The sequence below is a fragment of the Stenotrophomonas sp. 89682_Sma genome (genome assembly GCF_056481405.1).
On record NZ_CM151147.1, the window covers coordinates 341709 to 385000 of the forward strand.

A 43292-nucleotide genomic window follows, 5' to 3' on the forward strand; every position below is an offset into this window, starting at 1 on the left:
TACCCTCGCTGCTGTTCCCGGTGCTGTTCTACCTGTTGTTCGGCGTGCTGTTGGGCCGCGGCCATGCACCGCTGTACCTGCTGGCCACCTACTGCGTGTTCGGTGCGATGGCGCCGGCCCTGTTCGGTTTCGGCGTGCAGCTGGCGCTGGACCGTGAAGGCGGCCTGCTGACCCTCAAGCGCGCGCTGCCGATGCCAGCGGCGGCACCGTTGCTGGCGCGACTTGCGATGGCCGTGATGTTCGCGCTGCTGGTTGCTGCTCTGTTGATCGGCGTGGCGCGCGCCCTGGGTGGCGTGCAGCTTCAGGCAGTGCAGATGCTGCAGCTGCTGGCGGTGGCGGGCCTGGCTGCGCTGCCGCTGGGGGCGATCGGCCTGCTGATCGGCAGCCATGTCAGTGCCAGCGCAGCGCCGGCGATGGTCAATCTGGTCTACCTGCCGCTGGCGTTGCTGTCGGGGCTGTGGCTGCCGCTGTCGGCGTTGCCCAAGGTGTTTTCGATGATGGCGCCGCTGTGGCCGACCTGGCACCTGGCGCAGCTGGCGCTGCCGGTGGTCGGACTGCCGTCGGTGGGCAGCGTCGTCGGCCACCTGCTGGTGCTGCTGGCGGTCACCCTCGCGGCGTTGCTGCTGGCCCGCCGCCGCCTGCGCCGGATCGGCTGAACTGGCATGATCGGCAGCGATCGTCCCCGCTTGGATCACCCCGTGTCGTCGAGCTGGCTTGCTCCCCTGCTGCGCCCCGCACCGGACTCGGCAGTGGCCGACAACCTGCGCCGCGGCAAACCGGCCTGGGCCGATGCCATCCACCTGCTGTGGACGGTGTGGGTGTTCATGACGCCGCTGTTCGCCGGCGGCTACACGCTGCGCTGGCTGGGCTTCACCCTGGCCAGCTATCCGCTGTTCCTGCTGCTGTACGCGCGCCTGCTGTTGTCTCCCCGCCACCATGCGCCACGTTACGCATTGGCGATGACCGCACTGGCGATCGTGCTGGTGCCCTGGTACCCGTCGGGCATCAGCTACTTCATCTTCGGCTGCGTGATGCTGCGGGTCTGCGGGCGTGGCAGCTGGTGGCGCTATCTGGTGCAGCTGGCCGTGCTCAATGCGGCCTTCTACCTGGTGGCCCATCTGGCGCACTATCCATGGCAGAGCCTGGTCTGGGTGCCGGCGGTGTCGTTCATCATCGGCATGGTGGTGAACGTGGAGGCCGTGAACAAGGAGAAGGATGCCGCGCTGCAGCTGTCGCAGGAGGAGGTGCGGCGGCTGGCGACCACCGCCGAGCGTGAGCGCATCGGCCGTGACCTGCACGATCTGTTGGGCCACACCCTGTCGCTGATCACCTTGAAGCTGGAACTGGCGCGCAAGCTGCACGACCGCGGCGATGCCCGTGCGCGGCAGGAGATCGGCGAAGCCGAGGACATCGCCCGCGAAGCGCTGGCCCAGGTGCGCAGCGCGGTTACCGGCATCCGCGCCAGTGACCTGGCTGGCGAACTGGCTTCGGCGCGCCTGCTGCTGGAGTGCCAGCAGGTGCACCTGCAGTACGCGCCTCCACCGCCGATGCCGGTGGACGTCGAGCGCGGCCTGGCGCTGGTGCTGCGCGAGGCCGCAACCAATATCGTGCGCCATGCGCAGGCGACGCAGGCGCGGGTGGAATTCATGCTGGAAGGACGAATGCTGGCGATGCAGATCCGCGACGATGGTCGTGGCGGCGTAGAGGCAGAGGGCAATGGCCTGTGTGGCATGCGCGAACGCGTGGCGGCACTGGGCGGGCAGTTGGCGGTGCAATCGGTACGGGGCGACGGCACCGTGCTGACCGTGCGTGTGCCATTGGCCGCGGCGACCACGCCGCTGCCACCGGCTGCACCGCCGTCGCTGGCGCAGGACGGTGCCGCATGATCCGCATCCTGCTGGCCGAAGACCAGGCCATGGTGCGCGGCGCGCTGTCGGCCTTGCTGGGGCTGGAACCGGATATCGAGGTGCTTGGCAGCGCCGCCGACGGCGAGGCGGCCTGGCGCATGCTGCAGCAGCTGCAGCCGGACATTCTGGTCACCGACATCGAGATGCCGGGCCTGTCGGGGCTGGAGCTGGCCCAGCGCATCGCGCGTCATGAACTGCCGATCAAGGTAGTGATCGTGACCACCTTCGCGCGTGCCGGTTTCCTGCGCCGCGCGCTGGAAGCAGGCGTGCTGGGCTACCTGTTGAAGGATGCACCGGCGGAGAACCTGGCCGATGCACTGCGCAAGGTGAAGCAGGGCATCCGCGCGATCGACCCGCAGTTGGCACTGGACGCCTGGTCGCAGGCCGATCCACTGACCGATCGCGAACGCCGCGTCCTGCGGCTGGCAGGCGAGGGCCGTACCGCCAGCGAGATTGCCGAGCAACTGGGGCTGTCGCACGGCACGGTACGCAACTACCTGTCCGAGTGCATCGGCAAGCTGGGCGTGGCCAATCGCATTGAGGCGTACCGGCTGGCGCGGCAGAAGGGGTGGTTGTAGGGGCGTGCGCCGTGCCCTCTGTAGAGCCGAGCGCTGCCCGGCGGATCATTTCCGCGCCTGCGGAGAGGTGTCACTTTCTTTGCGCGTGCACCACGCTGCAGGAGCAGCGTGGAACGGCATAGCCGGCCCGTAGGGTGGCGCACATGGATGTGCGCCATCAAGAAAGTAACCAAAGAAACACGCCGCCGAACGCGAGCCGGTGCTGCGCATCGGTGCCCTGCGCTCCTCGGTCCGTCGAGGGACGGCGCGGGAACTCGCTGCGCTCAGACACCCGCACCTCTTCGCCCTCGCCGGACCTGCGGTGCTCGGCTCGCTCAAGGCGGACTGGAAGGTCAAGATCAACAGCATCCACGCATGGCGTGGATCTACTGGGCGCAGCTGTCGCTCTTGATGTTGGGTCCGCCTTGAGCGAGCCGAGCATCGCAGGGGAATCAGGGGCGAAGAGGCGCCGGTGTTTGAGCGTAGCGAGTTCGGCGCCGTCCCCTGATTCACCGAGAAGCACAGGGTACCGGTGCGCAGCACCGGCTCGCGCTCTGGCGGCGCGTTTCTTTTGGTTACTTTTCTTTTCGCGCGAAAAGAAAAGTGACACCCCCCCGCGGTCGCGGAAATGACCCGCCGGGAACACCCGGCGAACCCCATCAATCCTTACCGCGCGCCATCGCCTGGAACACGCCATCCCGCCGCACCCACAAATGGAACAACGCCGCCCCCACATGCATCAGCACCGTGGCGAACAACACATACGCCAGCAGGCTGTGCGCATTGCGCAACGCGGCATACAACGCCGGGGTGTGCGGCACGATCGGCGGCAGGTGCAGGCCGCCCCACAGCACGATCGGGTAGCCGCCGGCCGACAGCATCGCCCAGCCGATCAACGGCATCGCCAGCATCAGCGCATACAGCATCCAGTGCGAGGCCTTGGCCGCCATCACCTGCCACACCGGCAGGTCAGCCGGCAGCGGCGGCGGGCGGTGGCGCAGGCGGTTGTACAGGCGCAGCAGCACCAGCAGCAGGATCGCGATGCCCAGTGGTCGGTGCAGGTCGATCAGCAGTGGCCGCAGGTGCAGCGAGGCGACCATGGTCACGCCGATGAACAGCATGGCGATGATCATCAGCGCCATGGTCCAGTGCAGCACCCGCGCCAGCAGGTTGAAGTGGCCGTTGTGGGTGTTCATCGCGCAGCCTCCTTCGGTTGCTCGACGTTGCCGCTGGCGCGCTCGCGTTCGCGGCGGTTGAATGACTGCGAATACACGGCCGAACGCGCAGCCAGGATCGGATCGTCACTGCCGCGCACGCCACTGGGCAGGATCAGCGGATCGAAGTTGATCTGGCCGCAGGCGCCTTGCTCCTGCGACTGCATGCGGTCCAGGCTGAGCACGCCGGCCACCACCTCATCGCGCGACGCGGGCCACGGCACCGATGGATCATCGATGGCATCGCCGGGCGCGGCGCTGGTCACGACAAGGTTCCAGCGCACCGGGCCGCTGGCCAGGCGCTGTTGCAGTTCCTGGCTGAGGAAATCGACGCTGGCCTGCTTGCGCGTTTCCGCATCCATCTCCACCACCGGCGCCAGCGGCTGCCAGCGCCAGCGCACCGCGCGCTTCTGGCCCTGTGCATTGGTGAACCAGAAGCTGTTGACGCTGTTGAAGGTGGTGTCGGCCCAGCTGCTGGTCCATGGCGCCGTCTTGGCCCACTGCTGGAAGGCTTGTGCACTGGGGTATTTCGCCAGCACTGCCGCCATCTTCTGCAGATCCGGCTTGCCGGTGGCCGGGTCGGGAATGGAGGCGCGCGTCTGCTCGTAGAACGCCTCGGCCGTGGGCACCGCGAAGAACGGGAAGCTGTTCATCGCCATGCGCCATTCCTGGCCATCATCGCTGACCATCTGCACCGCGAGGCTGCGGACGCGTGCGGTGTTGTCGGCGCCATAGGGATCGCCACCGCCGATCGACAACCGGCCCATCACCGGCACGCGGCGCTGCGAGAACGCCCGTGCACTGGACAGGGTGGGGGCCTGCGCACTGGGTTCGAACCAACCGCTTACGCAGATGCCCTTGCTGTGCGCACGGCGGAACCCGGGGTGCGCCGGGCCGGTGGCTTCGATGGTGTCGGTAAAGCGCTGCGCGGTCAGGCGGTCGCCAATCCAGCCGGCCAGCCAGGCGAAGGCCAGCGCGAACGCACCCAGAATGAGTGCGATCAGTGCGATCCAGAGCAGGGGTGAATGCTTGCGTGGTGCGCCCGGCGTCTGGCCAGCGCGGGTGTAGCGGAAGAGCGACATGGTCGGAGTCCTGCCTTCACGAAGCGTGTGGGTGGTCGACCCACACATCCTCGCAGAACCCTTCCAGGCCCGGTATTCAATTTTTCGTCAAGATTGCCGGGGACGGCGTGCCGACCAAGGTCGGCACCCACCCGATCAGTTGTAACGCGCCTTCAGCATCGCCCATGCCGAGCGCAGCGCCAGTGCTTCGCCACCGGCCGGTCGGCCCGGGCGTTCGCCGTCGTTCCAGGCATACACGTCCAGGTGCGCCCAGCGCTGGCCGTCTTCCAGGAAGCGCTCCAGGTACAGCGCGGCGGTCACCGAGCCGGCCATGCGCGAACCGGCGTTGGCCAGGTCGGCGATGCCGCTGCTGAGGTAACGCAGGTAGGGGCGCCACAGCGGCATGCGCCAGACCGGGTCGCGGGTTGCATCACCGGCCTGCAGCCATTGCTGGGCCACCGTGTCGTCGTTGCTGAAGAGTGCCGGCAGGTCCGGGCCCAGCGCGATGCGCGCGGCACCGGTCAGGGTGGCGAAGTCCAGCACCAGGTCCGGCTTCTGCTCGCCGGCGAAGGTCAGCGCGTCGCACAGGATCACGCGGCCCTCAGCATCGGTGTTGTCGATCTCCACGCTCAGGCCCTTGCGGGTAGCGATCACTTCGCCCGGGCGGAACGCATCTGGACCGATCGCGTTTTCCACCGCCGGCACCAGCAGGGTCAGGCGCACCGGCAGCCCGCGCGCCATCACCAGGCCAGCCAGGGCCAGCGCGTGTGCGGCGCCGCCCATGTCCTTCTTCATGTTGCGCATGCCGTCGGCGGGCTTGATGTCCAGGCCGCCGGTATCGAAGCACACGCCCTTGCCGACCAGCACCAGCGCCGGATCGGTGTCCTTGCCCCAGCGCAGCACGACCAGGCGTGGTGCACGGTGCGAAGCGCGACCCACGGCGTGGATGGCCGGGAAGTTCTGCTTCAGCAGCTCATCGCCGGTGATCGCCTCGACCTGCGCGCCATGTGCATCGGCCAGGGCGCGTGCGGCGTCTTCCAGCTGCTGCGGGCCCATGTCTTCGGTCGGGGTGTTGACCCAGTCGCGCACGCGCAGGCTGGCGGCGATCAGGTCGGCCACTTCGCCGGACGGTGCAGCCACCAGCTGCGCCGGTGCGCGGTTGCGCTTGCGGTAGCGGTCGAAGCGGTAGCTGCCCAGGCCCCAGCCCAGCTGCAGCAGCGCCAGTTCGGCGGCCGGCAGTTCATTGGCCAGCTGCCAGACGCTGCCTTCCGGCAGCGCGTGCGGCGCATGCGCATAGCTGTAGGCATCGCCACGATCACCCACGCCCATCACGGCGCCGGCCAGGCCATCGATGCCCGGCAGCAGCGCCACGCTGTGGGCGCCGGCGTTGAAGCCCTGCGATGCCAGCCATGCCTGGGTGGCAGCCGGCTGGCTGCCCTTCCACGCGGCGAACTGCTCGCGGTCGAGCACGTACAGCGGCAGCGCGGCGGCGGTGTCGGCGGTGAAACCAGTGATCTCGCTCATGCGTCAGATACTCCGGGGTGCGGCGGCGTCGAGGTTGGCGTCCAACCAGTCGGCCAGGCCGGTAAGGGTGTCGAACTGCAGGTCCGGCTGCAGCTGCGGATGGGTCCAGGTGGCTGCGTCGCGGTTGATCCAGCAGCCGCGCAGGCCGGCGGCGATCGCCCCGGCCACGTCCATGTCGGCATGGTCGCCGACGTGCAGTACCTGTGCCGGCGCCACACCCAGGCGGGTGCACGCGGCATGGAAGATGCTGGCTTCGGGCTTGGCCGCGCCGTGTTCGCGCGAACCCAGCTGGAAGGCGAAATGATGGGCCAGGCCGATCCGCTCCAGGTCGGCGTTGCCGTTGCTCAGCGCGGCCACCGGTACCCGTGCGGCTATGCGTGCCAGCGCGTCGATCGCATCGGGATAGCACTCCACCTGGTTACGCGCGGCGTAGAACACTTCATACGCCGGTTCCAGCAGATCGAGGCTGGCACCACTGTTATGCAGTGCTTCGTGCAGGGTCAGCCGGCGCAGCGCGCTCAGGTCGTGGTGGAGGTGCGGATGGGCGTGGTACAGCCGTTCGCGCAGTTCGCGCATTGCCTCCACCGGATACATCGCGGCGGTAGCGGGGCTGTGTTCACGCATCCACGCGTGCAGGACCTGTTCGATGCGGGCGCCGATCGGAGCGAACGGCCACAGCGTGTCGTCAAGGTCGAGGGTGATGGCTTGGACGGGGAAATTCACCCCGTCATTCTACCCCTGCCCGCGCGGGCTTTCATGCGGCGCGGCGGGGGGGGCAGCCGGGGTCGGGTCGGCGCAGGTTGTCTGCCAGTTATGCCCTTGCTCCTGTTCCTGTGGCCTGCGTTACCTGTCTTCAGGCCGGCTCATTCCAGCAGCCTTGCCCAGCCCTGCATGCCGTCCAGCCGCGCCAGCACCAGCTTGATGCATACCAGCAGCGGCACCGCCAGCAGCAGCCCGATCATGCCCCAGGCCCAGCCGAACACCATCAGTGCCAGGATCAGCACCAGTGGCGACAGTTTCATGCGCCGGCCCAGCACGATCGGGGTCACCATCTGCCCTTCCAGGGTGTGCAGGGCCAGGTAGGCGGCGGCCGGCAGCAGGGCCTGCAGCGGGTCGCGGAACTCGACGAAGCCCATCAGCAGCATCAGTGCCACGCCGATCAGCGGGCCGACGTACGGGGCGAAATTCAGCAATGCAGCCACCGTGCCCCACAGCAGGGCCTCCTGCAGGCCGATGCCGAACAGCATCAGCACGCCAGCGAACACCAACCCGACCAGCGTATTGATAACGCTGATGGTCAGCACATAGCGCGAGACCTCGCGCTCGATCGAACGCAGGATGTCACTGGTGAATCGCTGCTGCTGGCGGTTCGGGAACAGGGCGATGGCCGCGCGCTGCAGGCTCTGCCCATAGATCATGAAGAACAGCGTGAGCAGCACCACCGCCAGCACCGAGGCGGCCAGCCGTGGCGCGCGGGTCAGCATGCGGTAGGGGTCGTCCAGCTGGGTGCGGATCACCTGCACCTTGTGGTTGCTGTCGCCCCCGGCCACGCGGGCGAAGTTCTCCGCCGCCTGGTTGGCCTGCTGCACCGGCTTGGTCAGGTCCTGCACCTGGCGGGCGACCTTTCGCAGCTGCTGCGGGGCTTCCTGTGCCCAGTCCATGGCCGGGCCGATCAGCTGCACGGCCAGCGAACCGGTCACGCCCAGGCCGGCGCCGAGGATCAGCAGTGCGCCCAGCGCACGCGGAATCCACAGTTTCTGCAGCAGGCGCAGGATCGGATTGCCGACCAGCGCGAAGAACATCGCCAGCAGCACCGGCAGGATGATGTCCTGCGCCGCCCATAGCGTGTAGCCCACTGCCAGGGTCGCCAGCACCACCAGCGACATCGGCCCGCGCGGACGCGACGGCGGGGGCAGCGGTGCGTCGGGTTGTTCGGGATCGGCCGGTGACGGGGACAGGAGGGGCTCGCTCATCGACGCATCAACCGGAAAGGGGAGCGCATTATCCGCCGGCCGCGATCGGCGCGGCGGATTACATGCATCAACGTTCGGACAGCTCGGTGGCCGCTTCGGCCGGCCGCGGTTCGCGCAGTTCCGGTTCGGGCACGGGCCGGGCTGCCGGCGCAGGTCGCTCGGCGGTCGCCGACGTTGCCGCCTGTGCCTGTTCGCTGGCCTCGTCGGCTTCCTCGGCTGCGTCGTCGGCAGTGGCCGCGGCCTGCGCCGCCATCGCCGTGGCAAATGCCGCCTGCGCGCTGGCGAACAGGTTCGAGACCGAACCGACCATCTGCAGCCAGCGGGCACCGTTGACCTTGCCCGGCACTTCCAGCTTGCCGGCGACGAAGCCACCGGCCAGGCCGACCACCACGATGCGCAGCGGCGACCAACCCTGTCGCCAGACCTGGCTGAGCGTGGACCAGTGGTCCTGGGTCTCGCCCAGGCGCACGGTCACCACCTGTTCGCAGCGTTTCACCCGCCGCTGCAGCGCGTCGAACTTCATGGCTTGCCCTCGGGCAGCTGCACGCCGGCATCGGGGTCGTCTTCGCTGGGCTCGTCGAACAGGCCCAGGCGTGACAGCTGGCGCCGGGTCGCATGCATGCCGGTGTGGTGGAAGAAGTAGGACACCCGCCAGATCGCATAGCCGGTGACCGCCAGGCTCAGCAGGGAGGTGATCAGCAGGGCCTGCAGCCAACTCAGGCCCCAGCTCTGCAGCAGCGCGATGAGGGTGGCGGCCATCAGCAGCCAGGCCGAGGCACCGAACACGATCGCCACGCCGGCCCAGGCCAGCGCACGACCGAACGCACTGCGTGCCAGCGCGAAATCGGCCGAGGCCAGCCGGCGCAGCGAACGCACCGTGTGCTTGGCCGAATCGGCAGCGGCACGACCGGCCGCGCCGACCTGGCGGATGCTCTCATCCAGCGGCGGGGTGGCCGCCGGATCAGGCGCTTGCGTGTTGTCTTCGCTCACGCTGCGGCTTACTTGTCGCTGCTGCCGCGTGCCAGCTTGGCGATGATCCAGCCGGCTGCGAAGGCGACGCCGAACGAGGCCAGCGGACGTTCGCGGATCAGTTCAGCGGCGCTGTCGATCAGGTCCTTGCCCTTGTCCATCAGCGCATCGACCTGTTCCTTGGCGGCGGCACCGCCGAACTCGGCGGCGGCCAGGCCGGACAGTGCGCTGTCGGACAATTCAGCCTTGACGTTGGCCTTGCCGATGCGAAGCTCGTCGGTCGCTGCACCGGTTGCACCCTTGATCGCACCGCCGGCGGCCGTAGCGGCCTGCTTCAGGTGGGAACCGGCTTCACCCAGGTGTTCCTTCAGGTTCTCGGTATTGGTGGGGCTCATCGAATCACTCCTGTTGCGATGGGGGAACGGGAGTCGGCGGTGCCGACCTGGACTGACAGCAATAGCATTGCCGGGGTATAGGGGGTGTTACGGCAGGGCGATCAGCGCATCACGAGCTGGCCCTGCTGTTGGCCATTGTTGCGCAGCACGCGCAGCACCAGCGTCGGCGGGCGCTGCTGGAAGTTGGCACGCCAGCTGGCCAGGTCGGCGAATTCACCCACGGTGGCATCGGTGATGATGTCGCCCTGCTGCAGGCCGTTGCTGGCGGCGCGGCTGCCGCGCTTGACCTCGCTGACCAGCACGCCGCTGGCGCCTGACTGGCGCAGCGACTCGGGCAGGTCGACGAAGGTGGCCCCGCCCAGGCGCGGGTCCAGGCTGTCGCCGGTGACCGCGCGTGCCTGTTCCTTCAGCGTCGCCTTGATCTGCAGCGGCTTGCCTTCGCGGCGTACGTCCAGCGTCAGCGGGCTGCCGACCGCCGCCAGGCCTTCCACGTTGTGCAGGGCTTCGGCGCTGTCCACGCGCTGGCCATTGGCCGACACCACCACGTCGCCCGGCTTCAGGCCGGCTGCGGCGGCGGCCGAACCGGCCAGCACGCGGGTGATCAGCGCACCGCGGGTTTCGCCCAGGCCCAGGCCCTGCGCGATCTGCGCGGTCAGGTTCTGGCTTTCCACGCCCAGCGTGCCGCGTACCACCACGCCGTGCTTGACCAGCTGGTCGACCACGCTGCGCGCCAGGTTCGAAGGAATCGCCAGGCCCAGGCCGATGTTGCCGGCCATGCTGCCCTGCGGGTTGAAGCTGGCCGTGTTGATGCCGACCAGCTGGCCCTGCAGGTCGACCAGCGCGCCACCCGAGTTGCCCGGGTTGATCGATGCGTCGGTCTGGATGAAGTTCTGGTAGCCCAGCCCGCGGATGCCGCTGCGGCCCACCGCCGAGACGATGCCGGAGGTGACCGTCTGGCTGAAGCCGAACGGATTGCCGATGGCCACCACGAAGTCGCCTACCCGCAGCTGGTCGCTGTTGCCGAGCTTGATGTCGGTCAGGTTCTGCGCCGGAATGCGGATCAGCGCGATGTCGGTGTCGCGGTCGGAACCGAGGAACTCCGCCTTGACCGTACGCCCATCGGCCAGCGTCACCTGCACGTCATCGGCGTTGTCGATGACATGGTGGTTGGTCAGCACCAGGCCCTCCCTGGCGTCGATGATCACGCCCGAGCCCAGCGATTCGTTGATGCGTTCCTGCGGGATGTCCGGGAACAGGCGCCGGAAGAACGGGTCGTTGAAGAAGGGGTTGCGCACGCGCACCACCTGCTTGGTATTGACGCTGACCACGGCCGGCATCGCCTTCTCCAGCATGGGCGCCAGTGACGGTACCTGCTGCCCGGCCACTGCGGCCGGCAGTGCCGCCATGGTCGGCACCACCGCTGGAAGCGGCGCGGCATCGGCACGGTTGTCCAGGTGGGCGTTGATGCCGGTGGCAACGAAGCCACCGAAGGCGGCGGCGATTGCGAGCGTGAGCAGGGTAGGTAGCGGTCGCATGGGAGTCGGTTCGCTGGCGGGAATGGGGGCGGTTCGGCTCTACGGTAAAACAAGCTGAATGAGTGTGTCGCGATCTGGATAAATGCGCCATGAAAACCGCGCGCCGGGAACGTGGATCGCGACGACCAGCGTTGGGCCGGTGACGACAGCGTCGGCGGCGCCCGACCGTGTGCGGACGTCAGCCGCAGATCGTGCGGATACAGGACGATACTTGCGCAGTTCTGCGCATCCAGGTGCCGCGACGCGCCATATTGCATGCCTTCCGTGGCATCCGGGCGGGTGCACACGACCAACGCTTGTCACAACGCGGATCATGCGGCGCAGCACTGAAAAAAAGGGGTTTCCTGTAAACAGGGTGCGCCTGCAGGGATGGTCGACTACACCATCGCCGTCGCAGCAGATGCGATTGGTGGCGCATGCCCCGTTCCACGATCGTCAATGTCGGTATAGCATCGCCCCGTTTTGATACTTAAGGCCCCCAGGAGGGCAACATGAGCAACGGTAATGGTGTGTCGGTCGTGACCGACGCCGTCGAGAACGTCAAAGAAACCGCCACCAACGTTGGCGAGACCATCGCCCACGCTGCTGAAGACGCAGTGAAGTCGGTCAAGAAGACCGTCAAGCGCGCCACCAAGGCTGCCGGTACCCGCGTTGCCAAGGCCAAGAAGGCCGTGGCCAAGGTCGAGAAGACCGTTGCCAAGAAGGCCGAAAAGGCTGCCAAGTCGGTCGGCAAGACCGTTGCCAAGGCCAAGAAGAAGCTGGAAGCCGCCAAGAAGAACGCCAAGGCCGAAGCCGCTGCCCTGAAGAAGGAAGTGGCCAAGAAGAAGGCCGCTGCAGGCAAGGCCGTGACCAAGAAGGCCGCCGCTGCCAAGAAGACCACCAAGGCTGCCGGCAAGAAGGTTGCCACCGTGAAGAAGGCCGCTACCAAGAAGGCCGCCGTCGCGAAGAAGACCGTTGCCAAGAAGACCGCGGCCGCCAAGAAGGTCGTCGGCAAGAAGGTTGCCACCGCCAAGAAGGCTGTGGCCAAGAAGACCGTCGCCGCCAAGAAGGTCGCCGGCAAGAAGGCTGTGGCTGCGAAGAAGGTTGTCGGCAAGAAGGTTGCCGCCACCAAGAAGGTCGCCACCAAGAAGACCGCCGCTGCCAAGAAGGTTGTCGGCAAGAAGGCTGCCGTCGCCAAGAAGGCCGTTGCCAGGAAGACCACTGCTGCGAAGAAGGTTGTCGGCAAGAAGGTCGCCGCGACCCGCAAGACCGTGGCCAAGAAGGCTGCACCGCTGAAGAAGGTTGCCGCCAAGAAGGCGCCGGCCAGGAAGGCGGCCGCGAAGAAGGCACCGGCCAAGGCCGTGCGCAAGGTCGCCAAGCGCAAGTAATCGCGCCGTGACCGAAGGCCCTGCCACCCCCCGGGTGGTGGGGCCTTTCGCGTTTCTGGGACACGGTCTGGGGCAAGATGCGGGTTCTTTCCACCGGAGCCTCCAGGCATGCGTGGTATCGACTTCAGTTCCTGGCAGGGCGTGCTGTCCACCTTGGCCGGCCTGGTCCTGATCACCCTGCTGGGCGTGGGCATCCGCCTGCTGGTGATGCAGACCCTGCAGCAGCGCCGCGAGCGCGAGAACCGGCAGATCAACGAACGGCTGCGCACGCTGATGGCGGCCTACAAGACTCTGGGCGGTTCGTTCACCGGCGAACTGGGCGTGGATCCCAGCCATCGTCGCGACCTGCGCCAGCGCGAAGAAATCGAAGGTATCGCCGAACCGCGCTCGGATCGCACGCGCCGCATCCGCGATGCCGTTGAGGCCGCGCTGTCGGACATCCTGCTGCTGGGCACCGACGAACAGGTGCGCCTGGCCGCGCGCGCTGCCAACGAACTGGCGCAGGGGCGTCCGGTACATACCCACGAACTGGTGGTCTCGTTGCGCGACTTCGTGCGCGGAGCGCTGGACCTGGCGCCGATTCCGCAGGACCTGCAGATTCCACCACAGGGCCCGACCCGGCCCGCTGCCGGCGGTGGCGGCAAGGGCCGCACCGACGGCGATGCCAAGGGAGGGCGTGGTGGTGGAGGCGGTGGTGGCGGAGGCGGTGGTGGCGGAGGCGGTGGTGGCGGTGGAATGGGCGGCATGGGCCTCGGTGCCGGCGCCGCACTGGGCGCCGGCCATGCTGCTGCCAGCGATGAAACGGACGCGCGCTGAGCGCGTCCGCCGGGTTCAGCGCGTCAGCTCGTAGATCGGCGCGAAGCCGCCGTAGATCATCCGCGCGCCGTCGAACGGCATCGGATTCTTCGTCGGATCAAACCGCGGGTCTTCCATCATCTTCGCCATGCCAGCGTCGCGGGTCGGTTTGTCCGGCCATTCGATCCAGGAGAACACCACCGTCTCATCCGGCGTGGCTTTCACCGCGCCGAAGAAGTCGGTGGTCTTGCCGTGGGGTACGTCATCGCCCCAGCACTCGACCACGCGCAGCGCGCCGTACTCGATGAAAACGGGATCCCCTGTGCGTGCATGGGCGAGGAACTTCTCCTTGTTGGCGGTGGGCACCGCCAGGACGAAACCATCGATGTAGCTCATTGCCTGCCTCCGGTTGGACCGTGCCGCATGCACGGCCTTCAAGTACCCGACGAACCGGGGCGCCGTGGATCGACAACGGTGGAAAGGTGGGAGAAAGCTGGGAGAAGAATGCACGCGCGCCGCGCGCGTATGCCAGACGAAGCCTGAATCAAGCCCAAAAATTCAGCAATGCGAAGACCTCTGTTTTCAGGGAGCGTTGTGGCGAATAACGGAGAATTTACATTCCCGATGCGATGGCGCCCTGGCGCTGCTGCACACCATAAGAAAGTAAAGGTGTACCCCCATGAAGAATTCGCTGATTGCTCTGGCCCTGGCCGCTGCCCTGCCGTTCACCGCTTCGGCTGCTGAGAACCTGTCGTACAACTACGCTGAAGCCGATTACGCCAAGACCGACGTCGATGGCGTCAAGGCTGACGGCTGGGGCGTCAAGGGTTCCTACGGCTTCCTGCCGAACTTCCACGCGTTCGGTGAATACAGCCGTCAGGAAGTCGACCACACCAACATCAAGGTTGACCAGTGGAAGGTCGGTGCCGGCTACAACGTCGAAATCGCTCCGTCGACCGACTTCGTTGCCCGCGTTGCCTACCAGAAGTTCGATCGCAAGCACGGCCTGGACTTCAACGGCTACAGCGCTGAAGCCGGCATCCGCACCGCCTTCGGTGCCCACGCCGAGGTCTACGGCATGGTCGGCTACGAAGACTACGCCAAGAAGCACGGCGTCGACATCGACGGCCAGTGGTACGGCCGCCTGGGTGGTCAGGTCAAGCTGAACCAGAACTGGGGCCTGAACGGCGAGCTGAAGATGAACCGCCACGGCGACAAGGAATACACCGTCGGCCCGCGCTTCAGCTGGTAATTGCTTCCTCGGCGCGCCTGCGCGCTGAAGTTGCCTCGACAGGCCCGGCCCATGCCGGGCCTGTTGCGTTGTGGGGAGCCGGATCAACCTGCCGCACCGCACCGCATCCGGCATCTGCGCGGATGCGGATGAGCGGGCTTACTCGCCCTGGTACTGCTTCTCTTCCACCAAGGCCGAACCGGCCACGCGGTTGATCTCGTTCTTCACCTGCACGCGCTCGCCATTGGTGCCGTACACGCCCCGCGCCAGCTGGATGAATGCATCGTCGAACACCTGGGCCGCTTCCTTGTCGCGCAGCTGGTCCTGGATGTCCCACATGCGCTCGTTGATCGCCTTCAACTGCTGCTTCAGCGCGGCCAGTGCCGGTTGTGCCTGCAGCTGCTGCTGCAGCAACGGCAGCAGGCCGTCCAGCTCGGTGCGCACGTTGGCCAGCTTGGCGGCATCGTCGATGCGCTCGGCCTTGATCTCGAGAATGGTGATCTTGTCGATCAGCTCGCCGATCGATACCGGAGTCAGAATGGCGTCCACGCAGTTGGTCCCTTTGAACAAGGCGCCATGATACCGCGCCGGTGGTAACCGGCCCCGGGCTGCTGGATTTACGCCGAATTTGCGCCGCGGGCCCGGCAGCACCCTCGATCCGTTACGGCCAGCCCCCCGACACTGCCGTCCCGGCGGCCAGACCGCCTTCGACGAGGAAAACAGTGCAGTGAACAGCAAGGGGACAATGGCGGCGGTGGTGGCCGCGCTGGCAGGGCTGCTTGGCATCGGCAGCGCGCAGGCACAGGTGCAGATGAGCGGCAGCATGGCGTTGACCAGCGATTACGTATGGCGTGGCAGCTCGCAGAGCGATGGTGACCTGGTCGTACAGGCGGGCGCGAAGGTCTCGATCCCATCGGGCTGGTACGCCAGCGTGTGGGGTTCCAATGTCTCGTTCAAGCCGGACAATGGCGCACGCAGCGAGTTCGATCTGGTCGCAGGCTGGTCGGGCGCGCTGGCCACGGACTGGACGCTGGACGCCAACCTGACGCGCTACCTGTATCCGGGCACCGGCCGCGCGCTGGACTGGACCGAGCTCAACACCACGGTGGCCTGGAAGCAGCGTGCCTGGCTGCAGGTCGCGCACTCCAACGATGCGCTGGCCGGTGGCCATCGTGGTACCTATGCCCAGCTCGGTGTGCGTGTGCCGCTGCACGAGCGCTTCCGTCTGGAAGCGGCGGTGGGCCAGTACTGGTTGGCCACCGAACAGGGACCGGACTACCTGCATGGCCAGCTCAGTGCCATTGCCACGCTGACGCCGGCGTGGGAGCTGCGTGCCACCGTGCATGACACGGACAACGCAGCCAAGCGCCTGTTCCCCGGCAACGCCGGTGGCCGATGGGAGCTGGCGCTGCAGGGCAGCTTCTAATCGGCCATCGAAGCCTGGCGTGCACGCAGCGCGCCGGGCAGCCACAGCAGCAGCGCCAGCACGGCCACGGCAGCACCGGCCACGCAGACGCCGGTCCAGCCGAAGCGCTGGTAGACCTGCGCCGACAGCAGCGAACCCAACGAACCGCCGATGAAGTAGCCGGTCATGTAGCCGGCATTGAGGCGATTGCGTGCCGCCGGTTGCAGCGCATAGATCAGGTTCTGGTTGCTGACGTGCAGCAGCTGCGCGGCCAGGTCCAGCACCACCACGCCCACCAGCAGTGCCAACAGCGAGTGTGCGGACAGCCCCAGCGGCAGCCACGACAGCAGCAACAGCAGCAGTGCGATGGCGGTGGCGCGACCGGTCTGCCCGCGGTCGGACATGCGCCCGGCCAGGCCGGCGGCCAGCGTGCCGGCCGCACCCACCAGGCCGAACAGGCCGATGGTGGCGTCACTGTAGGCGTACGGCGGCTGTGCCAGCAGGAAGGCGAGCGGTGTCCAGAAGATCGCGAACATGGCGAAGCTGCAGGCGCCCAGCAGGGTGCGCTGGCGCAGCACCGGTTCCTGCACGAACAGCACGCCGATCGAGCGCAGCAGTGCGAAGTAGCCGAGGCCGGCGCTGTGGTGGAAACGCGGCAGGCCGCGCTGCAGCGCCAATGCGGTCAGTACCAGGGTGCCCGCAGCGATCGCGTACACCAGGCGCCAGTCGCCCAGGCTTGAAAGCAGGCCAGCGACGGTGCGCGCCAGCAGGATGCCCAGCAGCAGGCCACTCATCAGCGTGCCGACCACGCGACCACGATGCTCGGGCGCAGCCAATGTGGCCGCGAAGGGCACCAGCACCTGCGCCACCACCGAGAACAGGCCGGTGATCGCGGTACCCACCAGCAGCCAGGTGAGCGACGGTGCGCAGGCACTGATCACCAACCCGCCGGCCGACAGCAGGCTCATCACCACGATCAGGCGGCGGCGCTCGAACAGGTCACCCAGCGGCACCAGCAGGATCAGGCCGGCGGCATAGCTCAGCTGTGCGGCAGTGACCACCATGCCAACCTGGCCGAACGGCACACCGAAGGCATCGGCGATGGTGTGCAGCAGCGGCTGCGCATAGTAGTTGCTGGCCACGGCCACGCCGGTAGCCACCGACATCAGCAGCACCTGCCAGCGGTGCAGTGGGGGGAGGGAGGGGCTCACGCGGTCTTCCAGAGAAGCGGGGTGCACAGTGTCCGCCTGCTGCAGCGATGATGGAAATGAATCATCATCATCCATGTCATCTGGAAACGAGATAGCAGGGTGAACCTCAAGCAGCTCGAGTTTGCCGTCGCCCTGGCCGAAGAGGGCAATTTCACCCGTGCCGCAGAAGGTTGCCACGTGGTGCAGTCCGCACTCAGCCACCAGATCGCCGCACTGGAGCAGGAACTGGGTACGCCGCTGTTTGAACGCCTGCCGCGCCAGGTGCGGGCGACCGCCGCCGGTGAGGCCATGCTGGTGCATGCGCGGCAGGTCCTGGCCAGCCTGCGCCACCTCCGTGCCGACGTGGCGGCGGTGAGCGGCGAGGTGCGTGGGCTGCTGGCGATCGGGCAGATTTCCTCGCTGACCGGTATCGACGTTGTGGCGATGCTGGCCGCCTTCCAGCAGGCGCACCCGCAGGTGGAGTTCCAGCTGCGGGTGGACAAGAGCGAGGACCTGATCGCGCAGATACAGTCGCGGGCACTGGACGTGGCACTGGTGGGGTTGGCGCCCTCTGCGGCGCTGGACGGTGTCTGCCACAGGATGCTGCAGGAAGAAGACCTTGTGGCGGTGCTGGCCCCCTCGCATCGGCTGGCCCGGCGCAAACGGCTGCCTTTGACCGCGCTGCAGGATGAAGCGCTGGTCGACTTCCCGCGCGGTACCGGTGCACGTCGGCAGACCGACGATGCGTTCGCTGCCGCCGGCCTGCCGCACACGGTGCGCTTCGAGGTCAATCTGATGGAACTGGTCGAGCGCTTCGTCCGCCATGGGCTGGCGGTCGGCATCGTGCCGGCGTTGATCGCCGAAGGCTTTGAAGGTGTGGTGCGGATCCCGCTGCAGCCGACCCCGACCCGCCGCGTGCATCTGGCCTGGCAACGGCTGCCGACGCCCGCGGCACGGGCGTTCGTGGAGGCTGTGCTCAGCCGCGCAGGCGCAGGCTCAGGCCCTTGAGGAAGTTGCGCAGCATCTGGTCCAGGCAGCGCCGGTAGTTGGCATGGCCGGGCTGGCGGAACAGGGCGCCGACCTCCGACTTGGAGACATTGAAGCCAGCGCTGGCGAAGATCTCCATCAGGTCCACGTCGCGCAACTGGAATGCCACCCGCAGCTTCTTCAGCACCAGGTTGTTGTCGATGCGGGTTTCCACCGCGCGCTGCGGCTGGCTCTCGTCACGGCCACGCAGGTGCACGATCAGGCCATCCAGGAAGTGCGCCAGTGCACTGTCGCTCATCGCCTCGAAACCGGCTTCATCTTCGCGGCGCAGCCAGGCCTTCACCTGTTCGGCATCCACGGCGAAGGCCGGGTCGGCCATCTGGCACAGGGTCACCACGTGGTGGTCGCCCAGGTCCAGGGAGTAGCGCACGCTGCGCAGGACATCGTTGTTGATCATGGCCCATTGTACCGGTGGCCCTGCAGCTGGAGTCACATCCCTATGCGGAGCAGAGGGATCTGACCCCGGAACTGGCCGATCCGGCAACACAGCGGCCAACCGACGATGCCAGAATGGGGGTCTGGTTTCCCCTGGAGTTGCCTGATGACCCGCACTGTCCTGATTACCGGCGCCACGTCCGGCTTCGGCGCCGCCGCCGTCCACCGCTTCGCCCAGGCGGGCTGGAAGGTGATCGCCACCGGCCGCCGCGGCGAGCGCCTGCAGCCGCTGGTCGACCGCTACGGCAAGGACGTGGTGCACGCCGCCGTCTTCGACATCCGCGATGCGGTGGCGATGGAAGCGGCGCTGCTGGCACTGCCGCCGGCGTTCGGTGAGATCGACCTGCTGGTCAACAATGCGGGCCTCGCACAGGGTACGGCGCCGGCGCAGAGCGCGAAGCTGTCGGACTGGACCACGATGATCGACACCAACATCACCGCGCTGGTCACTCTGACCCACCGCCTGCTGCCGCAGCTGGTGGAGCGCAAGGGCGCGATCATCAACATTTCGTCGGTGGCGGGCGTCTACCCGTACCCGGGCGGCAACGCCTACGGTGGCACCAAGGCCTTCGTCAGCCAGTTCTCGCTGGGCCTGCGTTCGGACCTGCACGGTACCGGCGTGCGCGTGACCACGATCGAGCCGGGCATGGCCGAAACCGAGTTCACCGTGGTCCGCACCCACGGCGACCAGGCGGCGTCGGACAAGCTCTATACCGGCGCCAACCCGATGACCGCCGAGGACATCGCCGAGCAGATCTTCTGGGTGGCCACGCTGCCGCCGCACCTGAACATCAATCGCCTGGAACTGATGCCGGTCAGCCAGTCGTTTGCCGGCTTCCAGGTCGCTCGCGAAGGCTGACCAGTGCCGTGCGTCCTGTAGAGCCGAGCCCATGCTCGGCTTCGTCTGGATTCAGCCGAGCATGGCTCGGCTCTACAGAAACAAAAAAGCCGGGCATTGCCCGGCTTTTTTCCATTCAGACCCGATGGGTCACTGCGCCTTGATCGCCATCGCCTGCAGGCCGGTGCCATCCAGCTTCTGCTTGGCTTCGGACAGTTCGCCGGCGCTGCCATACGGCCCCATGCGCACGCGGTACACGGTCTTGCCGTTGATCTGCGCCGACTCCACGCGTGCCGCAAGTCCCATCATCGCCAGCTTGGCCTTGGTTGCTTCGGCATCGCCGGAGGCACCGAACGCGCCTGCCTGCAGGATGTAGCGTGCGTTGTCGGCGGCCGCCGGTGCGGCAGCGGCCGGGGTACCCGCCGTTGCCGGTGCGGTTTCCGCGCGCGCTGCCGGCGTGGCGGCGGCGGTGCTGGTCGAGGCCGGGGCGGTGCTGGCCGGCGGCGTTGCCGCGGCCGGGCGTTCACTCAGCGGTGCCGGCAGCGGACGGCTGGTGGCGGTCACCTGCGCGGTGCTGGATACGCTGGCGGTGGCCGCCGGTGCCGGTGCGGTGGTGGTCGCCGGCGGAACCGGCTTGCCTTCCAGCGCAGCCTGCGCGCGTGATGCTTCGGCCTTGGCCCGGCGCTGCTCTTCGGCACGTGCGCTGGCAGCCAGTTCGGCGTCGGACATCTCGACTTCCTTGCCCGGCAGCAGGGTGTAGAAGTCGTACTGGGTGGCGGCCGGCTTTTCCGGTTCGGCCGGCTTCGGCGTCGCCGGCTGCGCGGCCGGCTGGGTGCCGACATCGCTGTCGGCATCGGCGACCGGGGCCGGCTGCGCGTTCGGGTTCGGCTGCGGACCGGCGCGCAGGAAGCCATCGCCCTCGCCCTTGAACAGGTTCGGCGCCGCCAGGAACACCACGGCCGCGATCGCTACACCGGCCACCAGCCACACCCATCCGGGTGTGCCCTGGCTGCCGCTGTTGCGTCGTGCCTGGCTTTTGCCGCGTCGTGCTGCCATGTGTACTGCGTCTCCTGATGCTTACATTTTTTCCGGGGCGCTGACGCCCAGGAGTTCGAGGCCATTGGCCAGTACCTGGCGCGCCGCACAGGCCAGGGTCAGCTTGGCATTGCGGTCGGCGGCGTCATCCACCAGCACCGGCGTCCCGTGATACCACGTGTGGAACGCGTGCGCCAATTCACGCAGGTACTGCGCCACCAGATGCGGTTCCAGCGCCACGCCGGCCGCTTCCACCACTTCCGGATACCGCGAGATCTCGTTCATCAGCAGCAGCGAGGCGTCGTCGGCCAGGCGGCCGAGGTTGGCCAGGCCGTTGCCCTGTTCGTACACCAGGCCCTTCTCCTGTGCCTGGCGCAGCAGGCTGCAGACGCGGGCATGCGCGTACTGCACGTAGAACACCGGGTTGTCGTTGCTCTGCTGGCGGGCCAGGTCGATGTCGAAGGTCAGCTGCGAATCGGGCTTGCGCGCGATCAGGAACCAGCGGGTGGCATCGCGGCCGGCTTCCTCGATCAGGTCGCGCAGGGTGAAGTAGCTGCCGGCACGCTTGGACAGCTTCACTTCCTCGCCGCCGCGCATGACCGTGACCATCTGGTGCAGCACGTATTCCGGCCAGCCCTGCGGGATGCCCACTTCCATCGCCTGCAGGCCGGCGCGCACGCGGGCCAGCGAGCCGTGGTGGTCCGCACCCAGCTCGGTGATCGCGCGCTCGTAGCCACGCTGCCACTTGGACAGGTGGTAGGCCACGTCCGGCACGAAGTAGGTGAAGGTGCCGTCGGACTTGCGCATCACGCGGTCCTTGTCGTCACCGAAGTCGGTGCTGCGCAGCCACAGCGCGCCACCTTCTTCGTAGGTGTGGCCCGAGGCCTGCAGCTTGGCGACCGCTTCGGCAACCTTGCCGTCGGCGTACAGCGAGCTTTCCAGGAAGTAGATGTCGAAGTCGACGCCGAACGCGGCCAGGTCCAGGTTCTGCTCGTTGCGCAGGTAGGCCACGGCGAAGCGGCGGATCGCCTGCATGTCGTCCGGGTCCTTGGCGCCAACCACGGTGCTGCCTTCCAGGTCGACGCTGGCGCCGGCCATGTAGGCACGGGCGACGTCGGCGATGTATTCACCGCGGTAGCCGCCTTCCGGCCAGCCGTCCTGGTCCGGCGCGATGCCCTTGATCCGTGCCTGGGTGGACAGTGCCAGGTTCTCGATCTGAACGCCGGCGTCGTTGTAGTAGAACTCGCGCTTGGCGTTCCAGCCGTTGGCATCGAGCACGCGCGCCACGCAGTCGCCGATCGCCGCCGCGCGGCCATGGCCGACATGCAGCGGACCGGTCGGGTTGGCCGACACGTACTCCACGCCCACCGTGCGGCCATTGCCGGACAGGTTGCGGCCGTAGTCGTGGGCCTCCTTGATGACCGAAGCGGCTTCGCGCTGGTACGCGGCCGGGGCCAGGTGGAAGTTGATGAAGCCGGGGCCGGCGATCTCGACCTTGCTGACGTCCTCGCTGCGCGGCAGCGCCTCGACCAGCGCCTGTGCCAGTGCGCGCGGATTGCTGCGCGCGGCCTTGGCCAGCAGCATCGCGGCGTTGGTGGCGAAGTCGCCGTGGTCGCGGGTCTTCGGGCGCTCGACCACGAAGTCCGGCGGCAGGGAGTCGGCGGGCAGGGTGCCATTGGCGCGCAAGGCTTCGATGCCTTGGCTGATCAGGGCGCGGAGGAGATTTTTCACGAGGCCTGCTGTGAGAATGAGCGGCGGAATCGCCCATTTTAGCGCAGATGCCCGCGCCTACGCTGACCGGAACATGCCGGTAGGGGCGGCCGATGGCCCCTGCGGGGCCGCGCTCAACCGAACAGGCGGGGCTGGAGTTGGGCCAGCAGGCCTCGTTCAGCAAACGAAACGGGACGGCCCTCGCCGACCACGAAGTGGTCCAGCAGGCGCACGTCCACCATCGCCAGCGCCTGCTGCAGTTCGTCGGTGATGCGGGTATCGGCGCTGGAGGGTTCCGGGTCGCCGGACGGGTGGTTGTGGCTGAGAATCACCGCCGCCGCGTTGTGCAGCAGGGCGCGCCGCACCACTTCGCGGGGGTAGACCGGGGCCGCATTGATGGTGCCGTGGAACAGCTCTTCACAGGCGATCAGGCGGTGGCGATTGTCCAGGAACAGGGCCATGAAGACCTCGCGGGCCTGGCCACGCAGCCGGTGCTGCAGGTAGCGGCCGACCGCCGCGGGGTTGTTGCCTACCGCCTCGCCGTGCTCCAGCTCGGCCGCCAGATAGCGATGGGCCAGCTCCAGCCCGGCCGCCAGCGTGCAACTGCGCGCCGGGCCGAGCCCGGGCAGGCGGGCCAGTTCGGAGGCGGGGCGGTCGAGCAGCACCCGCAGCGGGCCGTGCGCCTGCAGCAGGTCGCGCGCGGTCTGCACGGCATCGCGGCCACCGAACCCGGAGCCGAGAAACAGCGCCAGCAGTTCGGCGTCGGAAAGTGCCGTGGGCCCGCGCGCGATCAACTTCTCGCGGGGGCGTTCCTGTTCGGGCCAGTCATGGATGGGCATGGCCCCATCATCGCCAGACTTTGCGGTGGCTCCCATCAGGGCACGCCGCGGACTGGGGTCGGAGGTCGCCTCAGCCGCGCCGGGTCTGCAGGTAGTCGAACAGCTCCTGGTTGGTCTGCAGGCCCAGCTTGCGCTTGGCTTCGGCTTTCTGCCGGCTGATCGTCTTCGGGCTGCGCCCACACCGTGCGGCCACGGCATTCACGCTGAGGCCGGCCGCCAGCAGGTCCAGCACTTCCTGCTCGCGCGCCGACAGCGGCGTCGGTTCGCGCGGGAACAGCAGATCGCGGGCCTGCAGATGGTGGCGCAGCTGCTGGGAGACGAACACCTGGCCGACAAGCGCTGCGTTCAGTGCCTGCGGCAGTTCGGAGAAATCGGCGCATTTGTCGACCAGGCCGCTGACGCCCTCGCGCAGCAGGCCATCGAGCAGCCCGGGATGGCGCGCGCCGGTCAGCACGACCACCGGAAGCCCGGGGTAGCGGGTGTGCAGCGCATCGATCAGTTCCGGGCCATCCGGGCCGGTGCCCGGCATCGACAGGTCGGTCAGCACGGCATCGCATGGGTGATGGTCGACCAGCTGCAGCAGCTCGGCGCCGTCACGGGCGCTGCCGACGATGTCCATCAGGTGGGTCTGCAGCACGATGCGGATGCCGTGCAGGACCACGGGATGGTCGTCGGCGATGATGATGCGTGGGTGCACGTGGCTCCTCGGAGATCGAACAGGCCACCCTGTGCGGCAGCCAAGGCCTGATTCTGCAAAAGCACTGGCCCGCAGAGGTATAGGAAAGGTCCGAAATCGATGCCGGCTGGATTCCCTGGCAACCTGGGCGGAATCCATCTGCTGATAGCCGCCCGCTATGTGCACCATGCACCGGGACATTACCGACCATCGGGTAAGCTAGCGCCCTCGTTTGCACAGGAATTCCAGGTGGCTGACTCCCCCAACGCTTCCCCCGCGCCGGCCCGCGCGCTGGAAGGTCAGAAACTGCTGTTGTGCGTCGGAGGCGGGATCGCGGCCTACAAGGCCCTGGAACTGGTGCGGCGCCTGCGCGACGCCGGTGCCCAGGTGCAGGTGGCGATGACCGCCGGTGCCCAGCAGTTCGTCACTCCGCTCAGCTTCCAGGCGCTGTCCGGGCAGCCCACCCGCACCACGTTGTGGGACAGTGCCGCCGAACAGGCCATGGGCCACATCGAGCTGGCGCGCTGGGCCGACCGCATCGTGGTCGCCCCGGGTACCGCCGATCTGCTGGCGCGGCTGGCCCAGGGCCACGCCGATGACCTGGTCAGCACCCTGTGCCTGGCCAGTACCGTGCCGCTGACGATCTGCCCGGCGATGAACCACCGCATGTGGCTGCATCCGGCCACCCAGGCCAACATCGCCCTGCTGCGCCAGCGCGGTGCGCAGGTGATCGGCCCGGTCGATGGTCCGCTGGCCGAGGGCGAATCCGGTCCCGGCCGTCTGGCCGAACCGGGCGACATCGTCGCCGCGCTGGCCGCCAATGGCAGTGCCGCAGCGGCGGTTGCCTCACCGGAAACCCGCGCGCTGCAGGGCCTGCGCCTGCTGATCAGCGCCGGCCCGACCTACGAAGACATCGATCCGGTGCGCTATGTCGGCAACCGCAGCAGCGGCAAGATGGGTTTCGCCCTGGCCGCGGCTGCCGCGACGATGGGCGCGCAGGTGGTGCTGGTCAGCGGCCCGGTGCAGCTGCCGACGCCGCCGGGCGTGCAGCGCGTGGACGTACGCTCGGCCGCGCAGATGCGTGATGCCGTGCTGAAGTCGCTGCCGGCCGACATCTATATCGGTGCCGCCGCGGTGTCCGACTACACCCCGCGCCAGGTGGCCGCGCAGAAGCTGAAGAAGACCGCCGACAGCCAGTCGCTGGTGATCGAGCTGGTACGCACGCCGGACATCCTGGCCGAAGTCGCCGCGCAGACGCAGTCGCTGAAGCTGGTGGTCGGCTTTGCCGCCGAGACCCACGACGTGGAGAAGTACGCACGCGGCAAGCTGGTCGACAAACGCCTGGACCTGGTGATCGCCAACCAGGTCGGCATCAGCGGCGGCGGTTTCGAGAGCGACAACAACGCCGCCACGGCCTTCTGGCAGGACGGTGAACAGGTATTCCCGGCCACCTCCAAGCGCGAGCTGGCCGAACAACTGCTGGCGCTGATCGCGCGGAGACTCCAGGCATGACCCAGGCTTTCACTTCCCAACCGCTGCAGGTCAAGCTGCTTGATCCGCGTTTCGGCGACAGCTGGCCGCTGCCCGCCTACGCCACCGAAGCCAGCGCCGGCATGGACCTGCGCGCCGCGCTGGATACCGCGCTGACCCTGCAGCCGGGCGACACCGCACTGGTGCCCAGCGGCCTGGCCATCCATATCGCCGATCCGCACCTGTGCGCGGTGATCCTGCCGCGTTCCGGGCTGGGCCACCGCCACGGCATCGTGCTCGGCAACGGCACCGGCCTGATCGACGCCGATTACCAGGGGCCGTTGCTGATCAGCGTCTGGAACCGTGGCCGCGAGGCCTTCACCATCGAGCCGGGCGATCGCATCGCGCAGCTGGTGGTCGTGCCGATTGCCCGCGTCAGCCTGCAGGTGGTGGATACTTTCACCGACAGCGTGCGGGGAACGGGTGGATTCGGCCATACCGGGGTGCGTTGACGGGGGACATTGATGAGCGGCATCGGGGAAGGGCAGCGGGAACGGTCGTTGGGACGCAGTGCGCCACTACTGGGGGTGCTGCTGGTCCTGCTTGCCGGCTGGTTCGGATGGAGCGCGGTGCAGCAATGGCGGCAGGAGGCCAATGGCCAGGCGCTGGAAGAAGCGCGTGACCAGGCCGTGCAGGGGCTGCAGGAGGCGGCTGCCGGCCAGCTGAAACAGTTGCAGCAGCAGTTGAAGAACGAACGCGTGCAGCAGGCACTGCAGGCCGGTGACGCCGCCGCGGCAGCGCTGGCCGTACGCGAGAGCTGGACCGGGGTGGAGCAGGTTGAAGTGCTGGGCGCCGATCTGGCCACGGCCTATGCCGACCCGGCCACCTTCGGCTATGCACGCCTGGCCCTGCTGGAAGAAGCGCTGGCCGAGGGCAAGCCAGGCCTGCGCGTGGTGCGCGATGCCGGTGGCAATCGTCTTGGTCTGGCGGCACCGGTGCAGCTGGGTAGCCTCGGCCCGGCAGTGCTCTACGTGCGCCAGCCATTGCTGCGGCTGACCTCGCCGCTGGACCAGGTGAGCGCCCCATCCACCGGTTTCCTCGGCCTGCGCCAGGGCACGCATGATCTCGTTGCCCAGGGCGACGCTGGCCTGGCCGAGAGCGCCGAAGCGCTGGCGCGCCCGGTTCCGGGCACACCGTTGCGGCTGGTGGCTGCCGTACCCAATGTCGAAGCCGGTCCACTGGGCCTGGGATCGCTGGCCAGTGCCATCGTCGCGCTGCTGCTGGCCTTTGTCGCCGTGTTGCTGGTGGTCGGTCGCGGCCGCCTGCCGAAGACCCTGCCGCTGCCGCGTCGCGCCTCTGCGGCCGAGGCCGATCATGGCCCAACCCTGAGCGAGAGCCTGCAGATGGCGCCGCCGCCGGTGGCCGCCACCAGCGCCGAGGAAAGTGCACCGCCGCCGCCACCGCCGGTCCCGGCCGGGGAACTGGCCGCCGGCATCTTCCGCGCCTATGACATCCGTGGCGTGGTCGGCAGCGAACTGACGCCGAAGACCGCCGCGCTGATCGGCCAGGCCATCGGTACCGCGGCGCTGGAACAGGGCCTGCGCGAGGTGGTGATCGGCCGTGATGGCCGCCTGTCCGGCCCGGAACTGGCTGCGGGATTGGCCGAGGGCCTGCGTCGCACCGGCTGCGCGGTGATCGACATCGGCCTGGCGCCGACGCCGGTGGTGTACTACGCCGCCTTCCACCTGCGCACCGGTACCTGCGTGGCGGTCACCGGCAGCCACAACCCGCCCGAGTACAACGGCTTCAAGGTGGTCATCGGCGGCGAGACGCTGTCCGGCGATGCCATCACCGATCTCTACCAGCGCATCGTCGAGGGTCGCCTGGTGCAGGCAGCCGAGCCGGGCGATTACCAGCAGCGCGATGTGGGTGCCGACTACATCCAGCGCATCGCTGATGACGTGCAGCTGGACCGCCCGTTGAAGGTCGTGGCCGATGCCGGCAACGGCGTTGCCGGTGCGCTCGCACCACAGCTGCTGGAAGCGATCGGCGCCGAAGTCATTCCGCTGTACTGCGATGTCGACGGTACCTTCCCCAATCATCATCCCGACCCGAGCGAACCGGCCAACCTGGAAGACCTGGTGCAGACGGTCAAGCGCTTCGGCGCCGACCTCGGCGTCGCCTTCGATGGCGATGGTGATCGACTGGGCGTGGTCACCGGCGAAGGCAGGATCATCTACGCCGACCGCCTGCTGATGCTGTTTGCCGCAGATGTGCTGATGCGCAACCCCGGCGCGATGGTGATCTACGACGTGAAATGCACCGGCAAGCTGTCCGACCATGTGCTGCGCAATGGTGGCAGCCCGTTGATGTGGAAGACCGGGCACTCGCTGATGAAGGCGAAGATGCGCGAGACCGATGCCGAGCTGGCCGGCGAGATGAGCGGCCACTTCTTCTTCAAGGAGCGTTGGTTCGGTTTCGACGACGGCCTGTATGCCGCTGCGCGACTGCTGGAAATCCTGGCACAGCGCGAGGAAACCCCGGACGAGGTGCTGGGCGAACTGCCGGAGATGGTGGCGACGCCGGAGTTGAAGGTACCGGTGGCCGAAGGCACGCCGCACGCGCTGGTGGCGATGCTGGTGGCGGCGGCGCAGTCGCCGGACAACCCGTACGTGGGCGGCAGGTTGTCGACCATCGACGGCCTGCGCGTGGACTTCCCTGATGGTTGGGGCCTGGTGCGTGCCTCCAATACGACGCCGGTGCTGGTGCTGCGCTTCGAGGGCAACGACGAGGCGGCACTGGAACGCATCCAGGCGCTGTTCCGCAGCCAGCTGCAGCCGGTGCTGGGCGACACCCCGCTGGGGTTCTGAGCTGGGCCGGGCTGCGCCCGGCACCCGCCGAATCAACAGCAACATCAACATCAAAAGCAAGCTATTCGCGGGATGGTGGGGCGGTGTCGGAGTGCGGGGACGCCGCAAGTACGTCCCTGTAAGCTCGGTCGCCGCTTGCTCGTGTGCGCTGTCCTGCGCACACGGCAAGACCGGGGTTGGGCGTCCTGCCCAACCCGCCCGAGGCATGCCTCGGGCCCATGCGGCTGACACCCCGCACTCCGACACCGCCCCACCCCTGGCAATTTCCTGGAGCTGTTGGTAGGTGTCGACCTTGGTCGACACAGTAGATCCACGCCATGCGTGGATGCTCTTCGATGGATATTCATCCACGCATGGTGGGTGCCGACCGTTGGTCGGCACGCTTTCACCCCTTGAACCGCAAACCCACGCCCGGTTCGGTGAACAGGTAGCGCGAATCCAGCGCCGAATCGCCCAGCTTGTGCCGCAGCTTGCCGACCAGGATGCGCAGGTAATGGGTGTCGTGCTGGTGGGTCGGGCCCCAGATTTCCTGCAGGATCTGCGGTTGGGTCACCACCCGCCCGGCATTGCGCAGCAGCAGTGACAGCAGCGCGTATTCCTTGCGGGTCAGCGCCACCGGCTCGCCACCGAGGGCGACTTCGCGACGCACCAGGTCCACGTGCAGATGGCCGTCGTCGAACACCGGCGGCGTGCCGTCGCTGGGCACGCTGCGCGTACGCAGCAGCGCGCGCACCCGGGCCATCAGTTCCTGCGTGCCGAACGGCTTGGTCACGTAGTCATTGGCACCGGTGTCCAGCGCCCGCACCTTCTCGGCTTCGCCCGCACGCACGGTCAGCATGATCACCGGCACCTGGCTCCACTGCCGCAGTTGCTCCAGCACCTCGTGGCCTTCCATGTCCGGCAGGCCGATGTCCAGGATCACCAGGTCCATGTCCTCGCTGGCGGCCAGCTGCAGGCCTTCCTGGCCGGTCGCCGCCTGCCGCACCTGGTAGCCCTGCGCGCGCAGGCTGATGTCCAGGAAACGGCGGATCTGGGTTTCATCGTCGATCACCAGCACGCGCGCGGCCGGCACGCTGGCATCAATCGGGGTCGGGCTCATCGTGGGAGGCTGGCTTGAGCAGGGGCAGGGTGATGCGGATCAGGGTACCGCGACCGTCGCGTCCGGGCAGCGCCTGCACGCTGCCGCCATGCGCACCGACCATGCCCTGGCAGATGGTCAGGCCCAGTCCGGTGCCGTGGCGGCCACGGTCACCGCGCTCGACGCTGTAGAACATGTCGAAGATGCGCGCGCGCTCGTCGTCGGGAATGCCGGGCCCGGCATCGATCACGTCGATGCGCAGCTGGCCGTCCAGCTCGCGCGCCTGCACCTGCACGGCGGCGTCGGGCGGCGAGAACTTGGCGGCGTTCTCCATCACGTTGAACACCGCCTGTTCGACCAGCGCGGGGTGCACCCAGATCGGTGCCAGCGTGGCTGGGATGTCCAGCTCCAGCCGCACCTTCGGCTGGTAGCGCTGCAGGCGCCGCGCCGCCGAGCCGATCAGTTCGTCCACGCCGATCCAGTCGCGATTGATCTTCAGTCCTTCGTGGCCGAGGCGGGTCATGTCCAGCAGGTTCTGGATGTAGCGGTCCAGCCGTTCGCCTTCGACCAGGATGGTGTCCAGCAGGGCGCGTCGATCTGTCGTATCCATCGCCGCGCCATAGCTGGCCAGGCTGTCGGCGGAGCCGATCATCGCCGCCAGCGGCGAGCGCAGGTCGTGCGACACCGAAGAGAGCAGGGCCGAGCGCAGCCGCTCGGTCTCGTTGCTGACGTGCGCCTGCTCCAGTTCGGCCACCAGCCGGGTGCGCAGCGCGGCCTGCGCGATGTCGTCGACCATCGCCTCGGCCAGCTGCCGCTGCTCGGGCAGCAGGCGCGCCTGCGCGCCGGGCAGGTACAGGCCGGCCACGCCGATGGCGCGGTCTTCGCCATCCAGCAGCGGCAGGAACCACCACTGCGCACCGGCCAGGGTATCGGTGAAGCGGCCGCTGGGCTGGCCATGGCGCAGGGCCCAGTCGGCCGCCGCCAGATCTGTATCGCCCGGCTGCGAACGGCCACCGGATGCCGTGTCGGCGCCGATCCGCAGCCACGAAGGAACGTCCATCGCCTGTTCCAGCGCCAGGCGCCCGGCCTGCGCCACTTCACCATTGCCGGCCGCGCTGGCCAGCTGCCGTCCCAGCTGCTGGCGCGCACGCGCATGGCGGTTGGCCGCACGCAGCGCGATCACCTGCATGCGCAGGCGCGAAGCCAGGCGCCCGGCCACCAGTGCCGCGGCCAGGAACAGGAACACGGTGATCACGCCCTGGCGGGCACCGATGGCGAAGGTGAAGCGGGGTGCGATGAACAGGAAGTTATAGGCGAGGAAACACAGGATCGCCGCCATCACCGCCACGCTCGCACGCGTGCGCGCCGCCACCAGCACCACTGCCACGATGAACACCATCGACAGGTCGGCCATGCCGACCCAGCGTTCGGCCAGCCACGCCACCGCGCAGGCCAGCGCGGTGGCGATCAGTGCCTGTACCGGCTCGTAGCTGATGCCGCGCATTGGCGGCAGCAGGCCCTCGCGGCGCGAGCGCGCGCGTGCCTGCGGGGTGCTGATGATGGTGATCTCGTAATGCGCGCCGCGCTGGATCAGCTGCTGGGTCAACGTTCGGTTGAACATCCGCGCCAGCGGACGTTCGCGGGTCCGCCCCAGCACCAGGGTCGACACGCCGTTGTGCGCGGCGTGGTCGAGCAGGGCGTCGGCGATGCTCGAGCCGTGCAACAGCTCGGCGTCGCCGCCCAGCCGCCGTGCCAGGGCGAACGCAGCATCGATCTCGCGCCGGGTCGCCTCGTCCTGGCGGCGGCCCTGTACGGTCACCACGGTCCACGGTGCGTCCCGGCGTTCGGCGATGCGTCGCGCCACGCGCACCAGATATTCACTCTGGCCGCCGCCGTCGATCGCCACCAGCACGCCGCGGCGCAGTGGCAGGTTGCTCTCGCCACGGGCAGCGCGTGCCTCGCGCAGGCTGCTGTCGACGCGGTCGGCGGCCTCCTGCATGGCCAGTTCGCGCAGCGCGGTCAGGTTCGCTGGCGAGAAGAACGCCTGCAGGGCCTGCGCGGCCTGTTCCGGCACATAGACCTTGCCCTGCTGCAGGCGCGCGATCAGCTCGCGCGGCGGCAGGTCAACCAGCACGATGTCGTGCAGGCGGTCGAGCACGACATCAGGCACGGTCTCGCTGACCCGCACGCCGGTGATGCGCATCACCACGTCATTGAGGCTTTCCAGATGCTGGATGTTGACCGTGGTCCAGACGTCGATGCCGGCGTCCAGCAGCTCCATCACATCCTGCCAGCGCCGCTCGTGGCGGCTGCCCGGTGCATTGCGATGGGCCAGTTCGTCCACCAGCACCAACGCAGGATGCCGTGCGAGCACGGCATCCAGGTCCATCTCCTGCAGGGCATGACCGTGATAGGCCAAGTCCTTCAGCGGCAGCTGCGGCAGCCCCACCAGCAGCGCCTGGGTATCGGCACGGCCATGGGTTTCCACCAGCCCGACCACCAGGTCGACGCCGCGGCGCAGCTGTTCCTGCGCGCGGGTCAGCATGGCGTAGGTCTTGCCCACGCCCGGCGCCGCGCCGAGGAACACGGTCAGCTTGCCGCCGGCTTCGCGTTGCAGGCCTTCGACCAGGGCATCGGCCTGGCGGGTACGCGCATCAGTCATGGGAGCCGCTGTCATGACCGCCATTGTGCGCGCAGCCGGTGCAGGCCGGCATCACGGTGCCTTGGCTGCATGGTCCAGCGCGAAGTTCAAGGCTACCACGTTCACCCGCGGCTGCCCGAACAGGCCCCACTGGCGGCCTGCGGTATGCGCCTGCACCAGCGCCTGTACGCGTTCCACTGGCAGGCCTCGCGCACGCGCCACGCGCGCCACCTGCAGCTGTGCGGCGGCCGGCGACAACTGCGGATCGAGACCGCCGCCGGACTGGGTGACCAGGTCGGCCGGAACCTGCGCCGGCGCGACACCTTCGCGTGCCGCCACCGCAGCGGTGCTGGCAGCGACGCGCTCGGCCAGCGCGGGGTTGCTGCGCGCCATGTTGGAACCGGCGGCCGCCATCGGATCGTAGTTGGCGGCCGACGGCCGTGCCTGGAAGTAGCCATCACCGGTGAACGGCTGCGCCAGCCATACCGAGCCGCGCACCTGGCCACTGTCATCGCGCAGCAGGCTGCCTTCGGCCTGTCCCGGGAATGCCAGGCCGGCAAAGCCGGTTGCAATGCCGGCGTAGACCGCACCGGCCAGCAGCAGGGTGGCCAGGCCCAGGCCGATCGCCGGACGCCAGCGGGCGTCATCCTGCAGGCTGGCCACGCGGGCCTCGGCCTTTGGTTCACGGGACAGGGAAGACGAAGTGGAAGCAGAACGGTTCATGCGCCGAATACCAGGACAAGAAGGAGGTCGATCAGCTTGATCGCCGCGAACGGCAGCAACACGCCGCCGAGGCCGTAGACCAGAATGTTCCGGCGCAGCAGCGCCGTCGCGGTGGCCGGGCGGAAGCGCACGCCACGCAGGGCGAGCGGGATCAGCGCGGGTATCACCAGGGCATTGAAGATCAGCGCCGCCAGCACCGCGTTGCGCGGGCTCGACAGCTGCATCACGTTCAGTGCGGCCATGGTCGGAACCGCAGCGGCAAACAGCGCCGGCAGGATCGCGAAGTACTTGGAGACGTCGTTGGCCAGCGAGAAGGTGGTCAATGCGCCGCGGGTGATCAGCTGCTGCTTGCCCACTTCCACCACCGCCAGCAGCTTGGCCGGGTCCGAATCGAGGTCGACCATGTTGCCGGCCTCCTTCGCCGCCTGCGTGCCGGAGTTCATTGCCAGGCCGATGTCGGCCTGGGCCAGCGCCGGCGCGTCGTTGGTGCCGTCGCCCACCATCGCCACCAGGCGGCCACCGGCCTGCTCCTGGCGGATGCGCGCCAACTTGTCTTCCGGTCGCGCCTCGGCGATGTAGTCGTCGACGCCGGCCTCGGCAGCGATGGCGGCGGCGGTCAGCGGGTTGTCACCGGTGATCATCACCGTGCGGATGCCCATCGCCCGCAGCTGCGCGAACTTCTCGCGCATGCCGTGCTTGACCACGTCCGACAGCTCGATCACGCCCAGCACGTGTCGCCCCTCGGCCACCACCAGCGGGGTGGCGCCGTTGCGTGCCACCTGCTCGACGCGACCTGCAAGTTCCGCAGGCACGTTGCCGCCCAGCGCCTGCACGTGGGCACGGATCGCATCGGCGGCGCCCTTGCGGATCTGCCGCCCATGTTCCAGGTCGACGCCGGACATGCGGGTCTGGGCAGTGAAGGCCAGGTAGTCGGCATGGTCCGGTTCGGCGGTGGCGCACCCCTGTTCGCGCGCCAGGCGCACGATCGACTTGCCTTCCGGAGTCGGGTCGGCCAGCGAGGACAACAGTGCCGCTTGACGCAGCTGGCTGGCGTCGATACCGGCCAACGGGTGGAAGTGGCTGGCCTGGCGGTCGCCGTAGGTGATGGTGCCGGTCTTGTCGAGCAGCAGCACGTCCACGTCACCCGCCACTTCCACCGCCTTGCCCGACTTGGCCAGCACGTTGGCGGCCAGCGCACGGTTCATGCCGGCGATGCCGATGGCCGGCAGCAGGCCGCCGATGGTGGTCGGGATCAGGCACACCAGCAGCGCGATCAGCAGCAGCGGATCGACCTGCACGCCTACCGCCGCGCCAATGGCCGGCAGCGTTGCCACCACCACCAGGAAGGTCAGCGTCATCGCCGCCAGCAGCAGGGTCAGCGCGATCTCGTTCGGGGTCTTCTGCCGGTTGGCACCTTCCACCAGCGCGATCATCCGGTCCAGGAAGCTGTGGCCCGGCTCGGCGGTCACCCGCACGATGATCTGGTCGGACAGCACCTTGGTGCCACCGATCACGCCGGAACGGTCGGTGCCAGCCTCGCGCAGCACCGGTGCCGATTCGCCGGTCACGGCCGCTTCGTTGATGGTCGCCAGGCCCTGCACGATCTCGCCGTCGGCCGGCACCAGTTCACCGGCACTGACGATCACATGGTCGCCCGGGCGCAGCTCGGCGGCCGGCAGCTGGGTTTCCGCGGCACCTGGCTGTGGCGCGGCCAGGCGGCGCGCCACCAGATCCTGGCGGGCGCGGCGCAGCGATGCGGCCTGGCCACGGCCACGTGCTTCGGCCACGGCTTCGGCGAAATTGCCGAACAGCACGGTCACCAGCAGGATCGCGGTCACCGCCAGGCCGAAGCCCAGCGGTGCATTGCCGGTCAGGGTGACGATCGCGGCAACGATCGTGCCGGCCATCACCACCGCCATCACCGGGCTGCGCACCAGATGCATCGGCGACAGCTTGCGCACCGCCTCGACCAGTGCACGGCGCAGGCCGGCCGCATCCAGCAGGGCAGGGCGCGGTGCGAGGGAACTACGGGTTGAACTTGCGTGGGTACTCATTGCGGTGTCCTCAGTGCAGTCCCAGGCTCAGGTGGTCGGCGATCGGGCCGAGTACCAGCGCCGGCATGAACTGCAGCACGGTCAGGATGACGATCACCGAGACCAGGGTCAGGGCGAAGGTCGGCGTTTCGATCTGCAGGCTGCCGGCAGACTCCGGTGCCTGGCGCTTGGCAGCCAGCTGTGCAGCCACCACCAGCGGGATGATCAGCAGCGGGAAGCGGCCCAGCAGCAGCACCAGCGAGCAGCTCAGGTTCCACCACAGCGTGGCGTCACCCAGCCCTTCGAAGCCCGAACCGTTGTTGGCATAGGCCGACACGTACTCGTAGAACACCTGGCTGATGCCATGGAAGCCAGGGTTGGACGTGCCGGCCAGACCGGGCACGGCCAGGGTGATGGCGGTGAACACCAGCAGGGTGATCGGCTGCAGCAGCACCAGCAGGGCCAACAGGCGTACCTGCGGCGTCTCCAGCTTGCGGCCGAACAGCTCCGGCGTACGCCCGGTCATCAGGCCGGCCAGGAACACGCCCAGCAGCAGGTAGACGATGAACTGCTGCAGGCCGCAGCCGATGCCGCCCCAGATCGCGCTGACCAGCATGTTGACCATCGCGATGCCGCCACTGAGCGGCGCCAGCGAATCGTGCATGCCATTGACCGAGCCGTTGGAGACCTGGGTGGTCACCGCCGCCCACAGCGCGGTGCCATCGGCGCCGAAGCGCACCTCCTTGCCTTCCATCAGCAGCGGCGTGGCGGCGCTGGCGCTATGGGCCTCGCTCCACACCATCGCGCCGGTGGACAGCAGCGACATGCCCAGCATGCAGCTGAACACCAGCGCGCCAAACCGGCGCCGGCCGGTGAACGCACCAATCATGAAGATCACCGCCATCGGCACCAGCAGGATGCCGACGATTTCCAGCGCGTTCGACAGCGGCGTCGGGTTTTCCAGCGGGAAGCTGCTGTTCGGGCCATACCAGCCGCCGCCGTTGGCGCCCAGCTGCTTGGCCGCGACCATCGCTGCGACCGGGCCCAGCGGCAGTTTCTGCTGGGCCATGCCGGCGCTGGCATCGATCGGCGCAGCCTGCGGCCCGCCGGCCATCGTCGAGGGCACGCCCTGGCTGGTCAGCACCAGCGTCCACACCAGGCACAGCGGCAGCAGGAAGCGCACGCACAGGCGCACCACGTCCACGTAGTAGTTGCCGACTGCGACCTGGCGGTCATCGCCGGTCCCGTTGGCCGCCGCAGCCTGCGGCGCACGCGAGAACAACGCGCGCAGCGTGGCCACCGCCAGCGCCAGGCCCATCATCGGCGTCACCACCTGCAGGCCGGTGATGCCGGTCATCTGCGAGAGGTAGGACAGCTGCGCCTGGCCCGAATAGTGCTGCTGGTTGGTGTTGGTCAGGAACGAGATCATCGTGTGCAGCGCGGTGTCCCAACGCATGTTCGGGATCTGGTCCGGGTTCAACGGCAACCAGGCCTGGGTCATGAACACCGCCTGGGTCAGGACCGCGACCACCACGTTGCTCAGCACGAAGGCCAGTACGTAGCCGCGCCAGGACATCGCGCGTGACGGATCGATGCCGAACACCTTGTACAACGGCTTTTCGATCCAGTTGAACAGCACGTCGACCTTCATCGGCGTGCCGCGCATCACGCGCGCCAGGTACAGGCCCAGCGGCCACGCCAGCAGCAGGCTGGCGGCAAGAATGACAAGCATCTCAGTCATGGCAGGCTCCGTTCAGAACGACTCGGGCCGCAGCACGACATAAAGAAGATAGGCGGCGGCGACCAGCACCAGCACGCCACACAACAACGACAGCCAGGGGGACATTGCAATAGCGTCCTGGTGGAACCCCTCCACCTCAGGCCGTCATCGTCGTCCTGCCGCCCATAAACGCACTACGCGCCGGACCGGGCCGACGCGTAAAAAGTGCATAAATTCCGTGGGCCAACCCGTAACCGGGCCCGGGGCCTAGGCTCCCCGGTAGATCCACGCCATGCGTGGATGGCGCACCGATCGGCCGAGGCCGCGCGACAACCCGCTTCTGTAAAGCCGAGCATGGGCTCGGCTCTACAGGTGAATCAAGGCGCCTGGCTCGCCGGCACCAGCCCCTTCAGCTCGCGATAGCGCTGCAGGGTGCTGTCGATCTCGGCCTTCAACGCCTGCTGCTGCTGCACGAGCCCGGCCTGCAGGCGCTGCTGCGCCTGCAGCTGCGCATGCCGCTTGCGGATCGCCTCGGCCTGCTTGTCGACCACCTTGCCGCCGGCCAGCTCTCGGTCTCCTGCCGCCGACAACAGCGCCACCAGCGATTCACGCAGGCTGGTGACGTTGTACTCGGCTGTCTTCAGGTTGTTGTCCAGCACTTCCTGGCGTTCGGCAAACACCCGGCGCAGCTCGGCCTCGCTGCCGTAGGTGGACAACATGGCCTGCTCGGTGCGCTGGCGGGTCTGCTCGGCCATCAGGTCCAGCTGTTGCTGCTGCGCAGCGGTGCTGGCAGCGGCACGTTCCTCGTCGGTCAACGCGCGCTGGACCTGCGCATTGCGCAGGCCCGTGCTCGCATTGAATTCCTCGCGGGCATGGTTGACCGCGTCGGCCGGCAGCGAATCGCTGCAGATCCGCTCCTTGCCCTCGTTCCAGCAGTACAGCTTCTTTTCCGCCTTGCCGCTGTCGCGCGACTGCGCCGGTACGGTGAACGGCACGGCCAGCAGCAGGCCGGCGAAGAGGACAGCAGGAACTCGGGACATGACCTTTCCCCTGGGTCGGTCAGCGGATCGAACGAACGCCGTACTGGGCCCGGTAGGCTTCCAGCGGCTGCCGGTAACCCACAAGTTCCGGGTTGCCGGAGGCGAAATCAAGCAGGTCGGCCAGCGACGCCACGGCGATCACCGGGATACCGGCTTCTTCGGCCACCGATTGCGCCGCCGAACGGCGGTCGGTCTCCGAAGCGATCTCCTGGCGGTCCAGCGCCACCACGATGCCGGCCGGGGTGCCACCGGCGGCGCGGATGATGCCCAGCGCTTCGCGGATCGCGGTACCGGCGGTGATCACGTCGTCGACGATCAGCACGCGCTTGCCCTGCATGTCGGCGCCGATCAGCTGTCCGCCTTCGCCGTGGTCCTTGGCTTCCTTGCGGTTGAACGACAGCGGCAGGTCGCGGCCACGCTGGGCCAGCTCACAGGCCATCGCGGTGGCCAGCGGGATGCCCTTGTAGGCCGGGCCGAACACCACGTCGTACTTGATCCCGCTGGCATCGATGGCATCGGCGTAGCAGGCGCCAAGCTGGGACAGCAGCGAGCCGGAGTCGAAGCGGCCGGCGTTGAAGAAATAGGGGCTCAGCCGGCCGGACTTGAGGGTGAACTGGCCGAAGCGCAGGGCATCGGCGGTCAGGGCCAGCTGCAGGAAACGGTGGCGGTGGTCGCTCATCAAAACTCGATTCATCTTCATTTGGAGCACAAATCCTAATCCAGCTGGGCGTTTCGCGCTCGTCCGGCCCCGTGTGAAGGCGTTCGCGGGCCCACCCGGCGGACTGCGCAGCCCCGCGGTCAACCGGTATGCTTGCCCGGTTTCCCGCCGCAGGTCTTCCGCATGCGCATCATCAGTTTCAACGCCAATGGCATCCGTTCCGCCGCGACCAAGGGCTTCCTCGACTGGTTCCGTGCCCAGGATGCCGACGTCCTGTGCATCCAGGAAACCAAGGCCCAGGAAGACCAGCTGACCGACCCGATGTTCCGCCCGGACGGCCACCACTGCTTCTACCGCGACGCCATCACCAAGAAGGGCTACAGCGGCGTGGCGATCTACAGCAAGCGCGAGCCGGACCAGGTCATCACCTCGCTGGGCTGGGCCCCGTTCGACGACGAAGGCCGCTACATCGAGGCACGCTACGGCAACCTCAGCGTGGTCTCCTTCTACATCCCGTCCGGCAGCTCGGGCGACCTGCGCCAGGGCTTCAAGTTCGAAGTGATGGAATGGCTGCGGCCGATCCTGGAGGAGTGGGCGCGCAGCGGCCGCGACTACGTGCTGTGCGGCGACTGGAACATCGTGCGTTCGGCGCTGGACATCAAGAACTGGAAGTCCAACCAGAAGAATTCCGGCTGCCTGCCGGAAGAGCGCGACTGGCTCAACGCCCTCTGCGCCGACCACGGCCAGGCCACCGATGTCGCCGCCGGCCGCGGCTGGGCCGATGCCTACCGCCTGCTCAACCCCACCGGCGAGGACTACACCTGGTGGAGCAACCGCGGTGCCGCCCGTGCCAACAACGTCGGTTGGCGCATCGACTACCAGTTCATCACCCCGGGCCTGCGTGACCGTCTGCGCAGCTGCTCGATCTACCGCGACGAGCGCTTCTCCGACCACGCCCCGTTCATCGTGGACTACGACCTGTGACCGAGGCGGCCACGCCGGTCAGCTACAAGGGCTGGGCAGGCATCAAGCGCGCCTTCGGTACGCCGTCGGCGCTGACCATGGCCATGCTTGGCTTCGGCAGCGGCCTGCCGTTCCTGCTGATCGCCTCGCAGACCCTGTCCACGCGCCTGCGTGATGTCGGCCTGGACCTGGGCAGCATCGGCCTGATCAGCCTGGCCAGCTTCTTCTACCTGCTGAAGTTCCTGTGGGCGCCGCTGCTGGACCGCTATGCGTTTCCGCTGCTGGGTGGGCTCGGCCGCCGTCGTTCGTGGCTGCTGGTATCGCAGGCGCTGGTGCTGGTCGGGCTGGTCGCGCTGGCCTTCGTGCGGCCCGAACAGGGCGTCTGGCCGCTGGTGGCATGGGTGCTGGTGGCCTCGTTCGCCGGTGCCACCCAGGATTCGGCAGTCGATGCGTACCGCATCGAGATCGCCCCGCAGACCGCACAGGCCGCGCTGGCGGCGACCTATACGCTGGGCTATCGGATCGGCCTGATCCTGGCCGGCGCCGGCGCGCTGTACCTCGCCCAGTTCGAAGGCTGGATCGTTGCCTATCTGGCGATGGCCGCGCTGATGCTGCTGCCGATCATCACCACCCTGGTGTGTGCCGAACCGGAGCGCCCGGCCACGGCCGTGCAGCGCCGTATCGATATCGCCGAAGCCTTCATCCAACCCATCTCCAGCTTCTTCAGCCGTAACGGCGTGGCGCTGGCCCTGGTACTGCTGGCCTTCGTCGGCCTGTTCAAGTTCCCCGATCAGGTGATCGGGGTGATGGCCGGTCCGTTCTACCTCGATTCGGGGTTCGACAAAGCCGACATCGCCACCGTCTCCAAGCTGTTCGGCGTGTGGATGGGCATCGGCGGCGCGTTCCTGGGCGGCATCGCGGTGGCCGCGTTCGGTTTCCGCCGCATGCTGCTGGTGGCCGCATTGGGCGTGGCGTTGTCCAACCTGGCCTTCCTGCTGATGGCGCACAACCCGGGCAAGCTGTGGGCGTTCTATGCCGCGCTCAGCGCCGACAACCTGTTCCAGGGCTTTGCCGGCACCGTGCTGGTGGCCTTCATGTCCTCGCTGACCGACCGCAACTTCACCGCTACCCAGTACGCGCTGCTGGTGTCGCTGGCCAACCTGCCGGGCAAGTTCGTTGGTGGTGTGTCGGGCTACATCGTGGAAGCCACGTCCTACAGCACGTTCTTCATCCTCAGCTCGATCACCGTGGTGCCGACCCTGCTGCTGCTGGCGTGGCTGTGGCCGCGCATCGCCGATCGCGGGCCACCGCCGGTCGCCTGATTGCCTGCCCGCCCGGTCTGCGGGATCATCGCCCGGACGCGCCGAGGGGGCGGTGCCTTGCGAACGGGGAAGTGAGCATGGCCGACGTTGTGCTGCGGGACCTGGACCCGCTGCTGCTGGAACGTATCAAACGCGTCGCGGTCGCCCGCGGCTGGACCCACGAACAGACCTGTGCCGCCTTGCTGGAGCAGGGCCTGTTCAGCAGTGAACTGGAAGTCCGCTCAGGCTTCGGCGATCCGGAAGTGGATGCCCTGTCCGATGCCATCGCCGCCCTGCAGGCCTTGCCCGCGGGGCAGGGCTTCGATTGATCTGATCGCCACTCGCCGGGCATGGCCCGGCGCTACCGGAACAATCGACGCATCTTCCGCCGGGCATGGCCCGGCGCTACCACAACAACGCCGCTTCGGTAGATCCACGCCATGCGTGGATGGCGCCACCTCACGCCAGATGGATCGCCCCCAGGATCCGCGGCCCCTGGGCCCCGGTCACGCTCGGCAGGTTGCCGGCCAGCCCGTCCATCGTCCGCTGCGCCAGCCATGCAAAGCCCATGGCCTCCACGTACTCCGGGTCCAGCCCGTGCACGGCACTGGATTCCACCTGCACGGCCGGCAGCCGCGCCGCCAGCCGCTTCATCAGCTGCCGGTTGTGCACACCGCCGCCACAGACCAGCAGGCGGCGGGTCTGCGGCTGCTGTGCCAGCAGCGCATCGGCCACCGTTGCCACGGTCAGCTCCAGCAGGGTCGCCTGCACGTCGGCCGCAGCGTACTGGCCTTCAGCCATGTGCGCCTCGGCCCAGGCCAGGTGGAACTGCTCACGGCCGGTGCTCTTCGGCGGCGGCAGGTCGAACCACGGCTCCGAGCGCCAGCCGGCCAGCAGGCTCTCGTCCACCGCGCCACTGGCGGCATATGCGCCGTCGGCATCGAAGGTTCGGCCGGTGTGGCGCTGGCACCAGGCATCCATCAGCGCATTGGCCGGGCCGGTATCGAAGCCACGCACCGCACCTTCGCGCGGAATCAGGGTCAGGTTGGCGATGCCGCCCAGGTTGAGCACCGCGCGGTCTTCGTCGGCCGTGCCCAGCATGGCCAGGTGGAAGGCCGGCATCAGTGGCGCACCATGGCCCCCGGCCGCCACGTCGCGGCGGCGGAAGTCGGACACCGTGGTGATCCCGGTCAACTCGGTGATGCGGTTGCCGTCGCCCAGCTGTACGGTGAAGGCGGGGTCGGCCAGCGGGCGGTGACGCACGGTCTGGCCGTGCGAGCCGATCGCGCGCACCTGGCTGCGGTCCACGCCAGCCTCGGCCAGCAGCTGGTTGGCGGCCCCGGCGAAGTTGATCGCGATCCGGGCGTCCAGCTCGCCCAGCTCCTCCAGCGAGTCCAGCGGGCCACCTTCGCCCAGCGCCACCAGCCGCGCACGCAGCACCGGCTCCCAGCGGGCGGTCAGGCCGTGCACGAAGCGGCATCCGCCGCCAGAGGGGAACTGCACCAGCGCAGCATCGATGCCGTCGGCGCTGGTGCCCGACATCAGGCCAAGGTACAGGGGAGCGTCAGCGTCGGCAGTCGTGTTCATGGCAGGCATAAAAAAAGGACGCGGCAAGCTTGTGCTGCCGCGTCCTTCTTCGTCAACGCAGGGGCTCAGCCGCGCTTGCGGCCGGTGCTGCTCTTGTCCTTGGCGCTGGCCACCTCGGGGGCAGCCTCGTCGCGGCTGGTCGGCGCGGGGCTGGCATCGGCGTAGATCAGCTTTTCCATGCCCTGGATGCGGGCCATCGCCGGCGCGGTCTGCGCGCGGAAGGCGACCAGCTCGGCGCCCTTCAACGGCTCCGGCGGCGGCATGGTCACGGTCAGCGGGTTGCGGTGCTCGCCGTTGACGCGGAATTCGTAGTGCAGGTGCGGGCCGGTGGCCAGGCCGGTCGAGCCGACATAACCGATCACCGTGCCCTGGGCCACGCGCTGGCCGGTCTTGATGTTCGCAAAGCGCGACATGTGCCCATACAGGGTGGTGTGGCCACGGCCGTGGTCGAGGATCACCACGTTGCCGTAACCGCGCTGCACGCCGGCGAACTGCACGCGGGCGTCGCCGGCGGCCATGATCGGGGTGCCGGTGCGCGCGGCGTAGTCCACGCCCTTGTGCATGCGCATCTTGCCCAGCACCGGGTGCTTGCGCGCACCGAAGGTCGAGCTCAGCCGTGCGAACGGGATCGGCATGCGGATGAAGCTCTTCTTCAGCGAACGGCCGTTGATGTCGTAGTACTCGGACTTGCCGTTGCGGTCGAAGCGGAAGCCGGAATAGGTCTTGCCACCGGTGGTGAACGTCGCCGCCAGAATCTTGCTGGTGTCCACCTTCTCGCCTTCGCGCCAGGTTTCGTCCATTACCACGCTGAAGCGGTCGCCCGGCTGCAGGTCCTTGGAGAAGTCGATGTCGTACTTGAAGATGTCGTCGGTCATCGTCGCGATCGCCGACGGCGACAGCCCGGCGCGGCGCGCGGCGGCGTACAGCGAACTGGTGATCTCGCCACTGGTGACCACCGTGCGCGTGGAGGTCTCGCGCTTGGTCACCTTCTCCTTGATGTCATCACCGGCCAGGCTCAGCTCCACCCGGTTGTCGGCATCGCGGTCGAAGCGGATGCTGCGCAGGTCACCGGACAGCGGCATGTCGAAGGCGATCTCGGCACCCGGGCGCAGCTTGGTCAGCGCCTCGCGCGCGCCTGGGTGGTCCAGTACCCGGTGCAGGGTGGTGGCCGGGATACCGGCCTTGTCGAACAGATCGCTCAGGGTCTGGCCGCGTTCCACGCGCAGCACCTGCCAGCTGTCACCGGGCACCTGCTGCTGGCGGGCCATGGCCAGCGGCGGCAACGGCAGTGCCAGGCTGGTATGGCTGTCGGCAAAGGGGGCGTCGATGGTGTGCGAGAAGCCCGGCACGATCGTCGCCACCAGGGCGCCGATGGTCGCGAACAGGCTGGCGTGCATCCAATGGCGCCGGGTCCAGCGCTCGTTGAAGGCGGCGGGAAGATGTTGCCTGAGCTTCCGATGCAGGGCGTTGTCGTGCAGGACGTGGAGGCGTTCCTGGAAGCGCTG

Annotated in this window: 42 protein-coding genes (2 of these 42 cut by a window edge); 15 read left to right on the top strand and 27 right to left on the bottom strand. The window is 68.1% G+C overall.

The genetic code is table 11. The annotated features are described in order from the left end of the window. The 3 genes in view from ACZK29_RS01515 to ACZK29_RS01525 are tightly spaced (at most 6 nt apart) and all read left to right on the top strand, a layout consistent with a single transcriptional unit that may run on beyond the window. A protein-coding gene (locus ACZK29_RS01515; protein ID WP_478446557.1) for an ABC transporter permease crosses the window boundary here: on the top strand, positions 1–656 show its 3' portion. 127 nt of this gene lie to the left of the window's left edge; the window shows 656 of its 783 coding nt (coding positions 128–783); its start codon lies beyond the left edge, outside the window; its stop codon occupies positions 654–656. Between the two features lie 6 nt (positions 657–662). Beyond that, the gene (locus ACZK29_RS01520; RefSeq protein WP_459048161.1) at positions 663–1886 is read left to right on the top strand and encodes a sensor histidine kinase; all 1224 of its coding nucleotides are present in this window, start codon (positions 663–665) and stop codon (positions 1884–1886) included. After that, positions 1883–2485 carry a response regulator transcription factor gene (locus tag ACZK29_RS01525; RefSeq protein WP_005407733.1) on the top strand — a complete coding sequence of 201 codons (603 nt, stop codon included), beginning with the start codon at positions 1883–1885 and terminating at the stop codon, positions 2483–2485. Before ACZK29_RS01520 ends, ACZK29_RS01525 begins: the two co-directional genes overlap by 4 nt. A 638-nt stretch (positions 2486–3123) precedes the next feature. On the opposite strand, the gene ACZK29_RS01530 is transcribed toward ACZK29_RS01525, so the two are convergent. The 9 genes from ACZK29_RS01530 to ACZK29_RS01570 form a co-directional block, all read right to left on the bottom strand. Further along, positions 3124–3660 carry a cytochrome b gene (locus ACZK29_RS01530; protein WP_012478898.1) on the bottom strand — a complete coding sequence of 179 codons (537 nt, stop codon included), beginning with the start codon at positions 3658–3660 and terminating at the stop codon, positions 3124–3126. Further along, positions 3657–4760 carry a catalase family peroxidase gene (locus ACZK29_RS01535; protein ID WP_478446558.1) on the bottom strand — a complete coding sequence of 368 codons (1104 nt, stop codon included), beginning with the start codon at positions 4758–4760 and terminating at the stop codon, positions 3657–3659. The genes ACZK29_RS01530 and ACZK29_RS01535 overlap by 4 nt, the downstream gene beginning before the upstream one ends. Positions 4761–4895: 135 nt before the next feature. Further along, positions 4896–6263 (bottom strand): leucyl aminopeptidase family protein, encoded by a 1368-nt coding sequence (locus ACZK29_RS01540; RefSeq protein ID WP_111205069.1) that lies wholly within the window; start codon positions 6261–6263, stop codon positions 4896–4898. Between the two features lie 3 nt (positions 6264–6266). Continuing rightward, positions 6267–6986, bottom strand: coding sequence for an HAD family hydrolase (locus ACZK29_RS01545; RefSeq protein ID WP_111205070.1), 720 nt, complete (start codon positions 6984–6986; stop codon positions 6267–6269). 140 nt (positions 6987–7126) lie between these two features. Continuing rightward, a complete protein-coding gene (locus ACZK29_RS01550; RefSeq protein WP_478446559.1) occupies positions 7127–8236 on the bottom strand; it encodes an AI-2E family transporter in 1110 nt (369 codons plus the stop codon). A gap of 67 nt (positions 8237–8303) precedes the next feature. Further along, a complete protein-coding gene (locus ACZK29_RS01555; protein ID WP_111205072.1) occupies positions 8304–8759 on the bottom strand; it encodes a protein sip-5 in 456 nt (151 codons plus the stop codon). After that, entirely contained in the window at positions 8756–9226 is a 471-nt protein-coding gene (locus ACZK29_RS01560) for a phage holin family protein (protein ID WP_099498329.1), read from the bottom strand. The genes ACZK29_RS01555 and ACZK29_RS01560 overlap by 4 nt, the downstream gene beginning before the upstream one ends. Positions 9227–9234: 8 nt before the next feature. Then, entirely contained in the window at positions 9235–9600 is a 366-nt protein-coding gene (locus ACZK29_RS01565; RefSeq protein ID WP_004153835.1) for a hypothetical protein, read from the bottom strand. Between the two features lie 101 nt (positions 9601–9701). Beyond that, positions 9702–11135 carry a Do family serine endopeptidase gene (locus ACZK29_RS01570; RefSeq protein WP_459048158.1) on the bottom strand — a complete coding sequence of 478 codons (1434 nt, stop codon included), beginning with the start codon at positions 11133–11135 and terminating at the stop codon, positions 9702–9704. Between the two features lie 491 nt (positions 11136–11626). Here ACZK29_RS01570 and ACZK29_RS01575 point away from each other — a divergent pair, with 491 nt between their 5' ends. Then, positions 11627–12502: a histone gene (locus ACZK29_RS01575; RefSeq protein WP_164147157.1), complete on the top strand. Its 876-nt coding sequence runs from the start codon at positions 11627–11629 to the stop codon at positions 12500–12502. 108 nt (positions 12503–12610) lie between these two features. Continuing rightward, complete coding sequence (locus tag ACZK29_RS01580; protein ID WP_478448730.1) at positions 12611–13318, top strand: hypothetical protein; 708 nt, start codon at positions 12611–12613, stop codon at positions 13316–13318. A gap of 15 nt (positions 13319–13333) precedes the next feature. Here the strand turns inward: ACZK29_RS01580 and ACZK29_RS01585 are convergent, their stop codons facing one another. Beyond that, positions 13334–13693 (bottom strand): DUF1428 domain-containing protein, encoded by a 360-nt coding sequence (locus ACZK29_RS01585; RefSeq protein ID WP_164147301.1) that lies wholly within the window; start codon positions 13691–13693, stop codon positions 13334–13336. A gap of 283 nt (positions 13694–13976) precedes the next feature. Here ACZK29_RS01585 and ACZK29_RS01590 point away from each other — a divergent pair, with 283 nt between their 5' ends. Beyond that, entirely contained in the window at positions 13977–14549 is a 573-nt protein-coding gene (locus ACZK29_RS01590; RefSeq protein ID WP_111205141.1) for an OmpO family porin, read from the top strand. Between the two features lie 138 nt (positions 14550–14687). Here the strand turns inward: ACZK29_RS01590 and ACZK29_RS01595 are convergent, their stop codons facing one another. Beyond that, positions 14688–15077, bottom strand: coding sequence for a DUF6165 family protein (locus tag ACZK29_RS01595; protein WP_046984111.1), 390 nt, complete (start codon positions 15075–15077; stop codon positions 14688–14690). A 178-nt stretch (positions 15078–15255) separates the two neighbouring features. Between ACZK29_RS01595 and ACZK29_RS01600 the strand changes: the two genes are divergently transcribed. Continuing rightward, positions 15256–15954, top strand: a complete 699-nt coding sequence (locus ACZK29_RS01600; RefSeq protein ID WP_164147302.1) for a TorF family putative porin — start codon at positions 15256–15258, stop codon at positions 15952–15954. Here ACZK29_RS01600 and ACZK29_RS01605 read toward each other — a convergent pair. Further along, on the bottom strand, positions 15951–17099 hold the full coding sequence (locus tag ACZK29_RS01605) for an MFS transporter (RefSeq protein WP_343160951.1): 1149 nt from the start codon (positions 17097–17099) through the stop codon (positions 15951–15953). The two genes, ACZK29_RS01600 and ACZK29_RS01605, sit on opposite strands and share 4 nt — an antisense overlap. A 144-nt stretch (positions 17100–17243) precedes the next feature. Between ACZK29_RS01605 and ACZK29_RS01610 the strand changes: the two genes are divergently transcribed. Beyond that, on the top strand, positions 17244–18131 hold the full coding sequence (locus ACZK29_RS01610) for a LysR family transcriptional regulator (protein ID WP_111205139.1): 888 nt from the start codon (positions 17244–17246) through the stop codon (positions 18129–18131). Here ACZK29_RS01610 and ACZK29_RS01615 read toward each other — a convergent pair. Then, positions 18100–18567: a YehS family protein gene (locus ACZK29_RS01615; protein ID WP_111205138.1), complete on the bottom strand. Its 468-nt coding sequence runs from the start codon at positions 18565–18567 to the stop codon at positions 18100–18102. The genes ACZK29_RS01610 and ACZK29_RS01615 overlap by 32 nt on opposite strands. 144 nt (positions 18568–18711) lie before the next feature. Here ACZK29_RS01615 and ACZK29_RS01620 point away from each other — a divergent pair, with 144 nt between their 5' ends. Further along, positions 18712–19464, top strand: coding sequence for an SDR family NAD(P)-dependent oxidoreductase (locus ACZK29_RS01620; RefSeq protein WP_049429652.1), 753 nt, complete (start codon positions 18712–18714; stop codon positions 19462–19464). Positions 19465–19593: 129 nt separating this feature from the next. On the opposite strand, the gene ACZK29_RS01625 is transcribed toward ACZK29_RS01620, so the two are convergent. The 4 genes from ACZK29_RS01625 to ACZK29_RS01640 all read right to left on the bottom strand — a co-directional run bounded on the left by ACZK29_RS01625 (position 19594) and on the right by ACZK29_RS01640 (position 23724). Further along, complete coding sequence (locus ACZK29_RS01625) at positions 19594–20499, bottom strand: SPOR domain-containing protein (RefSeq protein WP_459048155.1); 906 nt, start codon at positions 20497–20499, stop codon at positions 19594–19596. A 21-nt stretch (positions 20500–20520) separates the two neighbouring features. Further along, complete coding sequence (gene argS / locus ACZK29_RS01630) at positions 20521–22209, bottom strand: arginine--tRNA ligase (RefSeq protein WP_010486900.1); 1689 nt, start codon at positions 22207–22209, stop codon at positions 20521–20523. 113 nt (positions 22210–22322) lie between these two features. Continuing rightward, the gene (gene radC / locus ACZK29_RS01635; protein WP_111205135.1) at positions 22323–23027 is read right to left on the bottom strand and encodes a RadC family protein; all 705 of its coding nucleotides are present in this window, start codon (positions 23025–23027) and stop codon (positions 22323–22325) included. Positions 23028–23097: 70 nt separating this feature from the next. Beyond that, positions 23098–23724, bottom strand: a complete 627-nt coding sequence (locus ACZK29_RS01640) for a response regulator (RefSeq protein ID WP_106550842.1) — start codon at positions 23722–23724, stop codon at positions 23098–23100. 228 nt (positions 23725–23952) lie between these two features. On the opposite strand from ACZK29_RS01640, the gene coaBC reads away from it, so the two are divergent. From coaBC to ACZK29_RS01655, 3 genes are read left to right on the top strand one after another with little or no spacing between them, the layout of a single operon-like run. Beyond that, on the top strand, positions 23953–25215 hold the full coding sequence (coaBC, locus tag ACZK29_RS01645) for a bifunctional phosphopantothenoylcysteine decarboxylase/phosphopantothenate--cysteine ligase CoaBC (protein ID WP_478446561.1): 1263 nt from the start codon (positions 23953–23955) through the stop codon (positions 25213–25215). Then, positions 25212–25685 carry a dUTP diphosphatase gene (gene dut / locus ACZK29_RS01650; protein ID WP_005411999.1) on the top strand — a complete coding sequence of 158 codons (474 nt, stop codon included), beginning with the start codon at positions 25212–25214 and terminating at the stop codon, positions 25683–25685. Before coaBC ends, dut begins: the two co-directional genes overlap by 4 nt. Positions 25686–25697: 12 nt before the next feature. After that, positions 25698–28043, top strand: coding sequence for a phosphomannomutase/phosphoglucomutase (locus tag ACZK29_RS01655; RefSeq protein WP_478446562.1), 2346 nt, complete (start codon positions 25698–25700; stop codon positions 28041–28043). A gap of 385 nt (positions 28044–28428) precedes the next feature. Here ACZK29_RS01655 and ACZK29_RS01660 read toward each other — a convergent pair whose 3' ends face one another. The 8 genes from ACZK29_RS01660 to pyrE all read right to left on the bottom strand — a co-directional run bounded on the left by ACZK29_RS01660 (position 28429) and on the right by pyrE (position 37957). Next, entirely contained in the window at positions 28429–29142 is a 714-nt protein-coding gene (locus tag ACZK29_RS01660; protein WP_049431087.1) for a response regulator transcription factor, read from the bottom strand. Then, positions 29123–31783: a sensor histidine kinase gene (locus ACZK29_RS01665; protein WP_111203781.1), complete on the bottom strand. Its 2661-nt coding sequence runs from the start codon at positions 31781–31783 to the stop codon at positions 29123–29125. The genes ACZK29_RS01660 and ACZK29_RS01665 overlap by 20 nt, the downstream gene beginning before the upstream one ends. 51 nt (positions 31784–31834) lie before the next feature. Next, positions 31835–32485 carry a potassium-transporting ATPase subunit KdpC gene (kdpC, locus tag ACZK29_RS01670; protein ID WP_459048150.1) on the bottom strand — a complete coding sequence of 217 codons (651 nt, stop codon included), beginning with the start codon at positions 32483–32485 and terminating at the stop codon, positions 31835–31837. Further along, positions 32482–34539 carry a potassium-transporting ATPase subunit KdpB gene (gene kdpB, locus ACZK29_RS01675; protein ID WP_478446563.1) on the bottom strand — a complete coding sequence of 686 codons (2058 nt, stop codon included), beginning with the start codon at positions 34537–34539 and terminating at the stop codon, positions 32482–32484. The genes kdpC and kdpB overlap by 4 nt, the downstream gene beginning before the upstream one ends. 10 nt (positions 34540–34549) lie before the next feature. Further along, positions 34550–36259, bottom strand: coding sequence for a potassium-transporting ATPase subunit KdpA (kdpA, locus tag ACZK29_RS01680; RefSeq protein ID WP_478446564.1), 1710 nt, complete (start codon positions 36257–36259; stop codon positions 34550–34552). A 12-nt stretch (positions 36260–36271) separates the two neighbouring features. Continuing rightward, positions 36272–36364, bottom strand: coding sequence for a potassium-transporting ATPase subunit F (locus tag ACZK29_RS01685; protein WP_005407770.1), 93 nt, complete (start codon positions 36362–36364; stop codon positions 36272–36274). A gap of 251 nt (positions 36365–36615) precedes the next feature. Further along, entirely contained in the window at positions 36616–37278 is a 663-nt protein-coding gene (locus ACZK29_RS01690; protein WP_478446565.1) for a hypothetical protein, read from the bottom strand. Between the two features lie 19 nt (positions 37279–37297). Then, positions 37298–37957, bottom strand: coding sequence for an orotate phosphoribosyltransferase (pyrE, locus tag ACZK29_RS01695; RefSeq protein ID WP_005407772.1), 660 nt, complete (start codon positions 37955–37957; stop codon positions 37298–37300). 162 nt (positions 37958–38119) lie between these two features. Here pyrE and ACZK29_RS01700 point away from each other — a divergent pair, with 162 nt between their 5' ends. From ACZK29_RS01700 to ACZK29_RS01710, 3 genes are all read left to right on the top strand, one after another. Further along, the gene (locus tag ACZK29_RS01700; RefSeq protein WP_014035707.1) at positions 38120–38920 is read left to right on the top strand and encodes an exodeoxyribonuclease III; all 801 of its coding nucleotides are present in this window, start codon (positions 38120–38122) and stop codon (positions 38918–38920) included. Then, positions 38917–40221 carry an AmpG family muropeptide MFS transporter gene (locus ACZK29_RS01705; RefSeq protein WP_478446566.1) on the top strand — a complete coding sequence of 435 codons (1305 nt, stop codon included), beginning with the start codon at positions 38917–38919 and terminating at the stop codon, positions 40219–40221. The genes ACZK29_RS01700 and ACZK29_RS01705 overlap by 4 nt, the downstream gene beginning before the upstream one ends. Positions 40222–40298: 77 nt before the next feature. Then, positions 40299–40529, top strand: a complete 231-nt coding sequence (locus tag ACZK29_RS01710; RefSeq protein WP_005407775.1) for a hypothetical protein — start codon at positions 40299–40301, stop codon at positions 40527–40529. 130 nt (positions 40530–40659) lie between these two features. Here ACZK29_RS01710 and ACZK29_RS01715 read toward each other — a convergent pair whose 3' ends face one another. Both ACZK29_RS01715 and ACZK29_RS01720 read right to left on the bottom strand, forming a co-directional pair. After that, on the bottom strand, positions 40660–41787 hold the full coding sequence (locus ACZK29_RS01715) for an anhydro-N-acetylmuramic acid kinase (RefSeq protein ID WP_459048146.1): 1128 nt from the start codon (positions 41785–41787) through the stop codon (positions 40660–40662). 65 nt (positions 41788–41852) lie between these two features. Further along, positions 41853–43292 carry the 3' portion of a M23 family metallopeptidase gene (locus ACZK29_RS01720; protein WP_005407777.1) on the bottom strand. 33 nt of this gene lie beyond the right edge of the window, so only the last 1440 of its 1473 coding nucleotides appear in the window; the start codon falls outside the window, past its right edge; its stop codon occupies positions 41853–41855.

Coding starts and splice junctions, on each gene's coding strand:
- ACZK29_RS01690 (WP_478446565.1), bottom strand. CDS start 37,278: ATGTCCCGAGTTCCTGCTGTCCTCTTCGCCGGCCTGCTGCTGGCCGTG.
- ACZK29_RS01655 (WP_478446562.1), top strand. CDS start 25,698: ATGAGCGGCATCGGGGAAGGGCAGCGGGAACGGTCGTTGGGACGCAGT.
- ACZK29_RS01570 (WP_459048158.1), bottom strand. CDS start 11,135: ATGCGACCGCTACCTACCCTGCTCACGCTCGCAATCGCCGCCGCCTTC.
- ACZK29_RS01585 (WP_164147301.1), bottom strand. CDS start 13,693: ATGAGCTACATCGATGGTTTCGTCCTGGCGGTGCCCACCGCCAACAAG.
- ACZK29_RS01715 (WP_459048146.1), bottom strand. CDS start 41,787: ATGAACACGACTGCCGACGCTGACGCTCCCCTGTACCTTGGCCTGATG.
- ACZK29_RS01525 (WP_005407733.1), top strand. CDS start 1,883: ATGATCCGCATCCTGCTGGCCGAAGACCAGGCCATGGTGCGCGGCGCG.
- ACZK29_RS01605 (WP_343160951.1), bottom strand. CDS start 17,099: ATGTCGGTGGCTACCGGCGTGGCCGTGGCCAGCAACTACTATGCGCAG.
- ACZK29_RS01700 (WP_014035707.1), top strand. CDS start 38,120: ATGCGCATCATCAGTTTCAACGCCAATGGCATCCGTTCCGCCGCGACC.
- ACZK29_RS01620 (WP_049429652.1), top strand. CDS start 18,712: ATGACCCGCACTGTCCTGATTACCGGCGCCACGTCCGGCTTCGGCGCC.
- ACZK29_RS01575 (WP_164147157.1), top strand. CDS start 11,627: ATGAGCAACGGTAATGGTGTGTCGGTCGTGACCGACGCCGTCGAGAAC.
- ACZK29_RS01665 (WP_111203781.1), bottom strand. CDS start 31,783: ATGACTGATGCGCGTACCCGCCAGGCCGATGCCCTGGTCGAAGGCCTG.
- pyrE (WP_005407772.1), bottom strand. CDS start 37,957: ATGAGCGACCACCGCCACCGTTTCCTGCAGCTGGCCCTGACCGCCGAT.
- ACZK29_RS01660 (WP_049431087.1), bottom strand. CDS start 29,142: ATGAGCCCGACCCCGATTGATGCCAGCGTGCCGGCCGCGCGCGTGCTG.
- dut (WP_005411999.1), top strand. CDS start 25,212: ATGACCCAGGCTTTCACTTCCCAACCGCTGCAGGTCAAGCTGCTTGAT.
- ACZK29_RS01590 (WP_111205141.1), top strand. CDS start 13,977: ATGAAGAATTCGCTGATTGCTCTGGCCCTGGCCGCTGCCCTGCCGTTC.
- ACZK29_RS01550 (WP_478446559.1), bottom strand. CDS start 8,236: ATGAGCGAGCCCCTCCTGTCCCCGTCACCGGCCGATCCCGAACAACCC.
- ACZK29_RS01535 (WP_478446558.1), bottom strand. CDS start 4,760: ATGTCGCTCTTCCGCTACACCCGCGCTGGCCAGACGCCGGGCGCACCA.
- ACZK29_RS01520 (WP_459048161.1), top strand. CDS start 663: ATGATCGGCAGCGATCGTCCCCGCTTGGATCACCCCGTGTCGTCGAGC.
- ACZK29_RS01625 (WP_459048155.1), bottom strand. CDS start 20,499: ATGGCAGCACGACGCGGCAAAAGCCAGGCACGACGCAACAGCGGCAGC.
- kdpA (WP_478446564.1), bottom strand. CDS start 36,259: ATGACTGAGATGCTTGTCATTCTTGCCGCCAGCCTGCTGCTGGCGTGG.
- ACZK29_RS01685 (WP_005407770.1), bottom strand. CDS start 36,364: ATGTCCCCCTGGCTGTCGTTGTTGTGTGGCGTGCTGGTGCTGGTCGCC.
- kdpC (WP_459048150.1), bottom strand. CDS start 32,485: ATGAACCGTTCTGCTTCCACTTCGTCTTCCCTGTCCCGTGAACCAAAG.
- kdpB (WP_478446563.1), bottom strand. CDS start 34,539: ATGAGTACCCACGCAAGTTCAACCCGTAGTTCCCTCGCACCGCGCCCT.
- ACZK29_RS01540 (WP_111205069.1), bottom strand. CDS start 6,263: ATGAGCGAGATCACTGGTTTCACCGCCGACACCGCCGCCGCGCTGCCG.
- ACZK29_RS01530 (WP_012478898.1), bottom strand. CDS start 3,660: ATGAACACCCACAACGGCCACTTCAACCTGCTGGCGCGGGTGCTGCAC.
- ACZK29_RS01580 (WP_478448730.1), top strand. CDS start 12,611: ATGCGTGGTATCGACTTCAGTTCCTGGCAGGGCGTGCTGTCCACCTTG.
- ACZK29_RS01565 (WP_004153835.1), bottom strand. CDS start 9,600: ATGAGCCCCACCAATACCGAGAACCTGAAGGAACACCTGGGTGAAGCC.
- ACZK29_RS01555 (WP_111205072.1), bottom strand. CDS start 8,759: ATGAAGTTCGACGCGCTGCAGCGGCGGGTGAAACGCTGCGAACAGGTG.
- radC (WP_111205135.1), bottom strand. CDS start 23,027: ATGCCCATCCATGACTGGCCCGAACAGGAACGCCCCCGCGAGAAGTTG.
- ACZK29_RS01710 (WP_005407775.1), top strand. CDS start 40,299: ATGGCCGACGTTGTGCTGCGGGACCTGGACCCGCTGCTGCTGGAACGT.
- ACZK29_RS01615 (WP_111205138.1), bottom strand. CDS start 18,567: ATGATCAACAACGATGTCCTGCGCAGCGTGCGCTACTCCCTGGACCTG.